General features: G+C 35.5%; 71 protein-coding genes (2 of these 71 only partly in view). 20 read left to right on the forward strand and 51 right to left on the reverse strand.

Annotation, left to right across the window (positions count from 1 at the left end; translation table 11 throughout):
- Positions 1 to 576, forward strand: partial view of a response regulator transcription factor gene (locus AB3M96_RS10905; protein ID WP_412967638.1) — the end only. Its footprint begins 654 nt before the window's first position; 576 of the gene's 1,230 nt are visible here — the last part of the coding sequence; its start codon lies off the left edge, out of view; the stop codon is at positions 574 to 576.
- A 47-nt stretch (positions 577 to 623) separates the two neighbouring features.
- On the opposite strand, the gene AB3M96_RS10910 is transcribed toward AB3M96_RS10905, so the two are convergent.
- The 4 genes from AB3M96_RS10910 to AB3M96_RS10925 all read right to left on the reverse strand — a co-directional run bounded on the left by AB3M96_RS10910 (position 624) and on the right by AB3M96_RS10925 (position 5,159).
- Positions 624 to 2,540, reverse strand: coding sequence for a vWA domain-containing protein (locus AB3M96_RS10910; protein WP_412967639.1), 1,917 nt, complete (start codon positions 2,538 to 2,540; stop codon positions 624 to 626).
- A 10-nt stretch (positions 2,541 to 2,550) separates the two neighbouring features.
- Positions 2,551 to 3,441, reverse strand: coding sequence for an ATP-binding protein (locus AB3M96_RS10915; RefSeq protein WP_412967640.1), 891 nt, complete (start codon positions 3,439 to 3,441; stop codon positions 2,551 to 2,553).
- Between the two features lie 284 nt (positions 3,442 to 3,725).
- Positions 3,726 to 3,818, reverse strand: coding sequence for a putative holin-like toxin (locus AB3M96_RS10920; protein WP_412967641.1), 93 nt, complete (start codon positions 3,816 to 3,818; stop codon positions 3,726 to 3,728).
- A gap of 96 nt (positions 3,819 to 3,914) precedes the next feature.
- A complete protein-coding gene (locus AB3M96_RS10925; RefSeq protein WP_412967642.1) occupies positions 3,915 to 5,159 on the reverse strand; it encodes a DHH family phosphoesterase in 1,245 nt (414 codons plus the stop codon).
- Between the two features lie 396 nt (positions 5,160 to 5,555).
- On the opposite strand from AB3M96_RS10925, the gene AB3M96_RS10930 reads away from it, so the two are divergent.
- Positions 5,556 to 6,917: an MATE family efflux transporter gene (locus AB3M96_RS10930; RefSeq protein WP_412967643.1), complete on the forward strand. Its 1,362-nt coding sequence runs from the start codon at positions 5,556 to 5,558 to the stop codon at positions 6,915 to 6,917.
- Positions 6,918 to 6,961: 44 nt separating this feature from the next.
- Here AB3M96_RS10930 and AB3M96_RS10935 read toward each other — a convergent pair whose 3' ends face one another.
- The gene (locus AB3M96_RS10935) at positions 6,962 to 7,792 is read right to left on the reverse strand and encodes a deoxyribonuclease IV (RefSeq protein ID WP_412967644.1); all 831 of its coding nucleotides are present in this window, start codon (positions 7,790 to 7,792) and stop codon (positions 6,962 to 6,964) included.
- Between the two features lie 102 nt (positions 7,793 to 7,894).
- On the opposite strand from AB3M96_RS10935, the gene AB3M96_RS10940 reads away from it, so the two are divergent.
- Positions 7,895 to 8,038 carry a hypothetical protein gene (locus tag AB3M96_RS10940; RefSeq protein ID WP_412967645.1) on the forward strand — a complete coding sequence of 48 codons (144 nt, stop codon included), beginning with the start codon at positions 7,895 to 7,897 and terminating at the stop codon, positions 8,036 to 8,038.
- 351 nt (positions 8,039 to 8,389) lie between these two features.
- Here the strand turns inward: AB3M96_RS10940 and AB3M96_RS10945 are convergent, their stop codons facing one another.
- The 3 genes from AB3M96_RS10945 to AB3M96_RS10955 are packed head-to-tail and all read right to left on the reverse strand — an operon-like array spanning position 8,390 to position 9,730.
- Positions 8,390 to 8,674 (reverse strand): hypothetical protein, encoded by a 285-nt coding sequence (locus AB3M96_RS10945; RefSeq protein WP_412967646.1) that lies wholly within the window; start codon positions 8,672 to 8,674, stop codon positions 8,390 to 8,392.
- Between the two features lie 13 nt (positions 8,675 to 8,687).
- A complete protein-coding gene (bshB2, locus tag AB3M96_RS10950) occupies positions 8,688 to 9,353 on the reverse strand; it encodes a bacillithiol biosynthesis deacetylase BshB2 (protein WP_412967647.1) in 666 nt (221 codons plus the stop codon).
- Positions 9,354 to 9,385: 32 nt separating this feature from the next.
- Positions 9,386 to 9,730, reverse strand: coding sequence for a YojF family protein (locus AB3M96_RS10955; protein WP_412967648.1), 345 nt, complete (start codon positions 9,728 to 9,730; stop codon positions 9,386 to 9,388).
- A 174-nt stretch (positions 9,731 to 9,904) separates the two neighbouring features.
- Between AB3M96_RS10955 and AB3M96_RS10960 the strand changes: the two genes are divergently transcribed.
- On the forward strand, positions 9,905 to 10,144 hold the full coding sequence (locus tag AB3M96_RS10960) for a hypothetical protein (RefSeq protein WP_412967649.1): 240 nt from the start codon (positions 9,905 to 9,907) through the stop codon (positions 10,142 to 10,144).
- A gap of 77 nt (positions 10,145 to 10,221) precedes the next feature.
- On the opposite strand, the gene AB3M96_RS10965 is transcribed toward AB3M96_RS10960, so the two are convergent.
- Together AB3M96_RS10965 and mutM are read right to left on the reverse strand one after the other, a co-directional pair.
- Complete coding sequence (locus AB3M96_RS10965; protein ID WP_412967650.1) at positions 10,222 to 10,488, reverse strand: phosphocarrier protein HPr; 267 nt, start codon at positions 10,486 to 10,488, stop codon at positions 10,222 to 10,224.
- Positions 10,489 to 10,567: 79 nt separating this feature from the next.
- A complete protein-coding gene (gene mutM, locus AB3M96_RS10970) occupies positions 10,568 to 11,377 on the reverse strand; it encodes a bifunctional DNA-formamidopyrimidine glycosylase/DNA-(apurinic or apyrimidinic site) lyase (protein WP_412967651.1) in 810 nt (269 codons plus the stop codon).
- A 177-nt stretch (positions 11,378 to 11,554) separates the two neighbouring features.
- On the opposite strand from mutM, the gene AB3M96_RS10975 reads away from it, so the two are divergent.
- The gene (locus AB3M96_RS10975) at positions 11,555 to 12,097 is read left to right on the forward strand and encodes a hypothetical protein (protein ID WP_412967652.1); all 543 of its coding nucleotides are present in this window, start codon (positions 11,555 to 11,557) and stop codon (positions 12,095 to 12,097) included.
- Between the two features lie 31 nt (positions 12,098 to 12,128).
- On the opposite strand, the gene AB3M96_RS10980 is transcribed toward AB3M96_RS10975, so the two are convergent.
- The 8 genes from AB3M96_RS10980 to deoD form a co-directional block, all read right to left on the reverse strand.
- Entirely contained in the window at positions 12,129 to 12,368 is a 240-nt protein-coding gene (locus AB3M96_RS10980) for a hypothetical protein (protein WP_412967653.1), read from the reverse strand.
- A gap of 139 nt (positions 12,369 to 12,507) precedes the next feature.
- Positions 12,508 to 12,705, reverse strand: a complete 198-nt coding sequence (locus AB3M96_RS10985) for a hypothetical protein (RefSeq protein ID WP_412967654.1) — start codon at positions 12,703 to 12,705, stop codon at positions 12,508 to 12,510.
- Positions 12,698 to 13,228, reverse strand: coding sequence for a QcrA and Rieske domain-containing protein (locus AB3M96_RS10990; RefSeq protein WP_412967655.1), 531 nt, complete (start codon positions 13,226 to 13,228; stop codon positions 12,698 to 12,700). Before AB3M96_RS10990 ends, AB3M96_RS10985 begins: the two co-directional genes overlap by 8 nt.
- A gap of 167 nt (positions 13,229 to 13,395) precedes the next feature.
- Positions 13,396 to 13,938 carry a 4Fe-4S dicluster domain-containing protein gene (locus AB3M96_RS10995; RefSeq protein ID WP_412967656.1) on the reverse strand — a complete coding sequence of 181 codons (543 nt, stop codon included), beginning with the start codon at positions 13,936 to 13,938 and terminating at the stop codon, positions 13,396 to 13,398.
- A 23-nt stretch (positions 13,939 to 13,961) separates the two neighbouring features.
- Positions 13,962 to 16,085 (reverse strand): formate dehydrogenase subunit alpha, encoded by a 2,124-nt coding sequence (gene fdhF, locus AB3M96_RS11000; protein ID WP_412967657.1) that lies wholly within the window; start codon positions 16,083 to 16,085, stop codon positions 13,962 to 13,964.
- 16 nt (positions 16,086 to 16,101) lie between these two features.
- Positions 16,102 to 17,265: an MFS transporter gene (locus AB3M96_RS11005; RefSeq protein WP_412967658.1), complete on the reverse strand. Its 1,164-nt coding sequence runs from the start codon at positions 17,263 to 17,265 to the stop codon at positions 16,102 to 16,104.
- Between the two features lie 530 nt (positions 17,266 to 17,795).
- Positions 17,796 to 17,990 carry a hypothetical protein gene (locus AB3M96_RS11010; protein WP_412967659.1) on the reverse strand — a complete coding sequence of 65 codons (195 nt, stop codon included), beginning with the start codon at positions 17,988 to 17,990 and terminating at the stop codon, positions 17,796 to 17,798.
- A gap of 161 nt (positions 17,991 to 18,151) precedes the next feature.
- The gene (gene deoD / locus AB3M96_RS11015; RefSeq protein WP_412967660.1) at positions 18,152 to 18,856 is read right to left on the reverse strand and encodes a purine-nucleoside phosphorylase; all 705 of its coding nucleotides are present in this window, start codon (positions 18,854 to 18,856) and stop codon (positions 18,152 to 18,154) included.
- Positions 18,857 to 18,991: 135 nt separating this feature from the next.
- Here deoD and AB3M96_RS11020 point away from each other — a divergent pair, with 135 nt between their 5' ends.
- Positions 18,992 to 19,153, forward strand: a complete 162-nt coding sequence (locus tag AB3M96_RS11020; RefSeq protein ID WP_412967661.1) for a hypothetical protein — start codon at positions 18,992 to 18,994, stop codon at positions 19,151 to 19,153.
- 2 nt (positions 19,154 to 19,155) lie between these two features.
- Positions 19,156 to 19,302: a hypothetical protein gene (locus AB3M96_RS11025; RefSeq protein WP_412967662.1), complete on the forward strand. Its 147-nt coding sequence runs from the start codon at positions 19,156 to 19,158 to the stop codon at positions 19,300 to 19,302.
- Between the two features lie 37 nt (positions 19,303 to 19,339).
- Here the strand turns inward: AB3M96_RS11025 and AB3M96_RS11030 are convergent, their stop codons facing one another.
- The 3 genes from AB3M96_RS11030 to AB3M96_RS11040 form a co-directional block, all read right to left on the reverse strand.
- Positions 19,340 to 20,110, reverse strand: a complete 771-nt coding sequence (locus tag AB3M96_RS11030; RefSeq protein ID WP_412967663.1) for a sporulation protein — start codon at positions 20,108 to 20,110, stop codon at positions 19,340 to 19,342.
- Positions 20,111 to 20,209: 99 nt separating this feature from the next.
- Positions 20,210 to 20,449, reverse strand: a complete 240-nt coding sequence (locus tag AB3M96_RS11035) for a hypothetical protein (protein WP_412967664.1) — start codon at positions 20,447 to 20,449, stop codon at positions 20,210 to 20,212.
- 98 nt (positions 20,450 to 20,547) lie between these two features.
- The gene (locus AB3M96_RS11040; RefSeq protein ID WP_412967810.1) at positions 20,548 to 20,715 is read right to left on the reverse strand and encodes a YozD family protein; all 168 of its coding nucleotides are present in this window, start codon (positions 20,713 to 20,715) and stop codon (positions 20,548 to 20,550) included.
- Between the two features lie 158 nt (positions 20,716 to 20,873).
- Here AB3M96_RS11040 and AB3M96_RS11045 point away from each other — a divergent pair, with 158 nt between their 5' ends.
- Positions 20,874 to 21,068 (forward strand): hypothetical protein, encoded by a 195-nt coding sequence (locus AB3M96_RS11045; protein ID WP_412967665.1) that lies wholly within the window; start codon positions 20,874 to 20,876, stop codon positions 21,066 to 21,068.
- Here AB3M96_RS11045 and AB3M96_RS11050 read toward each other — a convergent pair.
- The 12 genes from AB3M96_RS11050 to AB3M96_RS11105 form a co-directional block, all read right to left on the reverse strand.
- Complete coding sequence (locus tag AB3M96_RS11050; RefSeq protein WP_412967666.1) at positions 21,065 to 21,751, reverse strand: hypothetical protein; 687 nt, start codon at positions 21,749 to 21,751, stop codon at positions 21,065 to 21,067. The genes AB3M96_RS11045 and AB3M96_RS11050 overlap by 4 nt on opposite strands.
- Before the next feature lie 180 nt (positions 21,752 to 21,931).
- Positions 21,932 to 22,150 (reverse strand): YozE family protein, encoded by a 219-nt coding sequence (locus AB3M96_RS11055; RefSeq protein ID WP_412967667.1) that lies wholly within the window; start codon positions 22,148 to 22,150, stop codon positions 21,932 to 21,934.
- Between the two features lie 78 nt (positions 22,151 to 22,228).
- On the reverse strand, positions 22,229 to 22,501 hold the full coding sequence (locus tag AB3M96_RS11060) for a YokU family protein (protein WP_412967668.1): 273 nt from the start codon (positions 22,499 to 22,501) through the stop codon (positions 22,229 to 22,231).
- Between the two features lie 65 nt (positions 22,502 to 22,566).
- Complete coding sequence (gene kamA, locus AB3M96_RS11065; protein WP_412967669.1) at positions 22,567 to 23,979, reverse strand: lysine 2,3-aminomutase; 1,413 nt, start codon at positions 23,977 to 23,979, stop codon at positions 22,567 to 22,569.
- A 73-nt stretch (positions 23,980 to 24,052) separates the two neighbouring features.
- On the reverse strand, positions 24,053 to 25,417 hold the full coding sequence (locus AB3M96_RS11070; protein WP_412967811.1) for a sigma-54 interaction domain-containing protein: 1,365 nt from the start codon (positions 25,415 to 25,417) through the stop codon (positions 24,053 to 24,055).
- Positions 25,418 to 25,515: 98 nt separating this feature from the next.
- Positions 25,516 to 26,340 carry a putative beta-lysine N-acetyltransferase gene (ablB, locus tag AB3M96_RS11075; RefSeq protein WP_412967812.1) on the reverse strand — a complete coding sequence of 275 codons (825 nt, stop codon included), beginning with the start codon at positions 26,338 to 26,340 and terminating at the stop codon, positions 25,516 to 25,518.
- Between the two features lie 88 nt (positions 26,341 to 26,428).
- Positions 26,429 to 27,706, reverse strand: a complete 1,278-nt coding sequence (locus AB3M96_RS11080) for a peptidase (RefSeq protein WP_412967670.1) — start codon at positions 27,704 to 27,706, stop codon at positions 26,429 to 26,431.
- A gap of 70 nt (positions 27,707 to 27,776) precedes the next feature.
- Entirely contained in the window at positions 27,777 to 28,439 is a 663-nt protein-coding gene (locus tag AB3M96_RS11085; RefSeq protein ID WP_412967671.1) for a 3-oxoacid CoA-transferase subunit B, read from the reverse strand.
- Positions 28,424 to 29,119, reverse strand: coding sequence for a CoA transferase subunit A (locus AB3M96_RS11090; RefSeq protein WP_412967672.1), 696 nt, complete (start codon positions 29,117 to 29,119; stop codon positions 28,424 to 28,426). Before AB3M96_RS11090 ends, AB3M96_RS11085 begins: the two co-directional genes overlap by 16 nt.
- Positions 29,120 to 29,133: 14 nt before the next feature.
- Positions 29,134 to 30,495, reverse strand: a complete 1,362-nt coding sequence (locus AB3M96_RS11095) for an aspartate aminotransferase family protein (protein ID WP_412967673.1) — start codon at positions 30,493 to 30,495, stop codon at positions 29,134 to 29,136.
- Positions 30,496 to 30,786: 291 nt separating this feature from the next.
- The gene (locus tag AB3M96_RS11100; RefSeq protein WP_412967674.1) at positions 30,787 to 31,689 is read right to left on the reverse strand and encodes an NAD(P)/FAD-dependent oxidoreductase; all 903 of its coding nucleotides are present in this window, start codon (positions 31,687 to 31,689) and stop codon (positions 30,787 to 30,789) included.
- Positions 31,690 to 31,885: 196 nt separating this feature from the next.
- Complete coding sequence (locus tag AB3M96_RS11105; protein WP_412967675.1) at positions 31,886 to 32,017, reverse strand: YjcZ family sporulation protein; 132 nt, start codon at positions 32,015 to 32,017, stop codon at positions 31,886 to 31,888.
- A 219-nt stretch (positions 32,018 to 32,236) separates the two neighbouring features.
- On the opposite strand from AB3M96_RS11105, the gene AB3M96_RS11110 reads away from it, so the two are divergent.
- Positions 32,237 to 33,409, forward strand: coding sequence for a M20 family metallopeptidase (locus tag AB3M96_RS11110; protein WP_412967676.1), 1,173 nt, complete (start codon positions 32,237 to 32,239; stop codon positions 33,407 to 33,409).
- Between the two features lie 247 nt (positions 33,410 to 33,656).
- Here AB3M96_RS11110 and cspD read toward each other — a convergent pair whose 3' ends face one another.
- A complete protein-coding gene (gene cspD, locus AB3M96_RS11115) occupies positions 33,657 to 33,857 on the reverse strand; it encodes a cold-shock protein CspD (RefSeq protein WP_412967677.1) in 201 nt (66 codons plus the stop codon).
- Between the two features lie 266 nt (positions 33,858 to 34,123).
- Positions 34,124 to 35,086: a peptide-methionine (S)-S-oxide reductase MsrA gene (msrA, locus tag AB3M96_RS11120; RefSeq protein WP_412967678.1), complete on the reverse strand. Its 963-nt coding sequence runs from the start codon at positions 35,084 to 35,086 to the stop codon at positions 34,124 to 34,126.
- Between the two features lie 124 nt (positions 35,087 to 35,210).
- Between msrA and AB3M96_RS11125 the strand changes: the two genes are divergently transcribed.
- Positions 35,211 to 35,465, forward strand: a complete 255-nt coding sequence (locus AB3M96_RS11125; protein ID WP_412967679.1) for a DNA alkylation repair protein — start codon at positions 35,211 to 35,213, stop codon at positions 35,463 to 35,465.
- A 33-nt stretch (positions 35,466 to 35,498) separates the two neighbouring features.
- Here the strand turns inward: AB3M96_RS11125 and AB3M96_RS11130 are convergent, their stop codons facing one another.
- Positions 35,499 to 36,530 (reverse strand): acyltransferase family protein, encoded by a 1,032-nt coding sequence (locus AB3M96_RS11130; protein WP_412967680.1) that lies wholly within the window; start codon positions 36,528 to 36,530, stop codon positions 35,499 to 35,501.
- A gap of 215 nt (positions 36,531 to 36,745) precedes the next feature.
- Between AB3M96_RS11130 and AB3M96_RS11135 the strand changes: the two genes are divergently transcribed.
- Complete coding sequence (locus AB3M96_RS11135) at positions 36,746 to 37,003, forward strand: CGCGG family putative rSAM-modified RiPP protein (RefSeq protein ID WP_412967681.1); 258 nt, start codon at positions 36,746 to 36,748, stop codon at positions 37,001 to 37,003.
- Positions 36,978 to 37,265, forward strand: a complete 288-nt coding sequence (locus AB3M96_RS11140; RefSeq protein ID WP_412967682.1) for a hypothetical protein — start codon at positions 36,978 to 36,980, stop codon at positions 37,263 to 37,265. Before AB3M96_RS11135 ends, AB3M96_RS11140 begins: the two co-directional genes overlap by 26 nt.
- 123 nt (positions 37,266 to 37,388) lie before the next feature.
- On the opposite strand, the gene AB3M96_RS11145 is transcribed toward AB3M96_RS11140, so the two are convergent.
- From AB3M96_RS11145 to AB3M96_RS11160, 4 genes are all read right to left on the reverse strand, one after another.
- Positions 37,389 to 37,970 carry a YpmS family protein gene (locus AB3M96_RS11145; protein ID WP_412967683.1) on the reverse strand — a complete coding sequence of 194 codons (582 nt, stop codon included), beginning with the start codon at positions 37,968 to 37,970 and terminating at the stop codon, positions 37,389 to 37,391.
- Positions 37,971 to 37,998: 28 nt separating this feature from the next.
- Entirely contained in the window at positions 37,999 to 38,778 is a 780-nt protein-coding gene (locus AB3M96_RS11150) for an SGNH/GDSL hydrolase family protein (protein WP_412967684.1), read from the reverse strand.
- Positions 38,779 to 38,948: 170 nt separating this feature from the next.
- The gene (locus AB3M96_RS11155) at positions 38,949 to 39,803 is read right to left on the reverse strand and encodes a metallophosphoesterase (protein ID WP_412967685.1); all 855 of its coding nucleotides are present in this window, start codon (positions 39,801 to 39,803) and stop codon (positions 38,949 to 38,951) included.
- Between the two features lie 69 nt (positions 39,804 to 39,872).
- Complete coding sequence (locus tag AB3M96_RS11160; RefSeq protein ID WP_412967686.1) at positions 39,873 to 40,430, reverse strand: YkoP family protein; 558 nt, start codon at positions 40,428 to 40,430, stop codon at positions 39,873 to 39,875.
- A 174-nt stretch (positions 40,431 to 40,604) separates the two neighbouring features.
- Here AB3M96_RS11160 and AB3M96_RS11165 point away from each other — a divergent pair, with 174 nt between their 5' ends.
- Together AB3M96_RS11165 and AB3M96_RS11170 are read left to right on the forward strand one after the other, a co-directional pair.
- The gene (locus AB3M96_RS11165; RefSeq protein ID WP_412967687.1) at positions 40,605 to 41,729 is read left to right on the forward strand and encodes an MGDG synthase family glycosyltransferase; all 1,125 of its coding nucleotides are present in this window, start codon (positions 40,605 to 40,607) and stop codon (positions 41,727 to 41,729) included.
- Positions 41,719 to 41,871: a hypothetical protein gene (locus AB3M96_RS11170; protein WP_412967688.1), complete on the forward strand. Its 153-nt coding sequence runs from the start codon at positions 41,719 to 41,721 to the stop codon at positions 41,869 to 41,871. Before AB3M96_RS11165 ends, AB3M96_RS11170 begins: the two co-directional genes overlap by 11 nt.
- Before the next feature lie 91 nt (positions 41,872 to 41,962).
- On the opposite strand, the gene AB3M96_RS11175 is transcribed toward AB3M96_RS11170, so the two are convergent.
- Positions 41,963 to 42,544 carry an SCO family protein gene (locus AB3M96_RS11175; protein WP_412967813.1) on the reverse strand — a complete coding sequence of 194 codons (582 nt, stop codon included), beginning with the start codon at positions 42,542 to 42,544 and terminating at the stop codon, positions 41,963 to 41,965.
- 199 nt (positions 42,545 to 42,743) lie between these two features.
- Between AB3M96_RS11175 and AB3M96_RS11180 the strand changes: the two genes are divergently transcribed.
- Entirely contained in the window at positions 42,744 to 43,364 is a 621-nt protein-coding gene (locus AB3M96_RS11180; RefSeq protein ID WP_412967689.1) for a YitT family protein, read from the forward strand.
- 35 nt (positions 43,365 to 43,399) lie between these two features.
- Here the strand turns inward: AB3M96_RS11180 and cysC are convergent, their stop codons facing one another.
- The 5 genes from cysC to AB3M96_RS11205 are packed head-to-tail and all read right to left on the reverse strand — an operon-like array spanning position 43,400 to position 47,230.
- The gene (cysC, locus tag AB3M96_RS11185) at positions 43,400 to 43,999 is read right to left on the reverse strand and encodes an adenylyl-sulfate kinase (RefSeq protein WP_412967690.1); all 600 of its coding nucleotides are present in this window, start codon (positions 43,997 to 43,999) and stop codon (positions 43,400 to 43,402) included.
- A gap of 11 nt (positions 44,000 to 44,010) precedes the next feature.
- On the reverse strand, positions 44,011 to 45,174 hold the full coding sequence (gene sat / locus AB3M96_RS11190; RefSeq protein ID WP_412967691.1) for a sulfate adenylyltransferase: 1,164 nt from the start codon (positions 45,172 to 45,174) through the stop codon (positions 44,011 to 44,013).
- Between the two features lie 25 nt (positions 45,175 to 45,199).
- Positions 45,200 to 45,937: a phosphoadenylyl-sulfate reductase gene (locus AB3M96_RS11195; protein ID WP_412967692.1), complete on the reverse strand. Its 738-nt coding sequence runs from the start codon at positions 45,935 to 45,937 to the stop codon at positions 45,200 to 45,202.
- Positions 45,888 to 46,478 (reverse strand): histidine phosphatase family protein, encoded by a 591-nt coding sequence (locus tag AB3M96_RS11200; RefSeq protein WP_412967693.1) that lies wholly within the window; start codon positions 46,476 to 46,478, stop codon positions 45,888 to 45,890. Before AB3M96_RS11200 ends, AB3M96_RS11195 begins: the two co-directional genes overlap by 50 nt.
- Complete coding sequence (locus tag AB3M96_RS11205; protein WP_412967694.1) at positions 46,460 to 47,230, reverse strand: phosphosulfolactate synthase; 771 nt, start codon at positions 47,228 to 47,230, stop codon at positions 46,460 to 46,462. The genes AB3M96_RS11200 and AB3M96_RS11205 overlap by 19 nt, the downstream gene beginning before the upstream one ends.
- Before the next feature lie 416 nt (positions 47,231 to 47,646).
- Between AB3M96_RS11205 and AB3M96_RS11210 the strand changes: the two genes are divergently transcribed.
- The 3 genes from AB3M96_RS11210 to AB3M96_RS11220 all read left to right on the forward strand — a co-directional run bounded on the left by AB3M96_RS11210 (position 47,647) and on the right by AB3M96_RS11220 (position 49,580).
- Entirely contained in the window at positions 47,647 to 48,870 is a 1,224-nt protein-coding gene (locus AB3M96_RS11210) for an MFS transporter (protein ID WP_412967695.1), read from the forward strand.
- Positions 48,871 to 48,896: 26 nt separating this feature from the next.
- Positions 48,897 to 49,184, forward strand: a complete 288-nt coding sequence (locus tag AB3M96_RS11215) for a hypothetical protein (protein WP_412967696.1) — start codon at positions 48,897 to 48,899, stop codon at positions 49,182 to 49,184.
- Between the two features lie 135 nt (positions 49,185 to 49,319).
- Positions 49,320 to 49,580 (forward strand): hypothetical protein, encoded by a 261-nt coding sequence (locus AB3M96_RS11220; protein WP_412967697.1) that lies wholly within the window; start codon positions 49,320 to 49,322, stop codon positions 49,578 to 49,580.
- A 100-nt stretch (positions 49,581 to 49,680) separates the two neighbouring features.
- Here the strand turns inward: AB3M96_RS11220 and AB3M96_RS11225 are convergent, their stop codons facing one another.
- The 3 genes from AB3M96_RS11225 to ilvA all read right to left on the reverse strand — a co-directional run bounded on the left by AB3M96_RS11225 (position 49,681) and on the right by ilvA (position 52,376).
- Positions 49,681 to 50,523 (reverse strand): DegV family protein, encoded by an 843-nt coding sequence (locus tag AB3M96_RS11225; protein WP_412967698.1) that lies wholly within the window; start codon positions 50,521 to 50,523, stop codon positions 49,681 to 49,683.
- A gap of 239 nt (positions 50,524 to 50,762) precedes the next feature.
- Positions 50,763 to 51,014, reverse strand: coding sequence for a DUF2535 family protein (locus tag AB3M96_RS11230; RefSeq protein ID WP_412967699.1), 252 nt, complete (start codon positions 51,012 to 51,014; stop codon positions 50,763 to 50,765).
- Between the two features lie 93 nt (positions 51,015 to 51,107).
- Positions 51,108 to 52,376, reverse strand: a complete 1,269-nt coding sequence (ilvA, locus tag AB3M96_RS11235; protein ID WP_412967700.1) for a threonine ammonia-lyase IlvA — start codon at positions 52,374 to 52,376, stop codon at positions 51,108 to 51,110.
- Positions 52,377 to 52,626: 250 nt separating this feature from the next.
- Here ilvA and AB3M96_RS11240 point away from each other — a divergent pair, with 250 nt between their 5' ends.
- Positions 52,627 to 52,860 carry a hypothetical protein gene (locus AB3M96_RS11240; RefSeq protein WP_412967701.1) on the forward strand — a complete coding sequence of 78 codons (234 nt, stop codon included), beginning with the start codon at positions 52,627 to 52,629 and terminating at the stop codon, positions 52,858 to 52,860.
- A gap of 23 nt (positions 52,861 to 52,883) precedes the next feature.
- Here the strand turns inward: AB3M96_RS11240 and iadA are convergent, their stop codons facing one another.
- Complete coding sequence (gene iadA, locus AB3M96_RS11245; RefSeq protein WP_412967702.1) at positions 52,884 to 54,056, reverse strand: beta-aspartyl-peptidase; 1,173 nt, start codon at positions 54,054 to 54,056, stop codon at positions 52,884 to 52,886.
- 108 nt (positions 54,057 to 54,164) lie between these two features.
- Between iadA and trhA the strand changes: the two genes are divergently transcribed.
- On the forward strand, positions 54,165 to 54,851 hold the full coding sequence (trhA, locus tag AB3M96_RS11250; RefSeq protein ID WP_412967703.1) for a PAQR family membrane homeostasis protein TrhA: 687 nt from the start codon (positions 54,165 to 54,167) through the stop codon (positions 54,849 to 54,851).
- Between the two features lie 56 nt (positions 54,852 to 54,907).
- Here trhA and AB3M96_RS11255 read toward each other — a convergent pair whose 3' ends face one another.
- Positions 54,908 to 54,958, reverse strand: partial view of a dihydrofolate reductase gene (locus AB3M96_RS11255; RefSeq protein ID WP_412967704.1) — the 3' end only. It continues 438 nt past the right edge of the window; 51 of the gene's 489 nt are visible here — the last part of the coding sequence; the start codon falls outside the window, past its right edge; the stop codon is at positions 54,908 to 54,910.

Below are 54,958 nucleotides of genomic sequence, written 5' to 3' on the forward strand. Positions count from 1 at the left end.
GAAAAAGGTGTGGGATTAATGGGGTATCATGTAAAGGATATTGAGAAGATAACAGAAAACATAACTAATGTCCCATCAGTACTACATAACATAAAAAAACTCTTTAACTTACAACCGATCTATATCGCAAATGCTGCGCAAGCCTTCCCAGAGGAGTATGTTGAAAAGTTTCAACTTGAATCTGTTGTTATGGTCCCTCTGTATGCATCCTCTAAAAATAAGTTATTAGGGATTGCAATTGTAGACTGTGGAGAAGGAACTTATTTTGAACTTTCTCAAGAGCTAGTTATTGCCCTAATGCGTTTTGGACAAAGCGCTGCTGAATTATTAGAAGCACATTGGGATGGAAGAGCCCCAAACTTGAGTGACTCAACCACCCCTACCCTATCCCCTAGAGAAATTGATGTTTTGCAGCTAATGGCAAATGGGTTGTCGATCTCAGAGGCCGCTGAAGAATTACAGTTAAGCTCCTATACTGTAAGAGATTATGTATCCGCGATTATAAGAAAATTAAACGCTAAAAACCGGACTCATGCTGCAGTGATTGGAGCTGCAAAAGGGTTAATACGGTTATAAAAGTAGGTAGTAAAAAGACCATTCCTATCGAATGGTCTTTTCATTACTTATATACTCTTATATAGAAGCTTTTTTAATAACGGGAAAAGCACATCGGGAAGTTGCTCAACATTTGGGACAAGGATGCTATACTTTCCATAAATGTTTTGAATAGTCTTTTGCTGTCCCTCATCAATATCACCATTTGAAAGGAAAACATTGATGACCTCTATTCCATATTTACGAGCAGCTAATACAGCTTCGTGTGTATCGATTATGCCATTTTGTTCATAATCAAACGCTGCAGGCTCGCCATCTGAAAAAACAAGAAGAAATTTTTGTTTTTCTGACCGTTCTAACAGTTTTTTCGTTTGTAATCGAATGGTAAAACCATCACGATTGTCTTCTTCAGGCTCCAGTTGCATAATTTCTGCACCAGAGCTCCTTTTTAATGAAGAATCAAAAGTAATTACATTTTGGAAATAATTTGGCTGCTTGGTGCTGTCGGCATCATTTGTATCCTCCCAAAAACCTGTAACCTCATGTGGTACCTGGACAGATTTCAGAGCCTCATGGAACAATGCAATTCCATGCTTTGTTTGATCCATTTTGTCATGCATTGAGGCCGAGCAATCAACTAAAAGAGAAAATACCGCATCTATTTGAGTTGAAGGTTGATCTTTTTTATAAAACAATCTTGGGTTATCATCTGTAAAAATTCGTATCAACTTTTTGTTCAAACGACCAAAATGCAGATCTCCTCTTGGAAGATTTTTCTTATGCTCTAACGTCTTTAAAATCATTTGTTTTAGCTTTTTTTGATATGGTGCAATGGTTGCTTTACGCTTTTCATATTCAATCAGTTCGTGATGATTTGGTTTTCTAGCATTCAGGAAGACTGGGTATGCAAAACGATTTTCTCTGCCATATTCAAACTGTGTTGACCCCTCTTTATCGGTTTGCATTGATTCCATTGATTCTATTTTCGAAAAATCATTATTGTTGCTCTTACCCGAAGAACCCTGGACCATTCCTAATGCCTGGTCTCCTGCTTCTCCTTCTCTTGCGCCTTCACCTAGCAAATTTGTTCTAGAACCCTGGTCAAGGTCAAATTGCAAAAAACTCTTTGTTGGCGTTTCAGTTTCTCTATGCCAAGCAGCCATTTTTTGCTCATGAATGTCTTCATCACCTTTTTTTACATCATCTAAGGTATCATTGTTTCTTAATTTATCCTTACGTTTTAAATCGTCAAAGTTCAAACCCTCTTCTACAAGGTCATAGTCAAGCTCTGGCAAGTGGAAGTACGTATTTAATAAATCTTGGTCTACAACGTCTTCTAGAACAGCAACAATCTCCTTGCAGGTACGTATAATATGGTCTGTATTCTTTGCATCGAAAACGGAAACAACTTTATTTCGTATAAAAGGTAAAACTTGATCGATCTCTTGTTTTATCGGCGGGATATCTTCAAGTGGAGAGTCTGCCGTAATAAGAAGAAAAATTGCATTAAACAAAGCATCTGTGTGAACGCTTTTGACAATATTCACATGCAGCTGATCCTCAAAATACATCCGATAAACAGCTCTTCTCTTATCAAATGTTCTTCTAGTTCCTGGTCTTTCCTTTTTACAAAGCTCTTCTAACCTGATATCTTCGAAAAGCATAAATAACTGCTTAGCAAAATTTATAAGCTTACTTTTTCTACAATAGTCTAAATACGTGTTTATTTCCTTGTAATCAGTATAAGAAAGGCTACCCAACGAACGAAGAAAAATATCACTTAATAAACCATTCCGCTTATCATCTTCAGGTCGATTATCCCAAAAATGACTGATAATAATTTTATTTTGAAGTGGGTCAAGATAGGATCGATACCCAAACTCGACTTCCATTTCTGGATTTTTTGAAAGAGTTTTGGCTAAATCAGACAACTCCATAAATAGAAAGGAATCTACTTTTTTATCATTAAACTGTATAAACCTCATTGAAAAAACCTCACTCAAACAGGGTTTCTGCTATATTTTTAACGGCTGCTTTCTCTCTGTCATCATCAAGTTTTTCAATAATTCCTCTTTCTATTGCACGTAACGGTGGCATATACATCGCTAAGTCACAAGTATCTATAAGCGCTCTTATTGAAGCAGCTTCTTCTGACAATAATCCACTTCGAACCTGTGTAATCAAATCGGAGGATAATGATACAAACTTTGTAAGTAAACCTTGGTCTTGAAGAGCTGTTTGTGTTTGAAGAACTTCTTTGAGCGCTTCACCTTGGATATATGGAACGTCAATAACAACAAAACGGTTTTTCAATGCTTCGTTTAATGGTACTGTTCCTACATATCCTTCATTAATAGCAGCAATTACCCCAAAACCATTCTCTGCTCTAACAACTTCTGCAGTGAACGGATTCGTAATCATTTTCCGATAATCTAATACTCCATTTAAAATCGGTAATGTTTCTGGTTTAGCCATATTTATTTCATCGATATATAACAAATAGCCCTTTTTCATAGCGTTGATAACAGGACCGGATACAAACTCTATTTTCATTTTCCCTTCATGTTCTTGAATCGTTTTATAGCCAAGAAGTGCCTCAGCATCTAAATCAACAGAACAGTTGATGCTATACATCGGTTGTTGAAACAAATGTGAGATAGTTTCTGCAAGCTTTGTTTTACCAGAACCTGTTGGTCCTTTTAAAAGAACATTTTTTCCAATACTTAGCGCAATGATTGCATCTTTAATTATGGAAATATCAGATGGAGTGTAGCCGCCATTGCCTATAAGCATCTGGTCTTGCGAGTCTTTAATCAATTTATTTCTAGTTTTAATATCTACTTGTATAGTAGTAGGTAATTGTAATTCCTCAAATTGAATAGACATAATATCAAAATCCTCTCTTACTTTTCTTCCCCTCATGATTGTAACGAAGTTCAATTCTTGTAGCAAAGATTTTACCTTAGTTTGTTAAAAATTTGCATGATATATGATTTTTTCTTACAAATATGGTATGATGATTGTAAATATCAATAAAATATAAATAACAAATTAAAAAGACCGTAGATGTTGCGAGCATCCACGGCCAAGCAATAGAATGGTCCCACTATGGGGATCGGCCTTAAAGTACAAAAATAGACCTCACCCTGATTTTAGCGGAAAAGGGAGGTCTATTTTTTGTTGTTGTTAAATGATAATATCGCAACAACGAGAGACGCAAAAGAAAGCATGATAACAAGACTTTCAAAAATCGTCATAGGCATCACCCCCTTTCAACGGGGATTAGCCGACCACCCTATATTGGACAATCTATTGCATGTTTGTATTATAACACAAACCTATACACGAACGTATGTTTGTTATGAAAAATGATTCTTTAGACTCAGTAAACTTTCTTGGAAATTCTTTCTTAAAGTCGATTCATCCTTTTTAAGTATTTCTCCTAAATAACTCAGAAGTTCATTATCAAATGCAAGCCCGCTTGCATGGTTTCGTTTAACAAAGCGTTCAACATCTGCAAAATTTGCAAACGTAGGTTCAAGCATCTTCTTCTCATGGACTACTCTCCACTGATTCTCTTGACCTAAGAAAACGAGAGATTTTTCACCTTTACGGTTTACGAATAGAACTCCACTTTCATTTTCTTTTACATTCAATTCATTTTGCGGAGCATCTTGGCGTATGGCGTATAAAGGGAACGCATTTTTGACAAATAACTCAAACGCAGTTTCACCCATTGAACATCCAGACGCCTTTGGATGTCCTCCTCCACCAAAACGTTTTGCAAACTCAGAAACATCTACTTCATCATATATTGTACGAAGACCAATCTTTTTGGTACCAACGTTAAGAATGGCAATTAAATCGAGATGAGGATTTAATTTTGCAAGAGCATTTCCTAATTCAGAAATATATTGTTCGCCATGAACGATACCAACACAATAATCCTCAATAAACGTTTGTACGATTTGTCTATTTTTAGAATTGATATATCGTTCAATTTTTTTGTCTTCAGTATCTAACAGGAATTCCTCTGCATCAGTTAGACGGAAGGTATCTGTTGCATTTTTTAATCTCTCGAGCATTTCCGATTCAAACTGCTCAAGCCCTATAATGAAAAATAAATCATTTAATCTTTTTGCTTCAATTCGGTTTTCTGTTTCCCATTCCCATGTATCATAAAGCCTTACTAATTCAATGAACTCTTCTAACCCTTTACTTTGCTTTATAAGGTTTCTTTCTAGGAGAAATTCATAATACAAAGAAGTTGCACATGTTTTTTTTCCAGTTTCATACTCAGCTTTAACAAAGCCCCACTCATAGTCATTAAAATGCATGGCTGTTTTGTGGTGATCGACCATTTGAATATGATTACCCGCCTTATATCGCTTTTGCAATTCTTTTTCATTTTTTTCATTAACAGCTAAATCGGTTATGTATACCTGTGCGTGATTGTGCTCAGGGTTTTCTATGTATTTTTCCACTCTTTCATTAAGATTTCGGTATGAGCAATAGGAGACATCAACTGATTCACCAAATGCTAGTTTGGCAACTAACCCGCAGCCTACTCCGTCTAAATCACTATCTGAAAATAATTTGATCATGTGTCGTAATCCCCTTTCACTCCTAGTTTCGATTATTATATCCATTTTCATACTGTACTTTTGCAATAAAAACAGCACTCAACAATTATACCAATGTTTTAGTATTTTATTTGGGTTAAGTGCAAAAAAGTATATTATTATTTTGAATTTATCCTAAAAGATTAAACTTTGCAGACCACAATGATTAATGGTCTCCGCTTCACTCGCTTTCCACGTGCGGACCCTGAACCTTCTCGTCCCATACTCTTCAATCCCCCCTGCATTACCAGTAACGTGCTTAATATAGACTACAATATTACCAAAATTGTATAGCAACAGGAATTAATAAATATATTTCAACACCTTTTTGTGTTATAATCCTTTAATCAAATAAGTAGAAATGAAAAAGGTATAAATATGAAACAAACATTTACAATCAAAGAAAAAAACAAACTATTTATGGGTATTTTACTTCCTATCCTGATTACCCAAGTTGGGCTCTATTTAATGAATTTTGTTGACACAATGATGTCTGGGCGTGCTGGAGCATACGATTTAGCAGGGGTTGCAATTGGTTCAAGTCTTTGGGTACCAATTTATACAGGGTTAAGTGGTATTTTATTAGCTATTACGCCAATCATCGCGCAATATGTTGGGGCAAGAGAAAATAGCAAAGTCCCTTTTGCCGTTATGCAAGGTACTTATCTTTCTGTCATACTCTCAATCCTAATTTTAATTGTAGGATGGATTTCACTTGACCTACTATTAAATAATATGAAGCTTGAACAAGAGGTACGAATTATTGCAAAGGAATACTTAGTTGGACTTTCATACGGTATTTTTCCGTTATTCGTGTATTCAGTGTTACGATCGTTTATTGATGCACTTGGTCATACAAGAATTACAATGTTTATTACACTCGTTTCTTTACCCATCAATGTGGTATTTAACTACCTACTTATCTTTGGAAAATTTGGTTTTCCAAGGTTAGGCGGGGCTGGGGCAGGCTACGCAACAGCAATTACGTATTGGATTATCGTATTAATTGCAGTTGTCATTATTATCAGACAAGTTCCTTTTACTGAATTTAAAGTGTTCCGCACCTTTTACCCCATTTCCTTTTCTAGTTGGGGTGAAATTTTAAAGCTTGGGTTACCGATTGGTTTTGCTATCTTTTTTGAAACAAGTATATTTTCTGCGGTTACACTATTAATGAGTGAATTTAGTACCTTTACAATTGCAGCCCACCAGGTCGCAATTAACTTCGCTAGTCTTTTATATATGGTACCTTTAAGTATATCAATGGCACTAACAATAGTGGTTGGATTTGAAGTTGGTGCAAATAGACATAAAGATGCAAAACAATATAGTATCTTAGGGGTTGTCATTGCTCTTTTAATGGCATTGGTTAGTGCGGCCATTATCTATTTTTTCAGGGAGCCAATTGCCGGAATATACTCTACAAATCAAGAGGTTGTATTGCTAACAACACAATTTTTAATTTATGCAATCTTCTTCCAGCTTTCTGATGCTGTTGCTGCACCTATACAGGGGGCACTTAGGGGTTATAAGGATGTAAATATCACCTTTATTATGACACTAATCTCATATTGGGTTATCGGACTTCCTTTTGGGTATTTTCTTGCTACCACAACTTCCCTAGGAGCCTTTGGATATTGGATTGGGTTAATAGTTGGACTTGCTGCAGGTGCAGTTACATTATCAGGTCGTCTATTCATCGTGCAGAAAAAGGCAGCTACTATCGAACAAGTAAATTAATGAAACCCAGCTAATGCAGCTGGGTTTTTTTATGATTTAGTTAATCACTGGATCAGGTTATTCAAATACTGAAGTTCATCTTTATGTGTATACTCGTTTGAACTGGGTGTTTCAAGTACTAAGGGGAGCTCTTTTACATAGGTACTCTGTAGTAATTCTTTTATTTGTTCTACTTTAATATGACCGTTGTGAATATTTGCATGACGGTCTTTCATTGATCTTGTCGGATACATAGAGTTATTTAAATGTACTGCTTTCAAATGAGTAAAGTATCCTAACTCTTCGCCTTTTGCTTCTACTTCAAACCAATTATCTCCTTCCCAAACACCGCTAGCAAAAACATGACATGTATCAAGGCAAAAACCTATTTTTTCTGGGTAATCTGTTAATTGCCTTACTTGTACCAATTCTTCGATTGTTGTTCCGGTTGGCCCACTTTTCCCCGCGTTATTTTCTAGCAAAATAAGGGAGTCACCTTCCCATTTGCTTAGTATTACGTTTAATGTCTCAATCATTCGTTTGTAACCTTCTAACGGGTCAGTCTCATCCCTTACAACTCCAAAATGAACTACAACTCCGATAGAGCCGCATTCATTCGCAATTTCTAAATCATTTAAAACGGAATCTATGACTAACGTAATTTGGTCTTGTTCTGCCACAAGATTAGTCGGATATGGGGTGTGTGCAATTGTGAGAAGGTCATTTTGACTACAATAGTCCGCACATTTACGTGCATCTTCTCTGTCAAAGCTCTTAACAGATAAACTCCTTGGATTTTTTGGAAAGTATTGAAATGACCTTGCCCCTATTTTTTTTGCGTGTTGTGCAGCACTGAGGTAACCATTTCGTATGCTAATATGACTTCCAAATCTCATTTTTTTCCTACTTCCTACTTTGTTTTATCTTTATAGTCCTCGAAATATTTATGAACTATTCAAATAGCTAAAAATGGACATACTGTTACTGAGGTGACAGAAATGGTAAACTTTACATCTAAAGACGAAGATTGGACTGTGCAACATAAATCAGTGAAGGAACTCGAAGAGGAAATAGGAAATTATTTTCTAACATCCAAGAAATATGCTTCTGAAATCTCTAGCGATGATAAAGAGGAATTTTAATCGATAGTAAAAACATCATTTTGCGCCAAAAAAAAAAGAGCGAGGAAAATTCTCGCTCTTTTTCGGTAACCTAATGAAAATATGAGAGTAAACTAGCTGCTCTCCATGCAATGATAAAGGAAAATAGGCTTATTAGTGTTACACTTACTATTTTAGACCTTTTCTTGTGGCTTCCTTTAAAAACAGAAAATGCGAAGGAAAATCCAACAAGTAAAAATAGGATGACGGAAATCTCCATATAGACGTTCATCTCCATAAAAATACCCCTTTCACTAAAATACAATGAGTATTTGTATGAGCCCACCATTATATAATGTTAGATTATATCGCAAACTCTAAAGTTGTACAACGTCATTTATTCCTATTTTTAATTCGTTCTAACTCCTCAATATGGAGGGAGATAAGCTGCAATTTTTGTGTCTCTTCTATGGTGGAATCCATCACTCGTTTAGTTGCCAAATAGAACTTGTCATTTGGCAGCTTTCGCACTCTGGGATGTGTCATTTCATCAAGAAGATCTTTTTTTATTGTATCTCTGATTGTTTTTTCACTATTATCCTCATTCAATAAGATACGGTTATTCCAAAGAGATTGATAAACCTCCAATAGTAACGGATAGTTAGTTGGATTGTTCATTATGAAGGCCTCTTTACTTATCAAAGTGATAGGTCCAAAAGATTTCCTTCCGAATCCAGTTCAACATGTCTTCGTCACCTTCAGCAATTTTCTCAGTTAATCCTTTTAACATAACTTCTGTTTGTGAACGGTGTGCTCGAATCGCAGCAAGTTTGATATCTTGAACTTCACTTACATCAAACTCAATGTCATGTTCGCCTAACTTTTCAACTCGATCATGGGTAATTGCTTTACAATAAACAGTTGGACGTTGTTCCTTTGGAATACGGGAAACCGCTCTAATTGTCGCCTCACCAGTTGCATCATGGTCTGGATGAACACCATGACCCGGGTAAAAAGTAATGACTAATGACGGATTAACTTCCTTAATTACTTCCCCAATTTTATCAGCAACATATTCCGGATCTTCAAATTCTAATGATTTGTCACGGAAGCCCATCATGCGTAAATCCTGAATACCCATTGCTTGGCAAGCATCTTGAAGTTCTTTTTTCCGAACTTCTGGTAAAGTTTCTCTATTTGCAAAAAATGGATTACCTAAATTTCTTCCCATTTCACCAAGGGTTAAGCAAGCATACGTAACTGGTACTCCTTTTTGTGTGTTAAGTCCAATAAAACCCGCAACTCCAAATGCTTCATCATCTGGATGAGGAAGCACAACTAATATATGACGTTCCATTCTATTACTCCTTTGTTCATTAGTATGTAGTGTTAGAAAGGTGTTTTACTTAACTGAAGGGCAACAGCTAACCTGCCTTCTTCATCATGGCCAGCTAGTAGTAAGCGACCTTTATCATCTATTTCCCAATCTGTTAATCCCTCTGCATAAACCCAACCCAAAGCTAGCTTGAGTCCAACGCGATAGGATCCTTCCCCAGTTATTTTGCCGTGTGAATATGTAATGAGGTTATTACGAATATACGCACCAGCCGATATTTTACGAGCACCAGAATGAACTGCATATGCCCCGTTTGTTGTCTCTAAATGAATATAGACATCTTGGTTTGCAAGACGATCAATTTCTGCTTGAACTTCTTGTTTACTGATCGGTTTCAAAATGAATCCTCCAAACTAAATATGATAATATAGGTTACTTAAGTATTATCGATTTTATCAATAAACCTTTTATAAAGCGAATGATAAGTTTTATACATTTAAAAAATTAGTAAATTTTTGCATGTATAAACAGAGAATCGGTTATATTACAAATACAAAAGGTGGTGAAGAAGAATGAAATCAAAAGATAAATTAGATTTAGTCCGAGACATGGAATTTGATATTACTAACAAATTCATTCCAAATCTATGTGAAGCAAAAACATTAAAGGTAATCGATATTAATGGTTCTTCCGTACGAATAGAACTTGAAAACGCACGATCAAGAGGTGTATTTCCACTCTCTCATTTTCAGTCTTTAATTCGCCAAGGTGCATTAGTATTAACAACTCATGAAAATGAAGAAACCGCTTAATTGAATTCAACCATTACATATAATTTTTTACAATAATACAATAAAACAACCATCCTAAGATGGTTGTTAATTTTTACTTATTCGCCTAAACCTTCAGCTTTTAAAACCTCTTCAATACCTTGTATTGCTTCATCTGCATCATTACCTTCAGCAGATACAACAATGTTAGATCCTTTTGGAACACCAAGTGACATAACACCCATAATTGACTTTAAGTTTACTGACTTGCCATTGAATGTTAATGTAACTTCTGATTGGTATTGACCAGCTTTATTTACTAGTTTTGTTGCAGGTCTTGCGTGTAATCCTGTATCTGCTGTAATTGTAAAAGTTTTTTCAGCCATATTAGTCCCTCTTTCTTTTCTACAAATTCCTTCTTTTTTAGAATAGCCATATAGCATGGTGATAATCAAGTGAAATTTTTTAGAACTGACAATTTGTACAGAAAAAACACTTTCTAGAGGAGATTATTTCTTTTTTAATTGGGTGTCCACATCGGTTACACTTTTCGCCTTCTCGATCATATACCTTACAATGATCATTATATCCACCCGTTAATTTATCTTCCTTGAATAACGGTAGTTCAATATAACCACCTAATTGAATGGCTTCCTTTAAAACTGATTGAATAGAATTATACAATTTCTGTACTTCGGAATGTTCCAAGCTATCAAAAGTTCTTGATGGTAATAATTCAGCCGCATAACATATTTCATCAGAATAGCAGTTGCCTATACCAGCTATGAACTCTTGATTCACTAATGTCGTTTTTAACTTACCCCTTTTCTTATCAACAAGTTGTTCGAATAATAGTAACGTAAAGTCTTCTTTTAGAGGTTCTGGGCCTAAGTCCGATAATTCATCTTTTAATTGCTTGTCATCTAACAAATGTAAGTAACCTAATCGTAATCCAATAAAAACAAGTTTATGCGAATTGAACGAAATGATTACCTGTTTGGTCCGTGAAATGGTATCAGTATCATTCTCTATGTACATGAGTCCACCTAACATAAGGTGAAGAAGCAAACATTTGCCTGTATCCAATTGGAAAATCAAATGCTTTCCTCGCCTTTGTATGTCAACAATTTTATTCCCATTAAGAGCGTCAATAAATAGTTTAGTTGCGGTATTAATGGATTTTTCGCGGTTTACCTCTACATTTACAATCTTATGCCCAGTAACTCTAAGCTGAAGTAGATTTTTATATGTTTCCATCTCCGGTAATTCAGGCATAGGTTCACCTACTTAATAATGTAATGTTAATAGCTTGAACGAAATCATAAAATACATGTATCTTTATTAAACGTTTAGACAAAGCTTTGTCACATTTATGACTTGTTTAATTGTTTATCTACTTCCGTTCTTGAATACAGGATTATATACCGATAAAATTAAATGAGGAGGTACTTTATGCTAAAAACGATAATTACGATTGAAAAATCCATAGATATACAAACCATAATAAAAGGTAGTGCATTAAAAAAACAAAGTGATACTGAATTTATTCTCGTAAATGATAAAAAGGAACTTGCTCGGATTACCATCTCCGAAGGGTATGTTACGTTTTCATACGACGGCTCTTTAAAGTTTTCAGAGTATGAGCAAATCCATAATGCAATACTAACCTTTTCCCAGGAGACTGATGGTAGTATCGATGACTCTGGTAGTAAGTTAGGTTTCTTAGATAATGGTGAACCCGCTTATATCATTACTAATTGGAGCAAATGGACGGAAATGCTGAACAAGGCAAAATATAAAACCCTTGAAGGTCAAATGGTGCGGGTTGTTGATAAAAGTGGCAATGAATTAGGTAATGGAATGCTGGTGGACTACAAATTTAAGGAATCAGTAAACTTAACTTCTGTAATAAGTGAATGTACGCTAATTACATTACTTGGTGAGAGGAAATATCAAGGAGACGTATTATTCATTGAACCAACTGGCCAATGGTAATGTCACAGAAGGGACTACATAAATGTAGTCCCTATTGTAGTTTTTCTAGTTCATTTTGTAGTTGCTTCGTCCTCTTGGCATTACCTTCCGCAAAATTCGCAAGCCTAACTTTTAGTTCTTCATCATTATAAACTCTCTCAGAGGCAATCAAGTACCTCCTCATTAGTTCGGATTCGACATCATAAGCTGTTTGTAGAATTGCCTTTAAAGAGTCATCAGTAAGTGCATCTTCACGATCTTGGTCTCTATCATAATCTCTCTCATGATTCATCTTTTTCACCTCTCCTCCCTACAATTATTCTCTATTGGAATTCTTATATGCTATAAAACAGAAGGGGATTCGACCAGATACTGGTGGATAACGTTTATTTTTTATAACAAAAAAGCTATCTAAAAGATAGCTCCATAACTTATTTCTTCTTATATTCAAGTTTTCGCCAGTATAGATAAGTGAGAAAAGCAACTAAAGCTGATGCTAACGCTATTGCTGTATTTTCATATACATGCTTATATTCATGACCAAAGTATGCTTCAACCGTATGCTGGAGCAGTACAACGTTAATGGCAATTGTTATAAAAATGATAGCCCAACACATTTTTTTAGCCATGTCTAATTTTCCTTCCAACTGCATAAACGGTATTATCAATAACCTCAACTTCAATTAATGGCAGTTCACGTTGTGGTGGTCCTGCAATCGGATGCCCACTATTTACATCGAAGTACCCTTTATGACACGGGCATAACAAAACATCTTGTTCTCTTTCATAAAATACTGGACATTGTAAATGGGTACATTTGTTGTTATAAGCCTTTAATTGTCCGTCCTTAGTATGCACGAGTATTGCTGGCTCTTCATCAGTTGGATAGTTGAAATTAACTGCTTCACCCTTTTTTACATTCGACAATTTTGCAATTTCAACTTTAACGATGTCTTCTTTTCCATCATTCATCATAGCCTTAATGGAGATCGGAAGTGTAGCAACGCCCAGTGCAACAGATGCACCTACTGCTGATTTTAAAAATGCACGGCGATTATATTTTGTATCATCATCTCTATTTAAGTTATCAACCAGGTTGATCATATCATCATTGGTATCTTTTTGATTTCGCATAACTTTTTTGTCGCTCATGCTAAATCCCCTTTCGTCGCTCAAGCGAGCATTCTTCCCTGTGTAGCTGTCCGTATGACTCCTACTGTATAGGTGGGAGATAACGGACGCTACCCGGATTATATGAACAAGGATAAGTATCCTGCTTAAAATCAATCACTGGAAATGTGATTGTAAGATTAATTCTATCAATCCGTATATACTCCAAAGAAGTCAGGCACATATTGCCACTTGTTTCCTTCTTGTGGTTTTTTACCTTCAACTAGGTTCATTTGTGTTCTTCTGCGTCTTAATGCTTGCATTTCATCAAAATCAATGAATCGGATTGCATCGCTCGGACAAACAGAAGCACACATAGGTGCGATATCATGCTTTGAACGGTCGTAGCACATGTCACATTTGTACATTTTATTCTCTTCGAAATCAAATTTTGGTATTCCAAATGGGCACCCAAATGTACAGTTACGGCAACCGATACATTTTTCCTCCATAGCAGATAATACTACACCCTCTTCTGTAATCTGAATTGCATTTGCAGGACAGACTCTGGCACATGCCGGATCCTTACACTGCATACAGAGCATTGGATACGTTTGTCTGCTTTCAAAAAAATCAACATATTCTACATAGTTACGTTCCTTTGCATCATGGTCACCGCATTCGCGGCATGCTGCTTGACAGGAGCGGCAACCAATACATCTTTCAAACTCTAGATACATAATTTTATTCATAATGTTCGTCTCCTCTCACTGGTTTACGCTTTTCTTAATTTAACTGCACAAACTTTAAACTCCGGCATTCTAGAAACAGGATCTAAAGCAGGATTTGTTAATTTGTTAACTGATAATTCCTTACCCCAGTGATATGGAATAAACACAGTATCTTTTCTAATAGCTTTTGTTAATTTTACATCCACGGTCATACTTGAGCGTCTTGTAGTTAACGTCACCTTATCACCATTTACAAGGTTATATTGACTTGCTAACTCTGGATGCATTTCTGCGTATGGAACTGGACATTGTTCCATAAGGAAATCTACCCGTCTTGTTTGGTTTCCTGATAGATAGTGGAAGACAACACGACCAGTCGTTAAAATATGTGGATAATCCTCAGATGGGTATTCTCCCGGCTCATTCCAGTCGACAACTGCAAGATTCGCTTTTCCATTTTCCGTTCCAAACTTTTCCTTAAACATTGTTGGAGTACCTGGATGGTCTTCGGAAGGACACGGCCAAAAAACGCCGTCCTCTTTATCTATACGATCCCACGTAATACCGTAATAATCTGCTTTTCCACCCTTCGTTGCCACACGGAACTCTTCAAAAATTTCTGCTGCGTTTTTATAAGGGAAGTGTTTACCTCTACCCATACGTTCTGCAATTAAGTTCATGATTTCCCAATCAGGCTTTGATTCTCCGAGTGGGTCTCGAACTTTCCGAATATGAATAACACGTCCCTCAATATTCGTCGTTGTTCCTTCGTCCTCCGCCCAAGTTGTAGCCGGTAATACAACATCTGCAAATTCAGCAGTTTCTGATAAGAAGAAGTCACTTACTACAAGGAAATCTAATTTCTTAAAGCCATCCCAAATATATTCCACATTTGGCGCAGAGACTGCTGGATTACTACAGATGACATGCATTGCACGAATGTTTCCACGTTGAATTTCATCAAACATTTCGTAGGCTGAAACTCCTGGTTTTGGCATCTCTTCTGGATCAATTCCCCAGACACCGGAGATATATTTGACTGCTTCAGGATCAGTAAGCTTACGGTATCCTGGTAATAAATCTGCCTTTTGCCCATGTTCACGTCCACCTTGACCATTACCTTGCCCAGTGAATGTTGCTACACCAGAGGCAAATTTACCAACCTGCCCACGTAATAATGCCATAGAAGAGTACATAGCAACATTATCAACACCCTTTGATTGCTGTTCAACACCGCGTGCGAACATCACAACCGAGCGAGGCGACATGCCAAAAATATGAGCTGCTTTTATTATCTTTTCAACTGCAACACCTGTGATTTGTGATGTGTATTCTGGAGTCCAATGCTTCACCATTTCTTTAAGTTCTTCATAGTTATTGCAACGATTATTAACATACTCTTCGTCAACATAACCTTCTTTTACTAGTAAATGCATAATTCCATTTGCTAAAGCAGAATCCGTTCCTGGTTTTAGGTCTAAGTGTACGTCTGCAACACGAGCAGTAGGCGTTTCACGAGGATCTGCCACAATCATTTTTGCACCTTTGTCCTTTGCTCTCCAAAACCATTGAATACTAGTTGGATGACATTCTGCTGTATTTGATCCGGCAATAAAGAAGCAATCACTGTGCTCAAGCTCTGTCCAAGGTAGTGTTGAACCTCTATCGATACCAAATGTCTTGATAAATCCACCAGCAGCGGAACTCATACAGAAACGACCGTTATAATCAATGTATCGTGTTCCAAGCGCAACTCGCGCATATTTACCTACAAGATAACACTTCTCATTCGTCATTGATACGCCACCAAATACGCTTAGCGAATCTTTCCCATGTTCAGCTTGTAATCTTTTAAAATTTGTTTCAATTAAATCAAGAGCCTCTTTCCAGCTTGATTCTACAAATTGGCCATTTTTCTTTATAAGTGGTTTTAAAATTCTGTCCTTATGCTCTACTGTTTGGTAAGCAGTTACTCCTTTAGGACACATTTTCCCCATCGTTACCGGCCAGTCGTATCTAGGTTCAACCCCCATTACCTTGCCTGACTTTTCATTTACCCGAATATGCATACCACACTGCATTCCACAGTAACAACAATGTGTGGTTATTAATTTTTCACCTGGTTTAATAAGATTTTTCACACCGTCTTTAACTAAATATTGACTCACAACAACTTCCTCCCCACTACTTTACAATTTCCTTCTCTTTGTCCTCTTGATTTGTTGGTAAGTTATAAAATTCATCTGAACGCTTCTTTCCAAATCCAGATAAATGAATATCGTTCATTGTAGAAATTGGACCATATGGGTTACCTTGAGGGGCCTCCATATTCATTTGTTTCATTACTCGAATCCTACGACGACATGCTGGACAGTAATCCGCCAGATAGCTACCATCAGCCAGCTGTAAATCGAAACTCTGTGCAGCAAGAATGTGTTTAACATCTGAGATTTGATCATCACTACTGTAGGTAGTACCACATTTTTTACACGCTCTCGTATCTACCTTTATCACTTCTTGATAGTTCATAGGAACAGCAGTAGCTAATGGACGAATTGGCAGATGAAACAGTTTTCCGAATGGAAAATAAACTAGTAATACCACAACAGTAACCTGATGAATCAACGTCAAATATGGATGCAACCAGCCATCTAAAAATGTATAGGATACTGTTAAAACCAAACCACTTACAGTAACACTTAATAGCAAGTAAAGTGGAAACAAATCAAATTCTACACGTTGAGTTACTTTAACATCTTGGCTCTTTACACGACGGAACAGTGCCATTATTACGCCAACTAAAACCATCATTGCTGTAATATTCAAGCCATTGTATAACAACTCTGCAAGAATTCCATGAGCTGCCATTTTCATTGTTGGAAAATTGAAGACAACAACTTGGTATGTAAGCGGATCAATCAGATCGAAACGCATCCAACCGAATGTTAAACCAAATGTAATTGCAAATGAGCCGATACAGCCCCATGCAATCATAAAATGCTGTACTCCACGATAGATACCGCGTTTAAAAATGAATTTTTGTAAAATTATGTTTTCAAATGCTGTTTTTGCTATCGCCTTGATATTTCTTTTTGCACGTTTTTTCGTCTTAAGATTTTTAATGCTGCGTTTTACCACTTGGTGAGTCGCTGGACGAATAAGCCAAGCACACATTCTTACTGTCAGACCAATTGCAAAAATAAACGATGATATCATATAACCAAGTAGAGCCATATCAATATCTGTAAATTGATCTGTACTAACCCACATCGATCCAAATAGGACTAATGTAACAAAAAACGCATACATACTTGTTTTCGAATAAAAAGAACGTTCAAATTGTTTCATTTTTACGGAATCACCTCTACTAAATTTCACATTTCACTATTTTTCATCATCAACAAATTGTTTTCGTATTTTTATTGTAAGTGAGGTACTTTTATAAAACTGTGAAGTATGTCACACTTTTTGTGGCGAATTAATGACATAGTGAGGTTGGTGTGTCTAGGCAGTGAAAATGGGGTTAGTTTGATTTACGAGTGGGTTGGGTAGCCACTTTGGTGTTGTGGGTTGTGCTTCGGTTGAGGAACGGGATTGCGCCTATTGAATGTGGGATATTCGGGTGGTGCTCGGGTAGAATAACAAGGCGGCACCATCCGAATATCGGTGTTGCGGGTGGCGCTCAGGTAGAATAACGGCTCGGCACCAACCCAAAGTGACTAAATGCTAGCCCCACTCTACCAAAAACTAAATAAATCGCAACTCTATTTGCTTCTATAAGCGATATTTCGGTTCTATAAGCGTTAATCTGTTTCTATAAGCGATAGCAAAACCTCCACACAATAATAAAAATAGAGTGCCTAATAAAAGACACTCAGTCAAACACTCCTATTATTGGCATCATAAATAGTAAGTCCCACTATATCTAAACCATTGATAACAAGTTCATTTTTTATGAGTTCATCATTATCAACATTTATTTCATCAGAGGTGGATAAAAAATGTGATCCAAAAAAGCTAATAACAAGGATAAAAACCGTTATAAGTCCATATTCAACATATTTTTTTCTCATTTATTCACCCCTATTGCCATAACTCCAAAGAAAACTCGGCGATTTCAGAGCCCTAGTAACTTTTAAGCGTTTAGAAAAGCTCCACATACTCTCCTACCGTCCTTAAATAGGAAAAAAATTCCGCCTTATACAGACGAAATTTTTTCTTTCTCTTATTTTCTTTACTCTTTTAATGCAGCTTCAAGAGCAACCTCTATCATTTCGTTAAATGTAGATTGACGCTCCTCAGAAGTTGTTTCTTCTCCAGTTAGGATGTGATCACTAACCGTTAAAACAGATAGTGCTTTACGTCCGAACTTTGCAGCTAATGTATATAGTGCAGTTGTCTCCATTTCAATCGCAAGGATACCATATTGAGCCCATTTTTCTAACTCAGCATTGTCATTGTAAAAAACATCACTTGTGAAGACATTTCCTACTTTTAATTGAAGTCCTTTTTCAACTCCTACATCATATGCATTTTTTAACAATTCAAATGAGGCAGTTGGAGCGTAATCCACACCTCCAAAAGTGAGTCGATTCATTTGTGAATTAGTAGACGAAGTCATTGCTAAAATAACGTCTCTTACTTTTACATCCTTTTGAATTGCACCACAGGTACCAACGCGAATTAATTTTTGCACACCGTATTCGGCCATTAATTCATGTATGTATATAGATATCGATGGAACTCCCATTCCGGTTCCCTGAACTGATACTCGCTTACCTTTATATGTACCGGTAAATCCTAACATTCCTCGCACATTGTTATAGCAATGTACATCTTCTAAAAAAGTTTCTGCAATAAATTTTGCACGTAATGGGTCACCAGGAAGCAGTATTGTTTCTGCTATTTCACCTTGTTTTGCTCCTATATGAACACTCATCATAATTCCTCCTACGTTTATAAATCTTCCATTAACAAAGCATACCACATTTTATATTCTACCTAAAAGAATTCATTAACGCAAAATAGATGGGGAATGATAATCTTGTACCATTCCATAAGGGAGGATTACATTTTGGCTGATAAAATGAGTAAAAAATTAAGACAAGCAGTGCAATATGCAAATGAGACTGATACAACAAAAGGTGTTGGTAACCCACCAAACACTTCTAAAAAAGCTAAACAAGGTTTCATGCAAACGCATAATCAAAACAATCAATCTGACGGAGGCTATTAACTATGGGTAAAAAACATAGAAGCAGAATTAATGCACCTAAGAAGAACAATCATATCCCACCTGAGGCTATCGAAGCTGAGCATATTGCACATGGGAAAGAACATTCAGCAGCTGGCGGCAGAAAAAATGGCCCTGGACATAATCAATGATGAAAAAGGCTTGAGCATATATGCTCAAGCCTTTTGATTAACTATATTTGTTAATAATACTTGTAAGTTGTTCACGAATTGTTGGTAAATCACTTGAATGGACAGTGAATCTCACGTTCGTTTCATCCATTTCTAATGCTTCTGCTAACAGACTTCCTAAGCCTCTTGCGCGTCTATCTACCTGCATCATCACTTCTACTTGACTAGATGATTGAGGGAAGAATACTAACTCGAGTTCATCTAGTCTACCACGGTATTGGCCACTTGTAGGAACAAATTCAAATTCTTGAATAAACGGAAGGCGTCCTCTTAAGCGGTAAGGTGCTGCCTCACAGTCCACCTTACGAAGGCTAAATCCTAAATCATACACTGCATTTAACACCCCTGCAACTAGTGGAGATGGTGAAATTAATAAATAATCCTTATCAGATGGATCGACTGCATTTTTTATATCTAATCCTGTATGAAGCCATACTCTAGTCTTCCCAAGTGTTACAGGAGTATCGAGAGGAAGAACAAATGTAAATGGAAATTCTCTTTTTTCATTAACACCTATTTTAAATGGTTCAACAATTTTCACCTTATTAATTGTTGCTTGTTGGTTAAACTTTCTGTCATTTGACTCTTTAATATAAGTTGTCATCAATGACAGGTAGATTTCATCAATTTGCTGCTCAGTATTTCCGCCAACAACTTCAACAATTCCTTGAACCTCTTCCCCAACCTTAAACTGGTCTTTCGTTAATTTTGCATCAACTCTTGCACTACCAATACCAATACTTGAAAAAATCTTGTTAAATAGAGACATTTATTTTCCTCCCAGATATCAATTTCGTTCGATATAAGAGTATACGAACGGGAATTAAAAAAGTTTCTAAAATGTACATTTTTATTTTAAAAGACAATCCTACTTTGAATTACCTTTATGTATCAATGTAACTATACCGATTGTCAAAAAGAATGCACCACTTAATACAGGATAGATAAGGAGTACTTTTGAAAGGGTTGAAACGGTACCATTTCCAATTGGACCTACTTGTGGTTTGAAAAATGTTAAATAAGTTCCTACCACAGAAAGGATTATCATAAATAGGCCACAACTAATAAACACCCAACTCCTCATATCTTCACCTCGATCTAAAATCACTGCTACCTTCTTTTTTCTACAAATCAGTGAAAAATCCTTCTACTAACTCTGTTTTAAAAAGAAAAATCGACGGCGAGCCGTCGATATGTACTTACTACTTATTCATCCTCTTCATCAATTACACACTTATAAAGTAGATATTCAAATGTAATGTCAGCGAGTTCGTCCAGTTCATCCTCGCTTGGGGCAAAACCCCTTCGTACTAGCTCGTTGTAAAAAAACTCCGCTATCTCTTCAGTGTCAATAACAACCTCTATTTCCTTCAGAATTATCGCCCCCTTTATTAAGATGTATGAAAATTATGTGATACGTATGTCTAAAGAACTTCTTATGTATATCTTTTTATTTTTTTAGTCATGAAATCATAGATTCATACATAGTATGAAATATAAAAAGTAGACAAGCCATTGGAGGGGTTAGCGTAATGAAACAAAATACTATTCAACACTATTACGTAAACGAGGAGAAAACACATAAAAATACTATACTAGAGTTTATTGACGGAGATCAATTTGACAAAGTACTAGGAAAAATAACGAATGGCCTATTTAAGGCAATCGTATTCTTTGGAGTTCCATTCTTTCTCTATGTGATTTTTCAGTTCCTAAAAATGTCCTAATCATTACTTTTCCCAGTTTCAAATTTTTCGAGGTTTCTTAACGCTAGATCCATAACATCTTTATACTTCTTATCTTGAAACATATCATATAATATTTTATAGTCGTTATACACATCTAATAAACCATCAATAATTTCTTTTTTCTCTTTTTTTATACGCAAATTTTCTTTTTCTGATTTACGATGGATATCCATATTATGCATCCCCACATTTTTGTTTTTCTTTTTCACATACTTTAATTCGTATTTTTGAAGGAATGTTTCAGCTTGTTCATAGTCGGCGAGTAATGTCAGCTCATTTTCTCCAGCCTCAAGCCACTCACCATCTGTAATTCGTGCCAGTTCATAAATTACTTCCTCCCACGCACCCTCTTTATATCTCCATATCTCCGTGTGAATACCAACAATTTTAAAAATGTCATTTTCATATCCTTGCACGAAGACTAAATCACCAAAATAGAATTTGTACTCTATCTCAATCTTCTCAATTTCAATTTGTTTTCCCTTATAGTTCGATAACAAAGTTAATGAAGACTCAGAATAAAAGGCCTCACCTTTATTCACCTTATATAAATAATTTCCATCTAACCTTTTTATATCAGTGACAGAACCGACTGTCCCATAAAGTGTAACGACTACAATATCACCGATTTTGAATTTAGGTTTTCTGCTTTTATTTTCCATCGTCTCATTCCCCACTATTTTAGTTCTGGTATAAGGGTGTGAGATATTATATGCAGCTATTGGCTAAAACGCTAAACGAAATGGACTATGTAAAAAAAGAAATCTTATCATTTAACGAGCCAAAACTATGGTAAAAAACACAATAAAAAAACGGGGCAAAAGTTGCTCCCCGTCTTGGTTTTATTCCTCATTTTCATAAAGTTCCCACGCTCTATCGAAGACTGTCATGCTTGTCAAATAGTGACCATTCAGTTCAAGATATGAACTTATTTCATGATAATCCTGTGAATACTTTGGAAATGCATGATCTAAATAAATGTCATTTGCTAATTTAGTAATTTCATCCTTAGCCTTTGCAGCTCGAAACTTAGTTATATAATGATAAAACGACTTGTTCATTTGTACACACCCTACTCTTGACTGACAGTTTTTTGTCATTTTATCATTTTACAATAGCTTTTCATACTGAAAAGTATTTCAAAATCGAAAATAATTCTTTTTTAGTAGTCTTGGCACAGACATAAGACTTTTGTAAGTTACTGTATTTTCTATTTGTTTTGTATTAATAAGTAAAAGGTGGTCTTCTATTTCATTGATTATTGTCTCTTCTTGATATATCATTCCACATTGATTACAAACCACACATGGAGTATCAGTAATTTCAATTGCTCGTGTACCATCAGGCAACTCCCAGTACACACTATTCTTATCTTCGTATGCTTCTTCTGACTCACACCACATACACTTCATTTTTACCCCTCCTTCAGGAAAAAAGAAATCAGTGGGTCAGGCATCCCCCACCGATAACATAATTATTAATTTGAAACTTCTTCATCTTGCCCCTTCATTTTCTTAAGGGTTGATTGGTATTTTTTATCTTTTAAAACGTCCCGTTTATCTCGTCTATCTTTTAACGTGCTGTGACTAGGGTCTTCATTGTATTTTTTTCTTCGATTGATACGATTAATCCCTTCTGGGACAAGGTTAAATCCTTCTTCTCGTAACAATCCAGCAACCCCGGCTGTTGATTTTTTATTCTCTAAGGAACCATAGTGCTCTGTAAAATATGCATCGGCACGACCTGGCACATAATTCTCCGGCTCTGGATACGTAGTAATAACTCCTTCAAAATTACGAAGAACAACTTTTTCCGGGCTTTGCGAAATCAAATAATTCGGTTGCAGTGCTATCTTTCCACCACCACCTGGAGCGTCACAAACGAATGTTGGAACGGCATAACCAGACGTATGGCCACGGAGACCTTCTATTATTTCTAGACCTTTTGAAACTGGTGCCCTAAAATGCCCAATTCCCTCTGAAAGATCACATTGATATATATAATAAGGACGCACTCTGATTTTGACTAGGTCGTGCATAAGCTTTTTCATAATTTCAACGCTGTCGTTGATTCCTGCTAATATAACAGATTGGTTTCCAACTGGAACACCTGAATTCACAAGCATTTCACATGCTTTCTTTGCCTCTTCTGTAATTTCAATAGAAGTATTAAAGTGAGTATTTAACCATACCGGATGGTACTTCTTTAGAATATTACAAAGATTTTCTGTAATTCGCTGCGGAAATACAACAGGTGCTCTTGTTCCAATTCGGATTATTTCAACATGTGGGATGGCACGTAAGTTTTTAAGGATATATTCCAGGATATTATCATTAATAAGAAGACCGTCACCACCAGAAATCAATACATCACGAACTTCCTCCGTTTTTGCAATGTATTCGATAGCTGCATCTAATTGCTTCTTTGGTACTCCCATTCCAATTTGACCAGAGAATCGTCTTCTTGTGCAATATCGGCAATACATAGAACATTGATTTGTTACTAAAAACAATACACGGTCAGGATATCGATGAGTAAGCCCTGGAACTGGTGAATCCTCATCTTCCTCTAGTGGATCCTCCATATCGTATTTGGTTTTATGGATTTCCTTACCAATTGGAACTGATTGCATACGTATTGGACAACGCGGATCATCGGGATTCATTAAAGAAGCATAGTATGGCGTTATATTCAAAGGTATTGTTTTAGTGGATATAAGAACTCCTTCTTCTTCCTCAGGTGTCAGGTTTATCACCTTTCGCAAGTCACCAATCGTCCGGATTGTATTGGTCAACTGCCAAAGCCAATCATTCCATTGTTCTTCTGTTACATCCTTCCATAGTTCAATATCTTTCCAATGACGTTTCGGTTTATAAAGATTCATAATCATAAAAAATCTCCTCCCTGTTAACTTAATCATGCAAATTGCATGCCAAAAAGTCAGTTAGGAGGAGAAATACTAATTATTTATTCAATTTTTGAAGTTTATATTGCAGTGTTTGACGTGGAATTTGAAGAAGTTTTGCTGCTTGATTGATATTTCCCTCTGCTGTTTCCATTGCACTGGTTATAAGAATCGATTCCGTCTCTTGCAAGGCTTGACGGAGTGGTTTCAATACATGACTTTGTTTTTCAATTACCGTTTTTTCAGTTTGATTAATATGCGTTGGTAAGTGACTTCTTGTTAAATTGTTACCATCTACCATAATCATTGCATGTTCAATAACATGCTTTAGTTCACGTACATTCCCCGGCCAAGAATACTCGCCAAATAACTGTAATACCTCTTCATCAGTCTTCCAAACATCCTTCTGAAAACTATGATTATACGAAGCAATAAAATAGTCAACTAAAAACGGAATATCTTCTAAGCGCTCTCTTAATGGAGGAATTTCAAGTGAGAATACATTTAAGCGGTAGTAAAGATCGGGCCTTAATTCATTATCCTTCACACATTCTGAAGGAAGCTTATTTAGAGCTACAATGACGCGTACATCGACCTGAAATGCTTTTGGACTACCAATTCGTCTAACTAATCCATCCTCTAAAACCCGTAACAAACGTGACTGGAGCTCTAAAGGCATTGAATTAATTTCATCTAAAAAAAGAGTACCTCCATGTGCAATTTCAAATAATCCGGCACGATCAACTGCACCTGTATAGCTGCCTTTGACAGTTCCAAATAGAATACTTTCTAGTAAACTTTCAGGTAAAGCTGCACAATTTTGGGCGATAAATGGAGCTTGTTTACGAGGTGACATATTATGAATTGATTGAACAAGCAATTCCTTACCGGTTCCAGTCTCACCATAGACAAGTACAGTTGAGGCTGATTGCGCTACTTTTGAGGCTTGTTTTTTCACAAATTCAAAATGCTTATTTCTTGTAAGAATATCATCAAAGGTATATTTTGCTCCGTATAGCTCGCTAGGTTTTTTTGAGACTCCTCTTACCTTTGATTGAAGGTCCATTAACTTATTTGAGAGCGACTTAATTTTAGAATAGTCTTTTCCAATTTCAACTGCCCCGATAAATTGACCATTGACGTTAATCGGAAGAGTGGTATTTATCGTATCGATTAATTTCCCCCATTTGTTTTTATAGGTTTGAGGTTGATGAAAAATCGGCTGCTTGGTTTGTATCACCTTAAGGAGAGTACTAGATTCTTCTGAAAGTGACGGAAAGACTTCTAAAATATGCTTACCTAAGACTTCTTCCTTATTTAGTCCATCATGATTTGCAGCTACCTGATTATAAAAGATGGTAATTCCTTCTTTATTTACTACATGTATCGCTTCATCGATGCTATCTAGAATTGCAATAACCATTTCTTCTCCGATATGCAAGAGTCCCACCTCCTTTGAACAGGTGTTAGTTCATGATGAATTATCGGCATCTCACGCCGAATTTTCGGCATAGATATTATTTATTGAGATAAATCTCTTACCCATACATTCATATCTTCAATTTTGTCAAAAATATAACAATTATTGGTTAGTCTTCCAGTATAGGAGTAGCCTAACTGATAAAAGCAATTATTCATTCCATAAGATAATGCTCTGGCAATTGAATAAGCACAGAATATATCATTTCTAACTAATTCTTCCTCTAACCGAACAAGCAATTGTTTCATTAGTCCATGTTTCCGATAAGATGGTAATGTTGCGCAATCAGTTAATTCAGCATTGAATTGCGGACCATTTACTTCTGCGGATGCGGCACTTACAATTTGACCATTATCTTCGACCACATAAAAAATGGTTGTATCATTCATGACTTTCTCTATATAATTCGGTTTGTTTAACGGTGTTGGGTAAATTTGAAACACTTGACTATATAGGGAAGCAAGCTCAGTGGCATCTTTAGGTGTTGCTTTTCGAATATGAAATTTGGGATCACTATCCGGTGAGTATTCTTCTCGTTTTTTGGCAAGTACGCCTGAGAGAATAGTTTCCTCTTCCATCCACTTATCACTATTCCTACGCTCATTACTAAAATACTTGGTTACAAAGTAACAATCGCTTCCAACGAAATATCTTTTGATAACAGCCTCAATCATAAAACCGTTCTCTATAAATACAAAGAGATCCTCATGACGGACTTTACAAATTAGCTTCTCTAATTGGTGGTTATCCACCAGTTTATACATTTCTTCAATAATTAGCGGTAGGTTACCTCTATATTCTTCAAGCTTTAGCCTACGATTAAAAAAGTCTAGGTTAATTTTCGCATGGTATGTAGAACCTTTAATTGTTTTTTCTTCACTATACTTCTCGTTCGACAACTGAAATCCTCCTAAATACTTTTTTACACTATCATATTTATTCTACTATTCTATCTTAACATGTATGGTCCGAGACTTCACACCAAGCTAGAATTGTGTGAGCTATGATCTCTGCTGCCTCAAACATTTTCTCTAGTTCTATATATTCATTCGGATAGTGCGCGACTTCAGTAGTACCAGGACCAAAGATAATCGTTGGGATATTTCCTACTGCTGTTAATAACCCACCATCAGTTCCCCATGGTGATGCTTCAATGATTGGCTCTACTTTCTTCACTTGCTTATAACTCGTTGTTAATAGATTCATTAATTCATGATCAATATCAATCGTACCTGGGACCCACCGGGCACCAAACCATTCAAGCCGGGCAGGATATTCATGAAACCACGAATCAATTTCGGGTAGCTTTTCTAACCATTGTTTCATTTCTGCTTTTGCATTTTCGATTGTCTCCTCAGGAGCAACTCCCATTCGACCCTCTATTGTCACAAGATCTGGAACTGATGACGGCCAAGTACCGCCGCTAATTTTTCCGATATTGATTGGAACAGGAATAGGAGTGTTTTTATAAAGCGGATCAGAGATTGCTGCATTACGCATCATTTCAAGCTTTAAAATATGTTTAATAACCACCATGCTTTTCTCAATTGCACTAATACCCTCGTATCTTGTTCCACCATGTGCAGATCGTCCTCGTATATCTACCTTAAACCATAGTGAACCTTGTTGCTTAGGGAAGATTTTCATATTAGTTGGCTCAGGTATAATGGCTCCATCTGCCTTATATCCCTTTAATATAGTTGCAAGCGTCCCAGCACCGCCACTTTCTTCTTCAATTACACTCTGAAAAATAATATCACCTTTTAGCTTTATGCCGGATTCTTTAATTGCTTCAATTGCTAAAAGTAAGGATACATTTCCACCTTTCATATCGGTAGAACCACGACCATATAATTTACCGTCTTTTATTTCAGCTGAGTAAGGATCAACATGCCAATTTGTACGGTCACCTTCAGGAACAACATCAATATGTCCATTTAATAATAAGGAACGCCCTCCCCCTTCTCCTTTTAAAACTGCAACGATATTGGGACTATCAGTAAAACTCGTTCTTGGTGAAACAAAATATGGGTGTTGAATTAATTCACTACCGCTTGGCTCCCAAATATCGATTTCAAGCCCGAGTTCTCTACACTTTTCAATTATAATTGCCTGTGATGACCCCTCATTTCCTTGCAGACTGGGTTCTTGGACAAGCTTCTTTAACAGACGTATACCTTTTCCCTTATTTTGCTGAATCCATTTACTAATAATCTCTTGTTGTTCATTCAAATAATCTCCCCCTTTATAAGTTGTAGGGTAGTGTGAGGTGATACAATACAACTATATTTACGATAAATGCTTATGATATATGCAAAATGCTATCACTTAGCTTCAACTCTGCAGCAGTATGTTGAATTACCTCTTCTACTGAATAAGGACTCATAACCTCAAGTAATAAAAGGCCATTCTCTGTTACCTCAATTACTGCCATATCTGTAATAATTAAATCAACACAGTTTTTAGATGTAAGCGGTAAATTACATTCTTTTACGATTTTTGAGTTACCAAGCTTATCAATATGGTTCATTAACACAATGACCTTTTTGGCTTTTTGAGCCAGCTCCATTGCTCCACCCATACCAGGGACCCGCTTTCCTGGAACAATCCAATTTGCAAGGTCCCCATGTTGACTAACTTGTAAAGAACCTAGTATTGTAATATCTATATAGCCTCTACGAATCATCCCGAAAGCTATTGAACTATCAAAATAGGATGAACCTACTACGGTTGTTACGGGATAACCAGCAGCATTACAAAGATTCTCATCCTCCTGTCCGTTCTGGGGGCTAGGTCCAATTCCGAGAATACCGTTTTCTGCGTGAACCATAACATTCATTCCATCAGGTAGGTGATTCGGAACAAGTGATGGAATTCCAATTCCTAAATTAACAATCATTCCATCCTTTACTTCTTGAGCTGCACGACGCGCAATTCGATTTCGTACGTCTATTCCCATACCCATTTCCAGTTCACCCCTTTGCTCTTTATGATCATATCGATATAGATTCCAGGTGTTATAATCTGTTCTGGGTCGAGTTCAGATAGAGGAACAATCTCTTCTACCTCAGCAATTGTGAATTTTCCTGCCATCGCAACAAGAGGGTTCATATTTCGGGCACTTTTGTCATAGATCAAATTCCCAAATGGATCTGCTTTTTGCGCAAAAACGATTGAAACATCTGCCGTCAACGGAGTTTCCAGGAGATATTCCTTTGAATCTACTACTATTCTTTGCTTCCCTCCAGATACAATTTCATTATCAATTCCAACATCAACCAGAATTCCCCCTAAGCCAACACCCCCGGCACGAATTCTTTCTGCTAGTGTTCCTTGTGGTGAAAACTCTATATCCAGCTTTCCATCAGTCATTAATTGCCCTGCAATCGGGTTTGAACCAATATGAGAAACAATACATTTTTTTGCATGCCCTCGGCTCACAAGCTTACCAATTCCAATATTGGGAAATCCTGTATCATTTCCTATTAGCGTCAAATCTCGTATTCCCTTATCAAGAATGCCTTCAATGAGTGTAGGGGGACTTCCAATTCCACCAAAACCCCCAAACATCAGTGAAGAACCATCATGGATATGAGAAAGTGCATCCTCTAATGTAGATATTTTTTTGTATCGATTATCTAGCATTATTTCACCTCCAGTTATGCTATCGTTACTCCAGTTACTTGAAGTTCCTTATCTATATCTGAGAGGGTTTTATCAAGTAAATGAATTAGTTCATCAATTTGTGAAGTAGTGGTCGTTAGCGGCGGAGCAACTAAAATGGCGTCACCACCGACTCCTGCGATTCCTGCCGCTGCAGGATATAATAAAAGTCCATTGCTCTGTGCTATAGAAACAAGTAGTCCTGTTACATCTAATTCCTTTTTGAATGGAAACTTTGTAATCATATCGGAAACAAGCTCAATCCCACACATCATTCCTTTACCTCTAACTTCACCAATGATTGGATATTTCCTCTGTAAATCTTGTAATTTTAATAACAAGTATTCTCCGTTTTTTTCAGCAGCTTCTACTAGACTATTTTTCTCAATAAACTCAAGCACTGCTAAAGCAACCGCTGCAGATTGTGGATTTGCACTATACGTATGACCGCTCATTATTAGTTTTGAGCCTGCTTTAATTGGTTCCATAACCTTTTCACTAACTAGCGTAGCCGCAATTGGAGTATAACCAGCACTCATCCCTTTTCCTAGTGCAATAATATCTGCATTTGTATCCCAGTGTTCTAACGCAAACATTTTGCCCGTTCTCCCGATCCCAGTCATCACTTCATCAGCGATAAATATGATATTGTGTTTCTCACATATTTTCTTTATGACTTGGTAGTATCCTGCAGGAGGAACAATTGCACCGCCAGCAGCTCCAATAATAGGCTCTGCAATAAAAGCAGCAATGTGCTCTTCACCTATACGGTTAATTGCTTGTTCTAATTCAAATGCACACATATGATTACAACTAGGATAACTAGCATTATATGGACAACGAAAACAATATGGAGGTGAGATAGTTGGATAGTCCTCAAGCAGTGATACGAATCTTGCCCTCCTGGCAGAGTGCCCTGACATTGACAAAGCGCCAATTGTTATTCCGTGATAACTCATCCATCTGGATAAAATTTTATTTTTACCTTTAATGCCTTTTTCCTGCCAATATTGAATTGCAATTTTCATCGCCGTTTCTGTTGCTTCTGAACCACTGTTAACAAAAAATGACCAATATCCTCCGTACTTTCCTTTCGCTAAATCACTCAGTTTACTGGCAAGCCTCTCTGCTGGCTCACTTGTAAATTGAGAACGATACACAAACGAGATTTTTTTAGCCTGTCTTTCCATCTCGTCGATAATTTCCGGAACACCATGGCCTATACTTGCTGTAATAGCTCCTGATGAACCATCCAGGTATTTTTTTCCGTTCGTATCATATAGATAAATACCATCACCATGGCTAATTATTGGGTAGTCCTTATCAAGTAATGGTTTAATTAAGCGGGTCTCATCCATGGTAAACCCTCCTCTTCTAGAAAAATCGGTGATTGTAGAGCAGTAGTTGTCCTTATACAGATTGAAAAGAAGCGTATACATACAATCTGTAAAAAATAGGCGTTCTTAAAAAAATGAAAGCGTTTCACTTTTAAGAAGCCTACTATTACATCATATGTATGAATGGGATGATAATTTCGTTATTCTTACAGAGGAGTTAGACAAATTTTATCAAAGAATAACCTACACAAAAAAAGTGATGCACATAAAGGGATTGAGACTTATTTATAGTCATAAAAGTATAACCTTTTACTACAAAAGACTTTTATGAATCCAAATTGCAGCCTGCATACCGTCACCCATCGCAATGGTTGTTTGCTCTGAGTGAACAGCAATATCACCTGCCGCCCAAACGTTCTCAATATTTGTCTTTTTTGTACGAGGGTCTACGATGATATGCTTATTTTCCGTTCTTTCAATACCAAGTTGTGTAGCAAGAGTAGAACGAACTTCATTCCCTCCAAACCCAATAAAGCCGCGATCACCGTTTATCACTGTTCCATTTTTTAATCGTACACCAAGAAAGTTTTCAGGTTGTTCATCGATCAGAACCTCTTCTACGTGGTTTTGAATGTAAGTAATATTTTCCTTTTTTACCTTTTCCATTATTTCGGTATCAAGTTTATTCCAATCATGGTCGACATATGTAATATCTTTTGTAAAATACGTTAAGGTTAAAGCCATGTTCGCTCCTGCTCTTCCGGCCCCCAATACAATGACATGTTTGTCTGAAACTTCATACCCATCACAATCCGGACATATATAAATAGATAAACCAAGACATTTGAAAATATTTTTCACGTTTGGAATATTATCCTTAACTCCAGTAGCTAATAATAATCGTTTTGCACTATATGTATCACCCGAACGAGTGAGTAATGAAAAAGTATCGCTTTTCTTTTCTAATTTTGTTACTTCATTATCAAAAAAAGTGACACCATAACTTTCTGCATGTTCTCTTCCAAGCTTTCTGAGGGTGTCTCCACTAACCCCATTTGGCCAGCCAAGAATATTATGGTAGCTTCTACAAATAGTAGAACGACCATCATTTGCATCAAAGACTGCTATCTTATGCCTATACCTTCCTAACTGAATTGCAGCTTGAAGCCCTGCAATCCCCCCACCAACAATGATACAATCAAAATTCTTTGTCATATATACACCTCAAAAAATGATTTACTGCTGCTAATAATGAATACCGTCTAATTTTCTCATTCTCTCATTATCTTTTGTCAGCTCAGGAAAAATATTACTTAAATTTAATGCTTGTCCATTACGCAAGCCAAAAATGAACCCAAATAGTATGGAAGGCCCTTTCACAAGAAGTGAACAAGGCCTCGATCTTTGTTGGTTATCGAATATAAGAAGCACCCACAATAATTAATAAAATAAACAGCACAACAATTAATACAAAGCTGTTGCCATATCCAAATCCACCATATCCATATCCGAATCCGCAGTGATCATGATACCCGTAATGCATAGTGTCATCTCCCTTTCTTTATATTTACACTTTACGATATGAGCCTATGGGTTGTTATGTATGTGCAGGTGCCTATTTTTTAATTATTTTTTCTTCTTTGAAACTGTAATTGTGAGAATAGTATATGTTAGACTTAATAGGTAGAATAATAGATTAATTGAATTTTTATACATATTATTTTATAATAACTCATACACCATTATAGAAAGCAGGGTAATCATGAAGACAGAAATACTAACAGCAATTGAGGAAAATAAAGAACGTTTTTATGAAATTAGTTCATATATCGGAGCAAATCCTGAGTTAGGGCATGAGGAATTTAAGGCTTGTAAAATACTTTCTGAGGAACTAATGGAACATGGTTTTACAGTTTCAGTTGGTACTGCAAATCTACCAACTGCTTTTGAAGCAATATATGACAGCGGTATATCAGGGCCAACAATAGGCATTATGTCTGAATATGATGCTCTTCCCGAATTAGGACATGCCTGCGGCCATAATCTTATTGGAACTATGGGAATTGCAGCAGGAATTGGATTAAGCAAGGTCATTTCAAAGACTGGTGGAAAGGTTATTGTGTACGGTACGCCAGCAGAAGAAACTAAAGGCGGGAAGGTAACAATGGCTGATGAAGGTATATTTAATCACCTTGATGTTGCTATGATGGTACATCCTCTTAGTCAGACTGAGAAAAGTGGTACATCTCTTGCTATGGATGCAATCCAATTTGAGTTTTTTGGAAAAGCAGCCCATGCAGCAGCTAGTCCGCATGAAGGAATTAATGCACTTGATGCAGTTTTACATACCTTTAATAGTATAAATGCATTAAGACAACATATTACTCCAGATGCTCGTATTCATGGGATTATTTCTGAAGGCGGAAAAGCAGCTAATATTGTACCAGATTATGCAGTAGCACAGTTTTATGTTCGTGCGGGATCTCGCGAATATGTAAATGAATTAGTAGAAAAGGTGAAGAAATGTGCGGAAGGTGCTGCTCTTCAAACAGGAGCAAAGGTAATCTCATCGTTTTATGAGTTTTCATATGATAATATGATTACAAATGACACATTATCAGATACATTTACGAACGCTCTTGTAGAACTGGGTATCACCCCCGAAGAAATTCAGGAAAGATCTGAAGGAGCAGGCTCATTAGATATGGGGAATGTAAGTCAAGTCGTTCCTTCGATTCATCCATATATTCAAATTTGTAATGAACCATATGCATGTCATACACATGAATTCCGTGAAGCAGCTTTAAGTAAACAAGGCCAAGAAGCGATGATTATTGGTGCCAAAGCAATGGCACTCACAGGATATGAAATTTTAACAAATCCAGAACTCTTAGAAAAAATAAAGAGTGAGTTTACTAGAGTAAAAAATAAATAATTATCAAGAAGAAGATGTCTGCTAGGACATCTTTTTTATATACATAAGAAACAACGATTTATACAGTAGCGCCTGTATTCTAAGAATATTGACCCCATAGTAATATTGACAATTCCCTAAAATATACCTATTTTGATATATAAACACTATTTAAAGCCAATACTAAAGATATTTTATGAGTTAAACCTTCTATAAACACAATAAAGCAGCCCCTAAGGACTGCTTTAAGTACAATTTATATGTTAAATTATAATTTAACTACGTTAGCAGCTTGAGGTCCGCGGTTACCTTCAACGATTTCGAAAGAAACTTCTTGACCTTCTTCTAAAGTTTTGAAACCGTCACCTTGGATAGCTGAGAAATGTACGAATACATCGTCTCCACCTTGTACTTCGATGAATCCGAAACCTTTTTCGCTGTTAAACCATTTTACTTTACCATTTTGCATGAAATATGCCTCCTAAATGTTAACACACAAACCATTGTGCATTTGAAAAATTAACCATTAAACTACTTACATAAATTCTAAAACAAGCGAAAATCATTTAATATGAAATTATCGTTCTGTGTTTCTTGAAACTTATATACGCAAGAAAATGGTCTGTTTAATCATATCATCACTTTACTGGTAGAGTCAACCATTCACTATCGTTTTTTAGTAAATATAGTAAATATTTGCTATTAAGATACAACTTGGAAATCACTTTGGTTAAATTAATCAAAAAGCTTTACATACTCTCCATATCCCTCTTTTTCTAGACTTTCTTTGGGGATAAATCTCAGAGCCGCTGAATTAATACAATAACGCATTCTTGTTGGTCCCGGCCCATCATAAAATAAGTGACCTAAATGTGAATCGGCTGTATTACTTCTAACCTCAGTGCGAATCATTCCATGTGATGTATCAAGCTCCTCCACTATCTCTTCAGCGTCAATTGCTTTTGTAAAACTAGGCCATCCACATCCAGCATCGTACTGATCCTTTGAACTAAATAACGGCTTACCTGAAACAACATCTACGTATATTCCCTCTTTCATGTTGTTCCAAAATTCATTTTGAAACGGTGGTTCTGTACCATTTTCCTGTGTAACTCTATATTGCATTGGTGACAACTGTTTCTTTGCCTCTTCAAACTCTCTTCCAGCCCAATGGTTTCGTATGAAGGTATCTCTTCCAGAACCTTTACGATAACGCTTATAGTGTTCAGGCTTTTTCTTATAATAATCCTGGTGGTATTCCTCTGCACGATAAAATTCCTTAGCCGGCACTATTTCAGTAACTATCGGCTTTGAAAAAATACCGCTGTCTGCTAATTTTTGTTTTGATTCCATCGCAACTTTTCTTTGCTCTTCAGAATGATAAAAAATGGCAGTTTTATATGAATGTCCTCTGTCATAAAATTGTCCACCCTCATCAGTTGGATCTATTTGCTGCCAAAACAGCTCTACTAACTTTTCGTAAGGAAAAACCTCAGGGTCGTATGTAATTTGGACTGCTTCATAGTGACCAGTTGCGTCAGAACATACCTCTTCATAGGTTGGATTCTCAGTAGTTCCTCCGGTATAACCTGAAACAACCTCGATGATACCTGGTTGTTCATCAAAAGGCTTTACCATACACCAAAAGCACCCACCCGCAAACGTAGCCTTTTCATAGTTCGTCTGTAAATTTCCCATGTAATCCATCCTTTCAATTCAACTTGGTTAATTACATTATTATATCACTTCTTCAAATGGTTCCAATCATTCCGCTCATAATAACTAGCAAAAAAGGAAACAGTAGGAAATAGGAGGTGTAATTATGAGTGAACCATACTTATGTCCAAACTGTAAGTCAAATCGAACACGATTCAATATTATTGAACAGGTAGCTAAAGCTGTTAAGGTGGATCCTCAAAATGGAGAAATCATACAAGAATACACAGATAACCTTGACCCTTTCCATGTACCATACCGTGGACCAGAGTATAAAGTACAATGTGGCGTGTGTGGACTTATAGAGGATGAACGTCTATTCGTTAAGAGGGCACAGAAAATCAGGGTTAAAAAAGAATAGTAAGCCATTAAAGCAAAAAAGGCTTTAGGCAATTTAATACCTAAAGCCCCTTTGCTTAAAATTAAAAAAGGATAATATTGACTTCTTTATAATTGATATTCTCAATTCAACCAACGGCTGGGAGATAGCCCTTATTATTGTTGTCGATAAGAATATTGTTAAAACCAATGTTGCGAATATAAGTATGCTAAAGCTCCCAGTATCTTTTATCACGTCTAACAATTCACTATTTCTAAAGTACTTTATAACAAATCCGTGTAGTAAATACACGTATAATGTGTGTGTACCCCAGTTAGTAAAAAAGAATTGCCTTTCAGGAAGTATTGAAAAGAAACTAAATGTTGTAAGAAATGAGACAAAATAGATTCCTAATCTGATTATCCCGCCAATATTCTCCTCTGTTAGACTTTCATATGGTTTTGAGCCTAGTAACCATCCTGTATTAAATTCAGGTATAAAATAATAGGCAATAAAAATTCCTAGCAGCAATATCCATGATCCTACCTGAATTGATTGTCGTTTAACAAATGAAAAATGTTCTCTTTTAATAAAATACCCTACTAAAAAAAGCGGAAAGAACACAAATGTCCGAGACAGGCTCATGTAATTATTGATAAACGGTAAATAACCGACCGCTATTCCAACTAAAACAGCTATTGAAATAGACCATTTAATTGGTAGCTTAGTATAAACATATAGCATTAGATTCCAACAAAATAGACTAATAAGGAACCATAATGACCACTGTGGATTAAATGGCTCAAATAATATTCGCTCACCACTATAAAGAAAGTAATAATAAATTGTATAAATTAGCTGAAATATTAAATATGGAATTAATAGCTTCTTAGCAGTCTTTTTTATATATCCTTCTTTTTTAAATCCTTTTGCAAAATAACCTGCAACTAATATAAATGCTGGCATATGAAAAGAATACACAAAATGGTATATTGTCATAATCCACTTGTTCTCATGTATAAAAGGTTGTATAAAATGCCCAAAGACAACTAGTAATATTAAGATAAATTTAGCATTATCAAAATAATACTCTCTCTTCTTTCCCATAATAAAACCCCCATCAGGTGATTGTTATTGCATTATAACATCGAAGGAGTTATTTTATACGGATGTTTTTGATTTGTAAACATCTTATCACTTAAAAATACCAAGATGTAATTATACTGAAAAATCTTAACGTAAGTGAAATATATGTAAAGTTGTGATATATTTCATCACATTATTGTTTTGAACCCTCTATACTTAACCTGGGGGGATGTAATATGCCAAAAGATTGGTCTATTGATTTAGAACATGGAGATTATGAAGAGAATATTGAATTAGTCATTGAAGACGGACTAAAAGCGATTGATGAAACACTATCCGGTTTTTACGTAAACCTAGTTACACCTGCTTGCTTCGGTAACCCTAGTATGTATATGGCAGAACCAATCATCAAAAAATACAAAAAACAAGTTTCGTATAAATATATCGATCAATGTGGATGTGGTGGCTATGTTTTTAGAGTCTGGAAGAAATAGAGAAAACCTTAATCAGCTTTTACAACACCGAAATCAACAGGTAATTATTAATTGGTATGAGGATGAAATGTTATATAAGAGAGATGGTTTTTTCTTTACTGAGCTATTACATAAAAGTAAACAGCTTGTCTTTATGAAAGGTTGTGTAGAGTTACTATCTTTGTTACTCCCCGACGAGATTGAGGTCTCATCTGATTTCCGCAATTTTTACAAACTATCTGAAACAAGTACTAAAGTTATCCAGATTTACTTTCCTTACTAAAGACTCAATGTCACAAGTTCACTTAATTGTGAGTCCATAGTCACCTTGCGTCAACGACTATTCGATGCTAGTTAATTCACATTGTAAATCCCCCTAATCGATACCTTTAGGGGGATTTTTTACTTATTTGGTTGGTACTTGCAATGTAAACTTCAAGTCATTTGAACTCAGATTAAACGTTTTTACTCTGACTTTCATATCGCTTTTCACTTTCATTTCTGAGAGATACACATAGATATTTTGTTTTTTTGCATCGATTTGTACCCATTCTGGCAGATTGTAATAATCATTTATATACCGAAGTACAAATGTTACTGGCAGGTCTACTTGACCTACTGTAAAAGCTTCTTGTTTTAACAATAAATCACCATTTTCAATAACCTCTGGTCTAAAAGTCATAACCAAGTCAATATCCTTATTAAATACAGTAATTGTTCCAACGAGCATCACACGTTCCGTTAATAAGACCTTGTATGATAAGGCGTTATCTTTAGCTTCTTTTTTTAAATAGCTATTAATTAGATTCGTTAGGTCGTCTTTATCTGTTTCGACGAGTAAATCTATATAGTCTTGCTCTTCAATATTCTCATCAATTTCTGCTGTTTTATTTGGTATAAATAACATCCCTAAAAAAACAATAAGACAGACAAGATTTATTGCTAGAAGACTGATAAATAACAGTTTCCAGTTTGTTTTGAATTTCATAAAGAGCCCCCTGTACTAAGGAATATTTTTATTCCTCGTTCATAATGGCTTCAAGTATTCTCTCACTTATTAACTCATATCCTTTTTCGTTAGGATGAAAATCATCACTTGCCAGTAGATTTTGCTCTGAACCAATAAATATGTCGTCAACCATTACAAACTTTGTATTAGAGAATTCTGAAAGCACATTCTGGCTTCCTTCATTCCAATTTTCAATTATTGTGTTTAATTCAAGAGAAAGATCAAGGAACCACCCAAATGGATTATATAAACCAACTAATACTATTTCACCATCAGAGTTGACTTGTCTAATTTTCTCCAATACTTTATGCAACCTGGTCTCATATTTAGCTTGTTCTTGTTGAAATACCTGCAGCGTTAAATCGAACAAATTATCTTTTACAATTTTCATTATATCATTGCCACCAATAGTAATAATAATAATATCCGCTGCTTTTAAGCCTTCCTGAACATCCTCATTATCTAGACGGTTCAAGAGATCTGTTGTTTTATGGCCTTTAACCCCATAATTGTTCAGTGTAACCGATTTTATATCTCTTTGTTCAAGTAAACCTTCTTTAAGAAATTTTGTATAGCCGCCTTGCTTTGATTCGTCACCAATTCCTTCTGTAAGTGAATCACCGATAGAAGCTATATTAATCTCTCGTGCTATAAAATCCTCTGGTATCTGTTTCTTTGGTTGCAAGCTTGTTTGATTCTCAATTACTGAACCTGAACCTGTTGCAGAATGTGTTGAACAGCCTACTAATAAGCCAATAATTAAAAATATCATAAGTAGTTTCTTCATATTCCTCACCTACTTTTCTATAAAACTCACTTTTTAAAAGTCTATAGGTTTGTATTATAGCATATGTCGGTATTATTCAATTAGCCTATTCACAACTTGTTTCTTTTTTTAGACTTAATAGTTTATGAATGAAAAAGTCGAAAAAGACGTCAAATATGACGTCTTTCACTTTATATTACTTGTTTTTCAACTTTAGCATCAGAAATAGGTAATTCGTGTATTGTTATTTCCGGGTTACTTCGAACGCGAATATTGACACCTGTTTGGCCAAGACCTTCGTTAATATAAAATGGCTTTCCATGATGGATATGGAATCCTTTAATCATGTTCATTCTAACAAGCTTCCCCATTTTAACTAGATGATAAGGTTTTGGGTAACAAATTTGACCACCATGGAAATGACCAGATAATAAATAATCAAAATGAAACTCTTCCATGTGCAAGACTAAGTTGGGATCATGAGTTAAAACTAAATTGTATCCATCCTGGATACTAGAATAGGATTCTCCTAAATTACTTCTTTTGGTACTAAAATCATCGATTCCAATAATATTAAGTCTGTGTCCGTTGAAAAATACTGTTTCATTTTGATTTTGGAGTGTCTTACAGCCGTTTTCATTTAACACCTTTTTTAGCTTTTGAAAATTTTCACCTTTTAAGACGTAATCATGATTTCCAAAAACAGCAAATGTCCCAAATGTAGGAGCTATTTTTTTAAAAACTTCTAAATATGGTAATAGTTTCGGAATACTACGTTTACGATCTAAAAAATCACCTGTCACTGCAATTAAATCTATCTTTTCATTCTTTACTTGTTTAAACAGTTCTTCTGGAGATATAGATAAATTCTCTAAATGTAAGTCAGAGAGATGTAGAACATTCATTTTATTAGTCTGAGGTTGGGAGTTTGATTGTAACATTTCACTAACAGAGATTTTATTGATTGTCACTGCATACGTGTTTTTATTTGCTCTATAGAGAAAATAGGAAACTAGTATTGCCACTAGTAATAGTACAATTTCCATAAAAAACACCACCTTTTCCTCTCCTCATTATAGTAAATTGAGTAAGGAAAGATAGTGGTAATGAATGGATTACTCTAGTTGCTTTAAGTATAATTCATATAATTTACTCTTAGACATGAATAAATATTTAGGCTGTCTTTGCAAATTTTTTCTAGTTAGATTTGATACAGAAATACAATACATTGGTATAAAAACAATTTGTTTAAATAGTAGATAAATGCGATTAGAGATGGGAACTGGCTCAAATCCTAATCTGCGGCAACCTTTGTTCAATGCTGTTATACCAATAATACCTTTGATATCACTTTCCTGGGGGTGATTATATAAGTAGCGTGCCAAACTAGGTAAGGAACTCTTGACTTGGTGGTAAATCAATCTTGCCTTTGTGGTTTCTCCTTCTAAACCAGTAATTTCACGTAACAAAGTAACATTATGTAAATGAATTTTTATTAAAAGGTCATTTCTACTAATGTTTGTTCCATCTGCTAGGGTGCAAGACCTTCCTTTATAGCGAGTTAGTCTAACCCGCAAAATATTCGAACTAGCTTGGTCAACATATGTTAAGCGTGTAAAAAAATAATAAATCGGATCTAATATAGTCCATATTGTAATAACATAAGTTTTCATTCTTGCGAGCATTTACACGAACTCTCCTTTTACAAATCTTCATCTACATTTTCTGTAAATTAGCAAAAAATTATATTGGGAAAGTAAGGAAAAAAGATAATAGCATTGTGTTGTATAAAAATAGCATTCCAAATTGAAAATAAGGAGAAAGCTAACTATATAAGGAGATTTTATATGAAGAAGGTTCTATTTATGCCTTTTCTACAACTGCCTTCGGGTCATCATCAGGTTGCAGATGCAATTATCGATACCTTGCGTGACTTAGATCCCTCGCTAACTTGCGAGAAAATTGATATTCTTGACTATTCATATGGAAGAATAGAAGCTCTTGTATCCAAAGTTTATATTAAATGGATTCATTTGTTTCCAAATATATATAGTTGGCTTTATAAAAAATCCGTAATGAAAGACATAGATAAAACTAAAAACTACCGCCTCTATGAATTATTATTTATAGGTTTTGTAAACAGGTTACTGTTTGAAACAAAACCGCATTTAATTGTATGTTCACATGCTTTACCCTCATATATGCTTAACAAATTAAAAGAAAAGAATGGACTACGTATCCCAGTCATAAACGTGTATACTGACTTCTTTATACATACTTTTTGGGGGCTGCAACATATTGATTATCATTTTGTTGCTCACCAAAAAATGAAAACATTCTTAATTCAAAAAGGAGTGTCTGAGGAAAAAATTTTTGTAACTGGAATTCCGGTCCATCCCATACTTAGGAAAAGTAAAAAGCGTAAAGTGCATTCCCCAGAAACTTTGACATGCACTATAATGGGGGGAAGTCTAGGTGTTGGTGCTATTGAAGAGTTAATAAATCTATTACTTACCACAAATAAAATCACGTTTTATATTTTGTGCGGCAAAAACGAACGTCTTCTTAGAAAGCTTGAAAAACTTCAACACCCACGAATTACTCCATTGCCCTATATTTCATCACGAAAGGAAATGAATCAGTTATATGAAAAAACTGACCTAGTAATTACTAAACCTGGTGGAGTAACTATTAGCGAATGTTTAACAAAACAAATCCCAATTTTTATTTATCATGCTCTACCCGGACAAGAGGAAATTAATCTACAGGAGCTTTTAAAAATGGGATTAGCAGTAAAATTGCCAAACTGGAAAGAAATAAAGCATTTTGAAAATCTAATCTTCAATGAGATTAAACATGTTAAGCAAATCTATAAAAATATAGAAGAATTTCACAACTATCTAACCCCTATTTCACCCGGTCACATTGTACACAAGATTTTTAGTGAAAGGAGCTCTTATTATGGATCTTGAGAAAAAGAAAAAACATGAGGAACAAGAAAATGAATTTCCAGAACAAATCTCCAATAACTGTATGACGTTTACCAGTCATGAATTATTTTGGAAGGAACTAGAGACCATTGTTGAAGATGGCGCTGAGATGGCTGACGATTAGAAAACTATACTTTCCGTTAGGGCAACATGTCTTTTTAAAAGAACCCGTAAACATCAAAGCAAAAAATGGACTCCACTATGGAATCCATTTTTTATTGAACCTTTTTAATATCCTCAATAATTTGTTCATATGGTGTATTTTCAACACCATTATAATCCTTTAAGACAACACCATTTTGATCTACAAGGTAAAAATTAATTCCATGGAGGACTTGATCTTGATTTTCAGGTTTTTCAGCTAATGTTTTAAAGCTTTCTTGTGCAAACTTTTTTATTTCCTCTTGGGTATAGCCGGTTAAAAGATGCCAATTGGAAAAGTCTGCGTCGAATTGCTGTGCGTATTCTTTTAACATCTCAGGTGTGTCAACCTCAGGGTCTACAGAGAAAGAAACAAACTCAACATCTAGTTCTTCTTCTTTAACCATCGCCTGGAGTTTAGCCATATGCGCAGTCATAGGTGGACAAACAGTATCACAGTTCGTAAAAATTAAATCAGCAATCCAAACCTTCCCTTCTAAATCCTTCAACGTAAATTTTTCACCTTCTTGATTTACATAAGAGAAGTCTGAAACCTTATAATTCAGGGGATTATCTATCCCTTTATTTCCACATGCAGATAACACAAAAATAAGGCTAAAAAGTATTACAATATGTAGTTTTTTCAAGTTATTCACCTTCAAATGGTTTTATAGTAAAAATATCATTCAATTATTAATTGTAATGAAAAACTCTACTAGTTACAACTTAAAACTATGAAAACTTTTCGAACATATTAAACAGCTTGTCAACATAAACTGGACAAGGAGATGTTTTATGGGGGGAAAGATACGATGTATAGTTTCTATAAATATATAAGAAAGGTCATTTACTTAAATGACTAAAAAAGTTATCACTTATTTTTGTATAATATTTGGAGCAATTCTTCAAGGGTTCGCTATGTCCTTATTTTTATTTCCTCATAACATTCCTTCTGGTGGTGCTGCGGGCTTAGCTATCTTGATGAATCATTGGGTACATTTACCTTTAGGTCTTTCATTATGGATCGTTAACTTTTCCTTTCTTGTTTTGGCATTAAAATATTTTGGATTTACCTGGACTGTCAGAACTATGATATCTGTAACAGTAACCTCTGTTACCATAAGTTTACTAACCCCATATACATCTTTAGTACCAACTAATTTTTTATTGGACTTGCTATTTGGAAGCTTGATATTTGGGGTTGGTGTAGGACTCTTAATCCGCAGTGGTTCATCAAGTGGAGGAATGGTCATACCAACGTTAATGATTGCACAATATAATGATTGGTCCCCTGGTAAAGTTATGCTTTGGTTAAACTTCTTCATCTTTCTTTTAACAGCAACAGTGATTGATTTTAAAATTGTTTTTTATGCGATATTATGCCAAACGATATCCACTAATTTGATAGACTTTATCTATCATTTACGTGCACCCTCATTTTTAATGGGGCCATCACTTGGATGGAGAAAGAAGTAAGTATGTAAGTAAGAAAGCTATTACACTTTCTTACCTTAAAGGATGCCTTGCTGTTTTAAATAATTTACAATTTTATAAACTGATTCAGTAATTAACAACCTATCAGTTTCAATCACTAATTCAGGATTACTAGGTTCCTCATATGGAGAGCTTATACCAGTAAATTCAGCTATCTCTCCACTTCTTGCTCGTTTATATAAACCCTTTGGATCACGATTTTCACAGACATTTATAGGGCATTTGACGTAGACTTCAATGAATTCTCCTTTCGGAAACAAAGAACGCACCTGCTCCCTATCCTCACGATAAGGAGAGATGAAAGCAGTCGTTACAATCTGACCACTGTCTACAAATAACTTTGATACTTCTCCAATTCTTCTGATATTTTCTTTTCGATCTTCTTTGCTAAAACCTAAACCTGCATTTAAACCGTGACGTATATTATCACCATCTAAAACATAGCTTTGAACATTTCGTTGAAATAACTCTTTATCTAGAGCATTTGCTAATGAAGATTTACCAGAACCTGATAAACCAGTAAACCAAATAACGCAGCTTTTATGGTTGTTTCTTTGTTGTCGGTCAATTTTTGATATAGTTGAGTTATGCCAAATAATGTGTTGATTATCGTCCATTTTTACCACCTTTATATCTTAGAATATTCTTCCACCATTCCTTTAATCAAGACATCTACCACTTCTGGCCTACTAAATTCCTGCGGAGGTTTTTTACCTGTTTTAAGCATTTCACGTACTTTTGTACCTGATAAAATGACATGGTCTTCTGCATTATGAGGACATGTTTTAGAGGAAGCCATATTTCCACATTTTTTACAAAAGAAGCTATGCTCAAAAAATAAAGGGGTTATTCCAAGTTCATCATCAGTAAAGTTATTAAAGATTTCTTGAGAGTCGTAGGTACCATAATAATTTCCTACACCAGCATGATCACGTCCCACAATAAAGTGTGTACAGCCATAATTCTTCCTGACTATTGCATGGAAGATTGCTTCTCTTGGACCTGCATACCTCATTGCTGCTGGGAATACAGACAGAAATACTCTACTTTTCGGATAATATTTATCAAGTAATACCATATAGCTTTCCATTCTTATATCACTAGGAATATCATCATTTTTCGTTTCACCTACAAGTGGATTAAGAAATAACCCATCCACAATCTCTAAAGCCGACTTTTGAATGTATTCATGAGCTCGATGAACAGGATTTCTTGTTTGGAATCCAACTACTTTTTTCCACCCCAGCCGTTCAAATATTTTCCTTGTTTCAATTGGGTCCAGATAAAATTTTTCAAAGGAATCCTTTTTGGGACGCTTTACTAAATAAATCGGACCTGCAAGATAGACACTCGGTCTTTCATATAGTTTTTTAACACCTGGATGTGCATCTTCTGTTGTTTTATACACTTTGAATGCTTCAATTTCCTTGTTAGGAACATATTTTTCAGTTACCTCAATAACTCCGTATACTTCACCATCTTTTGCTAGCTTCACTTTATCGCCAATTGTTATTTTTTTGGCCATGTTCTTTTCAACAGCTAATGTTATTGGAAGTGACCAAGGCAATCCGTTTACAAGTCTCATAGACTGCAGAATAGATTCATAGTCTTCTTTTCCAACAAAACCCTCAAGAGGACTATATGCACCTACTGCAAGTAGTTCCAAGTCACTTAATTCCATATTACTTAGTTCAATTTCCAGGTCAATTTGTTCATAGTCAACACTTGAGTCAAAACGATTAATTAATCTACCACCATGTGGTTTGCTTAATGTCACTACAAAAACCTCCATTGTGTGTTTACTTTGCGTACGTATGTCATTTTAAATGAATGCCGCATTCTGTTTTATCTGAATTCGACCATCTTCCTGAACGGAAGTCGCCATTGAGCACCTGATTCGTACAAGGTGCGCAGCCAATGCTAGGATAATGGTTATCATGCAATTCATTATAAGGGAGATTGTTAAGCTTTATATATGACCATATATCATCCCAAGTCCAGTGGATAAGAGGACAGATTTTAATATTTTTAAACTTCTCATCTTTATTAATGTACTCAGTATTCCTTCGGGTAGCCCCCTGCTCTCTTCTCAAACCAGAAATCCATGCCTTTTTACCGGTTAAGGCTTCCTTTAATGGCTCTATTTTTCGAATCTGGCAGCAAAGATTAGGATTTGTTTTCCAAAGCTCTTCACCATGTTTGTTTGCTTGTTCCTTCAGGTCTAACTTTGGTTTTTTATTTTCAATTTGTAAGGTAGGGTATTTTTCTTTCATCTTATCAATAAGACTATAAGTTTCTTTAAAATGTAGGCCCGTATCTAAGAATACAATTCTTGCATGTTTATTTATCTTGTATATTAAATCTGTTAGTACTACTCCTTCAGCCCCGAAACTACATGCGTATACAAGATCTTCTTCCTTAAATGAAGAATATGCCCACTTTAGAATATCAAAGTAATCTTTATTACCATTGCATACCTCGTTAAACTTTTCCTCGGTCCAAGTATCATAAGTAATCGTGACCAATCTGAACTTCCTCCTCCCTGTTTCCAACATTATCAACATTATCAACATTAACTGAAAGTAATTGATTATTTTTAACTACCATTTGATTCATATTATTAATGGTCCCATAACGGTAATAGGAAACGCATGCTCTTATCCAAGAGCCGTGCCCGAAAACCAATAAGGAATCATAGTTTCGATATTTTTCAATAAAGCGAATAACTCTTTTTTCAAGATGGAGTAAACTTTCGCCTAAGATTAGGTCACGTGGGGTATTAAGCCATTTTTCTCCATGTTCTTCAATTAAACATCTTTTTTCTTTTCCTTCAAATTTCCCAAAATCGAGCTCATCCAGTAAAGGTTCAATTTGAAAGTAATCAAAGTCATAGGCCATTGCTGTTTGGTGTGTTCTTTTTAATGTGCTGACTAACACAAGAGAAAATGGACTCTTATGTTTGAGAAATTGTTTGTTTGCACTTATCTCCTGTGTGCTAGCCTTATTCAGATTATTAATTAAGATATCTTTTTTCCCTTGCAGAATACCTTTTTCGTTCCAAGGGGTAGGAAGATGTCTTATAAGGGTAAGTTGCATGTTGTCTCCCCCATAAAAAATGTCTCACTTCTTAATCCATGGCGCTGTGCTTCTAACACAAGCACATCCTGCAGCTTAACATTTCCTAAATTAACATTTGCTCCAAATTGATTAATAAAAAACATCTGTTGTTTAGGTGTAGGCGCCTCAAATATTAGTTTTGTTACATCTATATTTGTTGAAATTTGGTTAATTAAATCCATGTTTACTTTTCCTGACCGATTATAAATACCAGCAGTACCTGAATCTCTACCTTCTGTAATGACATACTTACAACCAGCAGCTAAGAGCAAATTGATCTCATTTTCCCATTCAGTTAACGGCATTTCATTATCCTGATCCTTTGACCCAACCTCAGCAATAACATTAAAATAACTTTTGCATTTCTTAATTAATGACAATCTCTTCTTAAGTGGAATGTCTACTGTTCCATTTGAAATTTCAATCCATTCTATACCTAATTCCTTCAAGCTTTCGCAGTATTCATCTACCTTATCTTGTACATAGCATTTTTCAAATAAAGTTCCTCCACAATATGGAATCACACTGTATTTTTTATATAAATTTATTTTTTCTTTTAAATTTGGGGTAACATAAGCTGAACCAATACCAATTTTAGCAATGTCTATATATTGATGATAATCATGTAGGTACTGTTCTAATTGACCTAAAGGCGTACCGAAATCAGCAATTGACGTTATACCAAAGCTTCGCTTCCCTTTAGTACGAAATGGGACGTTCAAAAAGTCCATAAGCTTTTTCCTCCTTTTATTGTTAGCAAGAGGAAAAAACGATCCTCTTACGTGAGAGTTTGCTATGTCAGGTTATCTTCGACTATTTCTTGTAATGGTAAGCACATGTACAAAGGTATTCCTTAAAATCTGATTTACCTTCTAGAGTAAGTTTATACACTTTTACCTAGTCTTCTTTACAGTTGATATGTTATTCAAAAATAGGTAAATGGTGTATATAATGGGCTTTTCTAAAGGGTTTTCCTAATTGGGAATTACTTACAACACATTACTCGCATAGCCTTCATAGTTACTAGAAAAAATAGTAAAGCGAAATAAAAATTTGAATAAGAGGATGTTCAAGCAATCTTGATACAATGCTTTGAACACGCACTATAAGGAGTTGCAGAAACTTGTCCAGTCAAAAAAATTCAGCAATGACAATAGTTGCAATTGGCTCTATACCGCTCATCCTTGTGTTAGGTAACTCGATGTTAATTCCAGTGTTGCCTCAGATGCAAAAAGAACTTAATATTAGCCAATTTCAGGTAAGCCTTGTCATTACCGTATTCTCAGTTGCAGCGGCGATTTCAATACCTGTATTAGGTTATTTCTCCGATCGCTTTTCAAGGAAAGCAGTAATAATTCCTGCTCTAATTTTATACGGTTCAGGGGGATTAATTGCTGGACTTGCTTCTACTTGGTTTGCAAATCCATATATGTGGATTATGGCTGGTCGGGTTATGCAAGGTATAGGTGCTGCTGGTACAGCACCAATTGCAATGGCATTAACAGGAGACTTATTCAAAGGGGCGAAACAAAGTAGAGTATTAGGGTTAGTAGAGGCTTCTAATGGGTTTGGTAAGGTTATCTCGCCGATTATTGGATCACTTTTAGCCCTATTGTTTTGGTATGCTGCATTTTATGCATTCCCTATTTTTTGTGCAATCTCTGTTTTATTAACAATTTTCTTTGTTAAGGAAAAGAAACATAAAAAAGAACCACCACCTGTTAAACAATATATAAAAGGGTTATTTTCAGTTTTTAAACATGAAGGCCGGTGGTTATTTACTGCTTATCTAGCAGGAGCAACCTGCCTCTTTACGTTATTTGGTATTCTCTTTTATTTATCTGATGTTCTTGAAAAAACCTATAATACAGATGGTGTACTAAAAGGAGCAATCTTGGCAATTCCTTTATTATTTATGACAACAACATCATATATAACAGGGAGTAAAATCGGAAAAAAGATGCCACTTATGAAAAAGCTGATTGTTATTGGACTTATATTAATGACAATTTCTTTTTCAACACTTGTACTGTTTGAAAGCCTGGTTCCTTTTATTGCAGTTCTAGTTATTAGTAGTATAGGAACAGGGTTAGTTCTGCCTTGTATAAATAGCTTTATTACAGGATCTGTGTCAACTGAAAAACGTGGATTTGTAACTTCTTTATATGGATCAGTTCGATTCTTAGGTGTTGCGATTGGTCCACCCGTGTATGGTTGGATGATGTCATGGTCCAGAGCTGGAATGTTCTTAACAACTGCCTCACTAACATTAGCCGTTGGCTTATTGTGCATGCTGCTCATACGTGTTAAAAAGAAAAAACCAAGTGAGGATTCAAATGACTCATTATTTGAAAAACTACAATTTACGTAAAATATATTGAATTAGGAGGAGTTTCCTTGCAAATTTTTGTATCTCCAGAGGTTGTAAAAGAACAATGTCAAATTTTAAATGTGGTGAATCAAGAGCAAAAGGCTGTTGGCTATGTTTCATTCTTTTTTGATGATAAGAAAATGTATGTGTATGGACATTGTGAGGATGCGGGAGTAAGTAAAGATTTCAAAGATGTAATTCAACCATATATTCATGGCATGGCAAAGGCTAAACCTGATCTAGATATTATGTCTTATATAGCAGTTGGAGGAGAAAAACTAGAATTAGCTGATGAAGAATCAAAAGATAAGTAAGGGCATCGATTTCGATGCCTATTTTATTTTCAACGCTTTTTGTGAAGTTGGTGTAAATCCCCTAAGACAAGAGTACAAGCGCACTTGTCAACTTTACATAAACTATCAGTGAAATGAATTCATAGGGGGATTCACATGAACATTTATGATCAATGCTGTCGTTATCAAGGACGTGTAGTTAATATTCGATGTAGAGATGGAAACAGACATTCCGGGAGAATTGTCCGCGTAACCCGAAGAAATGTCTACATTGAACCATCAGGCCCTCGTTCACTAGGTGGGTTTGGTCTAGGTTATTGGGGAGGTTATTATGGTGGTGGCTATGGATATCGTCCTTACGCAATTCCATTAGCATTTATAACTGGTTTAGCAATCGGTGGTTTGTTATTTTGGTAATCAAAAAAGAGTTGACCCTTGTTTTAGACTTGGATCAACTCTTTTCATTTACAATTAAGCTATAACTGAACATCATTAGTTCAAACTTTTTATCGTCTACTTACTCAACCCAATACATGAATCCAATGGCACCTGGTCCGGTGTGAGTACTGATTACTGGTGTTGTTTCAACGATTAAAGTATCTTTAAAACCTGTTAGTTGCTCGATTGCAGTTTTCAAGTTTGTTGCTAGTTCTACTGCGTCTACTTGTGCAATACCAACGCCTTTTATTGTTTTCCCATTTGCATCTTCTGCAAATTGCTTACTCAAATATTTAACGATTTGAGCATGACTTCTTACCTTTGAAACTGGAGTGTAAACGCCATCTTGAAGGGATGCAATCGGCTTAATATTTAAGAGGGAACCAATAAGGGCCTTTCCACGTCCTATTCTCCCACCTTTAACAAGGTTTTCTAATGTATCAACTGTTACAAACAATGTTGTATGTTCACGGATTTCATTAAGGCGTTTTACGATAGCCTCTACAGATTGTCCATCTTTTGCCATTGTTGCAGCTTCTACAACCTGAAAGGCAAGCGCTCTTGAAATGTATCTTGAATCAATTACTGTAACCTTTGCATCTGAAATTTGAGCAGCGTTTTCGGCGGATGTCACAGTACCACTCATACCACCCGTCATGTGTATAGAAATAACCTCACTCCCGTCACTACCCAACTGATTATAAAGCTCAACAAAGTGGCCAACTGCCGGCTGCGAACTCTTTGGTAATTCTGGAGATTGTCTCATTTTTTCTAAAAATTCATTTTGTGTTATATCAACTTTATCAAGATAGGTTTCACCATTTACCGTAATTGAAAGTGGGACTACATGAATACCTAGTTCCTGTATTTCTTGGTCTGAAAAATCTGCTGTAGAGTCTGTTACAATTTTTACACTTGTCATCATTTTTCACTTCCTATTTTAATGCTATATTTTATTATTATAACTTTCCTATATATATAAACGTAAAGTGACAACTGTCATACTTATAAAAAAAAGTGTATATTTTGTCCACTTTTTTAAGTTTAGACAAAAGTTTGCCACAATTACAGCTTATTCAGGTACTTTTCCTGTATATTTTTTCTATTAATTTTACACAAATAAAAAGAGTCGATCTTATTTTGAATCGACTCAAGGTAAAACTATGCATTATGTTTTAACTGATCTACTTGGAATAATTGTTCATAATCAGTCCACTTTAACACGCTTTTTAAGTATTCCTTAAAAGAGTATATTGGGTTTGGACTTTTTTGCACTAAAATGTTCGAAACAAATGTTTTTAAACGAATATCGAGCATAAAGTAGTACGTATTGTTTTCTACTAGTACTGGAATCTCAATAATTTTAACCTTATGTCCATTTACATTTTTGAACTCTAGGCTTTTGAATAGCAAACTATCAATCCTCTTTTTTTACCCGTTTCTTATATTATACATTATTCTGGGTGTGAAGTGTGTATCTAAATTTGTAGAAAGTCGACTTTCAATTCAAATTAGCAAACTGAACAGGTTACTTTCTTTGTTAACCTCAGTAAAAGGAAATCCTTTTTTAATCATTCGATTAAGCAATGGTTGATAATCTTCCCTTGATTTTAATTCTATCCCTACTAGTGCAGGACCATTATCCTTATTGTTTTTCTTCGTATACTCGAAACGATTTATATCATCTGTCGGGCCAAGTACATCTAATAAAAATTCTCTGAGCGCCCCAGCACGTTGAGGAAAGTTTACAATAAAATAATACTGCAGACCTTCATACATCATTGAACGTTCTTTTATCTCTTGCATTCGACTTATGTCGTTATTGCCTCCACTTAATACGCAAACGACTGTTTTACCTTTTAATTTATCTTTATATAGATCCAATGCTGCAAGAGAAAGTGCTCCTGCAGGTTCAGCAACTATTGCATTTTCATTGTAGAGGTCCAAAATTGTTGTACAAACCTTACCTTCAGGAACAACAACGATATCATCCAGTAACTCATGACTAATTGCAAATGTTTTTTCTCCTACCGTTTTTACGGCAGCTCCATCAACAAATTTATCGATCTCAGGTAACGTAGTTACATATCCATTTTCGAAGGAAGCCTTCATTCCTGACGCACCCTGTGGCTCCACACCAATAATATTTGTAAAAGGGGATATGCTTTTCATATATGTACCAATTCCTGATACTAACCCCCCTCCACCAATACTTGCAAAGAGATAATCAATTGGTTCGGTACAATCATTTAAGATTTCTACTGCCACTGTACCTTGCCCAGCGATTACATCTTCATCATCAAAGGGGTGTATAAAAGTTCGATTTTCTTTCTCACAGCACTCTACAGCATACTGGTACGAATCATCAAACGTATCCCCAGCTAAAATAATTTCTACATAATCCCTTCCAAAAGACTCAACTTGCGAAACCTTTTGTCTGGGTGTTGTTGTTGGCATAAATATCTTACCTTTAATTTTTAAGGCAAAGCATGAAAACGCTACTCCTTGTGCATGGTTTCCAGCGCTAGCACAAACTACTCCGCTATGTAATTCCTTCTCTGTAAGATTTTTTATACGATTGTAGGCTCCCCTTATTTTAAATGAACGGACAATTTGGAGATCTTCTCTCTTAATATATAAATTGCATTCATACCTCTCCGATAGAAGTTCATTTCTTTGCAAAGGTGTATGGATTATTACATCCTTCAATGTTTGATTTGCCTTAATGATATCCTCAACCTGGATTCCATTTTTTTGCTTAACCCTGTTTGCCATTTGGACCCATATCCCCTCTCAGTATTTCCACACATCACAGTGATAAAGTATTTAATTTGTACATTATAACATGAATTTTCTGTTTATGAAGTGAATTTTCTAAATATTTTATTACTTTTTCTTTGTCCATTTATGATGAAATCGCTTCCGACTGCATACATTAAAACTACAATCAATTCCAAATTGGTGACCTTTCGATAATACCGATTTGAAGTGCTTTAGAGAAAAATTCAGATTGAGAGGTGAATGTATGGAATATTCAATATGTTCTTTGGATAGTGCATCTCCATGTGAAATCACAGTAGATGATGATAATGGACGGTATATGATTCGTAAGGCTGATACAAGCGGAGAAGTATTTAATAGCGCAAAAGAGTTAATATCCTGGATAAAAGCTAACTGGCAGCCAGAGGAGTTTTGTAATCCAAATGAATTTACAAAAATGCTTGAAGAGCTAAATTTATATGAAAGTATTACAGGGTAGCTCAAGGCTACCCTGTTTTCTTATTATTCAAAAGTACCTTTTACAAGTGCTTCCCCGTTATCTACCATCAACTGCCCTTTTGCAAACACCTTAATTATATCTAAGGAATCTTTATTTACGAGTACAATGTCAGCATCCATTCCTTCTTTTATTTGGCCTTTATCAGATAGCTTTAAAATAGTAGCAGGGTTTGATGTAATTACTCTAATTGCAGTTTCAATATCAATTCCTTCAACTTGGATTGCATCCTTAACTTCCTGGTAAAGAGAGCTGACTTTGCCGACTTTAAGTCCAATAAACTCTCCCTTTTCATTGAATTCTGGAAGGCTTCCTTGCCCATCTGATGTAAAAGTAATTTGTTCAACCGGCACACCGTTTTCCAACATAATTTTCAATCCTGTGCTACATTTTACTTCACCCTTGGAAGTAAAGCGCTGAACAGAACTAGTTGTAAAATCTACATAACCACCTTTTTTGGCATACTGAATTCCCGCCTCGAATAATCGTTCATTTCGATTAACATGTGTTGGGTGAAACTGGGTAATCGGAATTTCAGTTTTCTCTGCGATTTCTTCTAGAATAGATAATTTTCCTTCCCCATCTCCAACGTGGATGTTAACAATCCCCGCTTTACCAGAAAGCATGCCCCCTACTCTGGCAGCTGCAGCAATCTTAGCAATCTCCTCTACTGTTGGCTGTGATGAACGATGATCTGATATCGCAATTTCTCCAACACCAATAATTTTATCAATCAAGATTAAATCATCTTCTATTTTTGATGTAAGAGTTTTAACAGGCGTCTGATAGGAGCCTGTATGAATAAAACAAGTAACTCCTTCTTCCTCCAGACCACGTGCCTTTGCTAGTAACCCAGCCATTGTCCGTGTAGTACCGTCAGTTCCAATTACCCCTACTAAAGTGGTTATGCCCGATAGAGTGGCATCCGTTAAATTTAGTTCTGGTGTTCTAGTTCTATAGCTTCCTTCACCACCACCACCGGTTAAGTGGACGTGAGAATCAATGAAACCAGGCACAATTATCATTTCAGAAGCATCAATTATTTGAATTTCAATAAAATTACTTGGTACTTCAATTTTATCTTCTATGTATCCAATTTTATTATTTACTAATAATATATCTTTTTTACCAAGATACTCAGGACCATAAACCTCACCGTTTTTTAAAAGTGTTAGCACATATTTCGCCTCCCTAAGATGTTTTCCCCATATACTAATTCTACAAAAATTTATAATCTCCTTGTTATATTACATTCATAAATTGACAAATCACTTTTTAGAAGTATGATGAAAAGAAGAAAGTTATTTGAGGTGATTAAAATGGATGTTAAACCAGAATCTTTAAAAGAAGAGATCGCAAATGCGATTACTCATGGACTTGGTGTATTACTTAGTATACCTGCTCTTGTATTATTGATTGTGTTTGCTGTTAAATATGGAGATGCATGGCACGTTGTTAGCTTTACAATTTTCGGAACAACAATGTTTCTTTTATATTTATTTTCAACACTCTTGCATAGCATCACCCATCCAAAAGCCAAAAAAGTGTTTGCGATATTGGATCACTCTGCTATTTATCTACTAATAGCTGGAACATATACCCCCTTTGTTCTAATCACCCTAAGAGGTTGGCTGGGTTGGACGATATTTGGAATTGTGTGGGGTCTTGCTATTATCGGCATCGTCTTTAAAGTTTTCTTTGTAGAAAAATTTATGATTCTTTCAACCGTATTCTATGTTCTAATGGGTTGGTTAATCATTGTTGGCATTAAACCAATTTATGAAAGTATTGGTTTTAACGGATTTATGTTATTGCTTACAGGAGGAATTTTGTATACAGTAGGTGCCGTTTTTTATGTATGGCAGAAACTTCCGTACAACCATGCAGTATGGCATGGATTTGTTTTAGCGGGTAGTGCAGCTATGTATTTTTGTGTTTTGTTTTATGTACTTGATGTACCTTTTATATCATAGAAAAACACCCTCGCATTGCGAGGGTATTTTTATGTAATTACATATTGGTTAAGTTATTATTTTACTTTTTCATATACTAAAAATGTGTATTCATATGGATTTTTTTC

Source organism: Ferdinandcohnia jepli (genome assembly GCF_047246645.1).
In the GTDB taxonomy this organism is placed as follows: Bacteria; Bacillota; Bacilli; order Bacillales; family Bacillaceae_L; genus Ferdinandcohnia.

Excerpts from the sequence above, each read along its gene's own strand:
- cspD (WP_412967677.1), bottom strand. The coding sequence starts at position 33,857 with ATGCAAAATGGTAAAGTAAAATGGTTTAACAGCGAAAAAGGTTTCGGA.
- AB3M96_RS11090 (WP_412967672.1), bottom strand. The coding sequence starts at position 29,119 with ATGCTAGATAATCGATACAAAAAAATATCTACATTAGAGGATGCACTT.
- AB3M96_RS10960 (WP_412967649.1), top strand. The coding sequence starts at position 9,905 with ATGAAATCAAAAGATAAATTAGATTTAGTCCGAGACATGGAATTTGAT.
- AB3M96_RS10915 (WP_412967640.1), bottom strand. The coding sequence starts at position 3,441 with ATGTCTATTCAATTTGAGGAATTACAATTACCTACTACTATACAAGTA.
- AB3M96_RS11070 (WP_412967811.1), bottom strand. The coding sequence starts at position 25,417 with ATGGTTATTGCAATTCTAGATAGCATCGATGAAGCGATACATGTAGTA.
- AB3M96_RS11045 (WP_412967665.1), top strand. The coding sequence starts at position 20,874 with ATGAAACAAAATACTATTCAACACTATTACGTAAACGAGGAGAAAACA.
- AB3M96_RS10980 (WP_412967653.1), bottom strand. The coding sequence starts at position 12,368 with ATGAATCATGAGAGAGATTATGATAGAGACCAAGATCGTGAAGATGCA.
- AB3M96_RS11240 (WP_412967701.1), top strand. The coding sequence starts at position 52,627 with ATGGAATATTCAATATGTTCTTTGGATAGTGCATCTCCATGTGAAATC.
- AB3M96_RS11050 (WP_412967666.1), bottom strand. The coding sequence starts at position 21,751 with ATGGAAAATAAAAGCAGAAAACCTAAATTCAAAATCGGTGATATTGTA.
- AB3M96_RS11180 (WP_412967689.1), top strand. The coding sequence starts at position 42,744 with ATGACTAAAAAAGTTATCACTTATTTTTGTATAATATTTGGAGCAATT.
- AB3M96_RS11225 (WP_412967698.1), bottom strand. The coding sequence starts at position 50,523 with ATGACAAGTGTAAAAATTGTAACAGACTCTACAGCAGATTTTTCAGAC.
- AB3M96_RS11105 (WP_412967675.1), bottom strand. The coding sequence starts at position 32,017 with ATGCATTACGGGTATCATGATCACTGCGGATTCGGATATGGATATGGT.
- mutM (WP_412967651.1), bottom strand. The coding sequence starts at position 11,377 with ATGCCTGAATTACCGGAGATGGAAACATATAAAAATCTACTTCAGCTT.
- AB3M96_RS10925 (WP_412967642.1), bottom strand. The coding sequence starts at position 5,159 with ATGATCAAATTATTTTCAGATAGTGATTTAGACGGAGTAGGCTGCGGG.
- AB3M96_RS11005 (WP_412967658.1), bottom strand. The coding sequence starts at position 17,265 with ATGAAACAATTTGAACGTTCTTTTTATTCGAAAACAAGTATGTATGCG.
- AB3M96_RS11205 (WP_412967694.1), bottom strand. The coding sequence starts at position 47,230 with ATGGACTTTTTGAACGTCCCATTTCGTACTAAAGGGAAGCGAAGCTTT.
- cysC (WP_412967690.1), bottom strand. The coding sequence starts at position 43,999 with ATGGACGATAATCAACACATTATTTGGCATAACTCAACTATATCAAAA.
- AB3M96_RS10930 (WP_412967643.1), top strand. The coding sequence starts at position 5,556 with ATGAAACAAACATTTACAATCAAAGAAAAAAACAAACTATTTATGGGT.
- AB3M96_RS11145 (WP_412967683.1), bottom strand. The coding sequence starts at position 37,970 with ATGAAATTCAAAACAAACTGGAAACTGTTATTTATCAGTCTTCTAGCA.
- AB3M96_RS10940 (WP_412967645.1), top strand. The coding sequence starts at position 7,895 with ATGGTAAACTTTACATCTAAAGACGAAGATTGGACTGTGCAACATAAA.
- AB3M96_RS11025 (WP_412967662.1), top strand. The coding sequence starts at position 19,156 with ATGGGTAAAAAACATAGAAGCAGAATTAATGCACCTAAGAAGAACAAT.
- AB3M96_RS11100 (WP_412967674.1), bottom strand. The coding sequence starts at position 31,689 with ATGACAAAGAATTTTGATTGTATCATTGTTGGTGGGGGGATTGCAGGG.
- kamA (WP_412967669.1), bottom strand. The coding sequence starts at position 23,979 with ATGATTATGAATCTTTATAAACCGAAACGTCATTGGAAAGATATTGAA.
- AB3M96_RS11060 (WP_412967668.1), bottom strand. The coding sequence starts at position 22,501 with ATGAAGTGTATGTGGTGTGAGTCAGAAGAAGCATACGAAGATAAGAAT.
- bshB2 (WP_412967647.1), bottom strand. The coding sequence starts at position 9,353 with ATGGAACGTCATATATTAGTTGTGCTTCCTCATCCAGATGATGAAGCA.
- AB3M96_RS11165 (WP_412967687.1), top strand. The coding sequence starts at position 40,605 with ATGAAGAAGGTTCTATTTATGCCTTTTCTACAACTGCCTTCGGGTCAT.
- AB3M96_RS10985 (WP_412967654.1), bottom strand. The coding sequence starts at position 12,705 with ATGGCTAAAAAAATGTGTTGGGCTATCATTTTTATAACAATTGCCATT.
- ilvA (WP_412967700.1), bottom strand. The coding sequence starts at position 52,376 with ATGGCAAACAGGGTTAAGCAAAAAAATGGAATCCAGGTTGAGGATATC.
- AB3M96_RS10995 (WP_412967656.1), bottom strand. The coding sequence starts at position 13,938 with ATGAATAAAATTATGTATCTAGAGTTTGAAAGATGTATTGGTTGCCGC.
- AB3M96_RS10945 (WP_412967646.1), bottom strand. The coding sequence starts at position 8,674 with ATGAACAATCCAACTAACTATCCGTTACTATTGGAGGTTTATCAATCT.
- AB3M96_RS11135 (WP_412967681.1), top strand. The coding sequence starts at position 36,746 with ATGCCAAAAGATTGGTCTATTGATTTAGAACATGGAGATTATGAAGAG.
- AB3M96_RS10990 (WP_412967655.1), bottom strand. The coding sequence starts at position 13,228 with ATGAGCGACAAAAAAGTTATGCGAAATCAAAAAGATACCAATGATGAT.
- AB3M96_RS11220 (WP_412967697.1), top strand. The coding sequence starts at position 49,320 with ATGAACATTTATGATCAATGCTGTCGTTATCAAGGACGTGTAGTTAAT.
- AB3M96_RS11200 (WP_412967693.1), bottom strand. The coding sequence starts at position 46,478 with ATGCAACTTACCCTTATAAGACATCTTCCTACCCCTTGGAACGAAAAA.
- AB3M96_RS11095 (WP_412967673.1), bottom strand. The coding sequence starts at position 30,495 with ATGGATGAGACCCGCTTAATTAAACCATTACTTGATAAGGACTACCCA.
- AB3M96_RS10965 (WP_412967650.1), bottom strand. The coding sequence starts at position 10,488 with ATGGCTGAAAAAACTTTTACAATTACAGCAGATACAGGATTACACGCA.
- trhA (WP_412967703.1), top strand. The coding sequence starts at position 54,165 with ATGAAAAGAAGAAAGTTATTTGAGGTGATTAAAATGGATGTTAAACCA.
- AB3M96_RS11160 (WP_412967686.1), bottom strand. The coding sequence starts at position 40,430 with ATGAAAACTTATGTTATTACAATATGGACTATATTAGATCCGATTTAT.
- AB3M96_RS11155 (WP_412967685.1), bottom strand. The coding sequence starts at position 39,803 with ATGGAAATTGTACTATTACTAGTGGCAATACTAGTTTCCTATTTTCTC.
- AB3M96_RS11030 (WP_412967663.1), bottom strand. The coding sequence starts at position 20,110 with ATGTCTCTATTTAACAAGATTTTTTCAAGTATTGGTATTGGTAGTGCA.
- AB3M96_RS11210 (WP_412967695.1), top strand. The coding sequence starts at position 47,647 with ATGACAATAGTTGCAATTGGCTCTATACCGCTCATCCTTGTGTTAGGT.
- AB3M96_RS10920 (WP_412967641.1), bottom strand. The coding sequence starts at position 3,818 with ATGCCTATGACGATTTTTGAAAGTCTTGTTATCATGCTTTCTTTTGCG.
- AB3M96_RS11140 (WP_412967682.1), top strand. The coding sequence starts at position 36,978 with ATGTTTTTAGAGTCTGGAAGAAATAGAGAAAACCTTAATCAGCTTTTA.
- AB3M96_RS11130 (WP_412967680.1), bottom strand. The coding sequence starts at position 36,530 with ATGGGAAAGAAGAGAGAGTATTATTTTGATAATGCTAAATTTATCTTA.
- AB3M96_RS10975 (WP_412967652.1), top strand. The coding sequence starts at position 11,555 with ATGCTAAAAACGATAATTACGATTGAAAAATCCATAGATATACAAACC.
- AB3M96_RS10935 (WP_412967644.1), bottom strand. The coding sequence starts at position 7,792 with ATGAGATTTGGAAGTCATATTAGCATACGAAATGGTTACCTCAGTGCT.
- deoD (WP_412967660.1), bottom strand. The coding sequence starts at position 18,856 with ATGAGTGTTCATATAGGAGCAAAACAAGGTGAAATAGCAGAAACAATA.
- AB3M96_RS11110 (WP_412967676.1), top strand. The coding sequence starts at position 32,237 with ATGAAGACAGAAATACTAACAGCAATTGAGGAAAATAAAGAACGTTTT.
- AB3M96_RS11010 (WP_412967659.1), bottom strand. The coding sequence starts at position 17,990 with ATGAGAAAAAAATATGTTGAATATGGACTTATAACGGTTTTTATCCTT.
- AB3M96_RS11125 (WP_412967679.1), top strand. The coding sequence starts at position 35,211 with ATGAGTGAACCATACTTATGTCCAAACTGTAAGTCAAATCGAACACGA.
- AB3M96_RS11085 (WP_412967671.1), bottom strand. The coding sequence starts at position 28,439 with ATGGGTATGGGAATAGACGTACGAAATCGAATTGCGCGTCGTGCAGCT.
- AB3M96_RS11195 (WP_412967692.1), bottom strand. The coding sequence starts at position 45,937 with ATGTTGGAAACAGGGAGGAGGAAGTTCAGATTGGTCACGATTACTTAT.
- msrA (WP_412967678.1), bottom strand. The coding sequence starts at position 35,086 with ATGGGAAATTTACAGACGAACTATGAAAAGGCTACGTTTGCGGGTGGG.
- AB3M96_RS11170 (WP_412967688.1), top strand. The coding sequence starts at position 41,719 with ATGGATCTTGAGAAAAAGAAAAAACATGAGGAACAAGAAAATGAATTT.
- AB3M96_RS10910 (WP_412967639.1), bottom strand. The coding sequence starts at position 2,540 with ATGAGGTTTATACAGTTTAATGATAAAAAAGTAGATTCCTTTCTATTT.
- AB3M96_RS11150 (WP_412967684.1), bottom strand. The coding sequence starts at position 38,778 with ATGAAGAAACTACTTATGATATTTTTAATTATTGGCTTATTAGTAGGC.
- AB3M96_RS11055 (WP_412967667.1), bottom strand. The coding sequence starts at position 22,150 with ATGAACAAGTCGTTTTATCATTATATAACTAAGTTTCGAGCTGCAAAG.
- sat (WP_412967691.1), bottom strand. The coding sequence starts at position 45,174 with ATGGAGGTTTTTGTAGTGACATTAAGCAAACCACATGGTGGTAGATTA.